Source organism: Pseudomonas sp. GW821-FHT09D08 (genome assembly GCF_059416305.1).
The window spans coordinates 57,672-114,776 of sequence record NZ_JBWKOX010000003.1 but is presented as its reverse complement, the minus strand read 5'-3'; the positions used below and the strand labels follow the sequence as shown (position 1 = coordinate 114,776).

The following is a 57,105-nucleotide window of genomic DNA, read 5'->3' as shown; positions in this document are numbered from 1 at the left end:
TGACAACGCAACTGAAGCTGGTCGTGCTGTTAACCGTCGCGTAGAAGCGTCGGTTGAAGCTACCGCTCAGTAATTACTGAGATGTAGAAAAAACCCGGCTTCGGCCGGGTTTTTTTTCGCCTGGAATTTGCCTCAGGCGCTGACTGCGGCAGCGACATAAGCCGTCTGCTCGGCGGCCGCAACATGGCCGATCACCAGAATCGCCGGGCTCTTCAAGGCAAATGCCTGTGCGTCTTTATGCATTCGCGACAGCTCACTGCGGCATTCCCGCTGTTGTGGCAGTGAGGCGTTCTCGATCATCGCCACCGGCATATCTGCCGCCATCCCGCCTTCGAGCAATTGCTGGCGAATCTCCTCCAGCTTGGCCACTCCCATATACACCACCAATGTCGTCCCGCCCTCGGCCAACGCGCGCCAATTAAGGCTGCTGTCGTCCTGGGTATGGGCCGTGACCAGGGTCACACCGCGGCTGACGCCACGCAACGTCAGTGGAATCGCGCAATTCGTTGCCCCCGCCAGCCCGGCTGTGATCCCGTTGACCAACTCTACCTCGACGCCGCGTTCACGCAGCCACACGGCTTCTTCACCACCGCGCCCGAAAATGCACGGGTCACCCCCTTTCAGCCGCACTACGCACTTGCCTTGGCGGGCGTAACGCAGCATCAGGCGGTGGATAAAGTCCTGCGGGGTCGAGCGGCAGCCGCCGCGTTTGCCGACCGTGATCACCCGTGCTTCCGCGCAGTGCTCCAGCACTGCAGGGTTGACCAAGTCATCGATCAGTACCACATCGGCTTCGTGCAGGGCCCGTACAGCCTTGAGGGTCAACAGCTCCGGATCGCCAGGGCCCGCGCCCACCAGCCAGACTTTTGCGTTCATGGGTTTTTCCTCGTCTAGAGCTGACGTCAGTTGTGAAAGAGTGAATACAGAAGAATCAGATTGATCAGCATCGAGACCAGGCCCAAGGTGCGCCAGACCTTCAACGGTTCGCGCTCCAGCAGGGGCCTGGGGCGGATGCTCAGTTCATGGCGGTCAGCCTGTTCCAGCACCAGTAGCCATTCCTCGGCGGTTTCGTATCGATGCACCGGCTGGGCGGCCACGGCCCGTTCCAGGCTCAGGGGGAGCCAATCGGGGAGATCCGGGCGATAGCGGCTGGCGCTGACAGCCTGGGCAAATCGAGGCCGTTGGAAGGCTTCGATTTCCCCGTAGGGGTAATGCCCGGTCAACAGGTAATACAAGGTGACGCCTGCGCTGTACAAATCCTGCTGGGCTGTCGGACGATCGCCATTGAACGCTTCGGGCGCGATAAAGCTCGGGGTGCCGGGCAGTACGTGGGCCCGGTCCTCGGAAAGACCGGGGCAGTAGGCCAGACCGAAATCCAGCACGCGCAATTCACCGTCATCCCCCAGCAGCAGGTTTTCCGGCTTGATGTCGCGGTGCAGGATCTGCCGTCGGTGCAGCATGCCGACTGCGCGCAGCAAACGCTCGGCGACGGACTGCCATTGCGCCAGGGGCAATGGGCCCTGGTGCTGGAACAGCTCGGCCAGGGTCTGCCCCGGGTATTCACGCATGACGTAGTACAAGTGCTGGCGCCCGCTGGCGGCGTGCACCTCAGGAAAGGCACGCCCGGCTACCCGGCGCAAAAACCACTCTTCCGACAGTAATGCCTGGCCGGCGTCGCTGTCGTCGTCGCGGCTCAGTGGCAGGGTTTTCAGCAGCCAGGGTTGCTGTTGGGCATCGCGCACCCGGTACAGCAACGACTGCCTGCTTTGCGCCAGCACGCTGTCCACCTGCCAGCCTTCAAAGCGTTGCCCGGATTTCAGCAGCGGTGGCAAGGGCCATTGCTGCAATTGCACCAGGGCGTCGCCGAGGGTGGCGGCGCCCAGCGTGTCGACGCGCACCAGCAAGGCGCTGGCATTGTCCTGGCTGCCCGCCAGGTGTGCGGCATTGACCAGTGTGGTGACCGCCAGGCCCAGGTCGGTTTGTTCGCGCAGGATCGCGCTGATGCTGTGATCGCCCAGGGTGGCCCATACGCCGTCGCTGAGCAGCAGGAAGCACTCACCTTCGCGCAATTGACCGTCGAGAAAATCCAGCACCAGGTGCTGATCCAGGCCAAGGGCACGCTTGAGTACGTGCTGCATGCCCGGTTGTTCCCACACATGGTCTTCGCTGATGCGCTGCAACTCACCGTCCAGCCAGCGATACGCCCGGCAATCACCGACATGGGCCAGGGTGAAACGCTGGCCACGAAAGACCAGGGCGCTGAGGGTGGTCAGCAACGGCTGGCCGCCGCCATTGGCCTGCAACCAGCGGTTTTGCGCCAGCAGCAAACGCTCCAATGCCTGCGCCACCCCCCAGGTTTGCGGCGTGGCGTAGTAATCCAGGGCCAGGGCTTGCAAAGTCGAGCGTGCGGCCAGGCCGCCGTCGGCGCACTGGCTCACACCGTCGGCCAGGGCGCACAGGTAGCCTTTGCTCGCCGCCAGGTCCGCTGCGGGGGTAACGACCCGCAGCGCATCCTGGTTTTCCGCCCGTGGGCCGATGGCGCTGGCCTGGGCGACGCTCAGTTGCAGGCTCATCAGACGCGCGCAGCGGTCACTGCGGCCGAACCCCAGGTGGTTCTCCAGCGACGCTTGACGCCATGCAGGCCGAACCAGGCCAGTACGCCCAGGCTGGCGAACAGCCACAAGGCCAGTTGATAGCTGCCGGTGCTCTGCTTGATCGCGCCCATGCCCGCGGCCAGGGCGAAACCGCCGATGCCGCCGGCCATGCCGATCAAGCCGGTCATCACACCGATCTCACGCCGGAAGCGCTGTGGTACCAACTGGAACACCGCGCCATTGCCCGCACCCAGGCCGAGCATGGTGCAGACGAAGAGGGCCAGTGCCGCGTAGGAACTGGGCAGGTTGAAACCCACCGCCGCAATGCAGATCGCTGCGACGCTGTACATGCCGAGCAGGGTGCGGATCCCGCCGAAACGGTCGGCCAGGGCGCCGCCCAGTGGGCGCATCAGGCTGCCACCGAACACGCAGGCGGCGGTGTAATAGCCGGCAGTCATGGGGCTCAGGCCGTATTGGTCGTTGAAATAGCCGGGCAGGGCGCTGGCCAGGCCGATAAAACCGCCGAAGGTCACGCTGTAGAAAAACATGAACCACCAGCTGTCGCGGTCGCCCAGGGCCTTGAAATAATCGGCCATGGACTTGGCTTTCGGCCGCTCGGGTGCGTTGCGTGCCAGCCAGGCGAAGACGATCAGCGTCAGGATCAGCGGAATCAGCGCAAAGCCGAACACATTGCTCCAGCCAAACGCCGCCGCCAGCACCGGGGCCAGCAACGCCGCGAACACCGTGCCCGAGTTACCGGCACCGGCGATGCCCATGGCCTTGCCCTGGTGTTCGGCCGGGTACCATTGGGACGCCAGCGGCAGCGCCACCGCAAAGGATGCGCCGGCCATGCCGAGGAACAGTCCCAGCAACAAGGCTTGTTCGTAGCTGTGAATCCCCAGTTTCCAGGCGCTGAACAAGGCGACGATCACAATCACCTGGCCAATCAGCCCGGCGGTCTTGGGCGACAGCTTGTCCGCCAGCATGCCCATCAGGAAGCGCAGCACCGCGCCGGCCAGGATCGGCGTCGCCACCATCAGGCCGCGTTGTTGGGTGGTCAGGTGCAGGTCGGCGGCAATCTGCACCGCCAGCGGGCCCAACAAATACCAGACCATGAAACTCAGGTCGAAATACAGGAACGCGGCAAACAGGGTCGGGGTGTGCCCGGATTTCCAGAAGCTTGATTTCATCACGCACCTCAACGGTTGGGAGTCTTGTAAGAAGGCCTGGTGATGGAGCCGCCGGCTGAGGCCGCCCCACCGGCCCCGTGCTACCGGGGCCAAAACAAAAAAACGCCGCCACCGGGTTCGCGAGGGCAAACCGGGTGTGCGACGTCTTTGTCGTGAAGGGGCAACCGCCGTTGGTTACCTGTGGTGATTACTTAGCAAGTCCTGCGCCAACCTGCTGGCCGTAGGGTGCTCAGCCGAGCAGCTCACTCATGGCGATGATCTGCTCCGCCACCTGGATCAGTTTCTGCTGGCGGCTCATGGCCTGGCGGCGCATCAGGGTGTAGGCCTCTTCCTCATTGCAGGCCTTCATTTTCATCAGCATGCCCTTGGCCAACTCGATGCGCTTGCGCTCGGCCAACTGCTGGTCACGGGCCTGGAGCTGGGCGCGCAAGGCCTGGTCGCTCTCGAAGCGAGCCATGGCCACGTCGAGGATCGGCTGCAGGCGCTGCGCCTGAATGCCTTCGACGATATAGGCGCTGACCCCGGACTTGATGGCCTGGCGCATCACGTCGGGGTCGTGCTCGTCGGTAAACATCACGATGGGCCGGGGCTGGTCGCGGCTGACCAGCACCACTTGCTCCATCACATCGCGGCCCGGTGACTCGGTATCGATCAGGATGACGTCCGGGCGCACTGTTTCGACGCGCGCAGGCAGGTCGATGGTCAGGCCGGACTCATCGATCACTTCAAAACCAGCCTCGATCAGTGCTGCCCTCAGGCGGCCGACTTTGCGCGGCGTGTCATTGATCAACAGGATTCGCAGCATGGAAATCCTCCTGTCAGCGCAAGGCTTGGCGGCTGGTAGGGTCGACCATGGCATGCAGGCGGAAGCTGCGTGCGTAGCCGGCGGGGTCCGAGCCGTCCCAGATCTTACCGTCGATCAGTTGGCTGCTGCGCATGTCCTCGCCGTTGTCGCTAAGGCCCAGTGCCCCGGCGGCTTGGCGATACAGCGCCAGCTGTTGCACTTGGCGCGCAACGCCGAGGTAGTCAGGGTCTTCGCGCAGCAGGCCCCAGCGTCGGAACTGGGTCATGAACCACATGCCATCGCAGAGGTAGGGCAGGTTGACCTCGCCATCGGCAAAAAAACGCAGGGCGTGGGGGTCCTGCCACTGGTTGCCCAGGCCGTCGTCATAGGTGCCCAGCAAGCGGGGTTCGATGCAATCGAGCGGGGCATCGAGGTACTCGCGGCCGCTGAGCAATTGTGCGGTGGAGCGGCGGTTTTCGGTGTTTTGCTCGATAAAGCGGCTGGCCTCCAGGATCGCCATCACCAGCACGCGGGCGGTGTTGGGGTACTGGTCGACAAACGCCTTAGTGCAGCCGAGCACCTTTTCCGGATGGTTCGGCCAGATCGCCTGGGTGGTCGCCAGGGTAAAGCCCTGGTGTTGCTTGACGGCACTGGCGCACCAGGGCTCACCGACGCAAAAGCCATCGATACGCCCGGCCTGCAGGTGCGCGAGCATTTGCGGGGGTGGTACCACGACGCTGTCCACATCCTGTAGCGGATGAATGCCTTGGCTCGCCAGCCAGTAGTACAACCACATGGCGTGAGTGCCTGTGGGAAAGGTCTGGGCGAAAGTCAGTTTTGTTCGGCTTTGGTGCACGTGGCGGTCCAGCGCCTCAGGAGTGACCACGCCCTGCTGTTGCAGGCTGCGGGACAGGTTGATGCTTTGGCCGTTCTGGTTCAGCCCCATCAAGACTGCCATGTCGGTAGGTGCGACGCCGCCGATGCCCAGGTGCACGGCATAGACCAGCCCGTACAGGCTGTGGGCGGCGTCCAGCTCGCCGCTGACCAGTTTGTCCCGCAGGTTGGCCCATGAAGATTGGCGCTTGAGGTTGAGGGTCAAGCCATACGGCTGGGCGAAGCCCTGGGTCGCCGCCACCACCAGGGATGCGCAATCGCTCAAGGCCATGAAGCCCAGGTCAAGGCTGCTCTTTTCCGGGGCGTCACTGCCGTTGACCCAAGCCAATGGGTCGTTCGTCGGGCTGTTGCCAACCGAATCGTTCATCAACACCTACCTTTTCTTTCACAAAAAAGCGTCGTTCCCTCAGATGGCGATGCAAGGCCATTGCGGGTAACGACGCCTTTGTCCGTAAGCCCGCTCCGCCGTTGGTGCGCGCCTTGATACAGAGTCCGTAGCAAGGCACATGCCACGGGCCGATGGGCACCGCCAGCCGTCAACTTTTCATCAAGATTGAAACTCGGCTGCCTCTCAGTATGGCCGCTTCTTACTACCAGGCTGCCCAGGAAATCCAAGGTGTACGCTCATTTTTCCGTAACCACTGCCTGTCTCTGGCTGCTGTTTGCCGCGCTGATGCTGGGAAGTGTCGATGCCCAGGGCCAGACCTACCAGGCACGGGACGAGAGCCTGCATACCGTCTTTACCGCCTTGTCCGTGCCGATGGGCCTACCCATCGTCGTGAGCAGTGAAGTGGCGCGCATACGCATCAGCGAGGTCATTGACCTCGATATGCCGCTGCACGCCCTGGAGACGCTTGCGTTGCAGTACGGCTTGATCTGGTACAGCGATGGCCAGGCGCTCTACCTCTACAACGCCAGCGAGGCAAAGCGTTCGGCAGTGGTGCTGAGGCATATATCTGTCGAGCGGTTTCGTGGCCTCATGCGCCGCTCGGGGCTTGATGAGACGCGCTACCCCCTGCACGTGAGCGGGGCACGCACATTCGATGTGTCCGGGCCACCTCATTATGTTGACCACGTTTTGCGCCTGGCCCAATTGATGGATCGCGAGCGGGCTGAATTACAAGTCGGTAGCCAGGCGTTTGCTGTCGTTCAGGTACTCAACACCCATGTGGCAGACCGCAGCTATGCCATGGGTGACGAAAAGGTCACGGTGCCGGGCATCGCGTCGACGATCGAAACCCTGTTGGGTTCTGAACAGAAGGGGCCGCTGGCCGACAAGAGCCTGGTGGTGATCGCCTATCCGGACACCAACAGCCTGCTGATCAAGGGCAAGCCAGCGCAACTGGGGTTCATCGAGCGCCTGGTGGCGGAATTCGACACGCCCAAGCGCTCTATCGAAATCTCGCTCTGGATGGTGGACGTGGAACGTGACGAACTGAAAAAGCTGGGTTTTGACTGGGACAAGGATGGGAAGGCCCAGGCCACGCGCATTCTGGAGCCGATGGACGATAACCGCGTGATGGCGCAAATCGCCGTGCTGGAACGCCGGCGGCGAGTAAGGGTGATGACGTTGCCGGTGATTCTCACCCAGGAAAATGTGCCGGCCGTGTTCCAGGATCAGCACACCTTCTACCTGCCGACTCCCGGAGCCGACCATGCTGATTGGAAGCCCGTGCAATACGGTTCCCAGGTTAGCGTGCTGCCGCGTTTTGCCGAAGGGAACCAGATCGAAATGCTGCTCCATGTCGAGGATGGTCGACAATTGAACCAGGCGGGGCGGCGCGGCAAACCGACCGCGGTCGGTCGGGTGAGTGTCAGCAGCGTCGCAAGGGTGCCGCAGGGCAAGCGCCTGTGGCTGGGAGCGTTCAGCCGTGAGGCACATGAGTCGGGACGCAGCACCGTTTCAGCTGGCCCGGCCAAGGTTCGCCTGTTTGTGATTGAGGCCCGGGCCGTGGGAGGCGAGATGAAAACGTTGGCCACTGGCGTTGGCCCGCCACCGTTGAGTGCGGCGCAATACGAGCGCGTGCAACGTGCGTTCGTACGCCCGGGTCGCGATGGTTCTCCGTGAATAAGGCGTTGCCCCATGCATTTGGAAATTCTTCTACAGGAACAACTGATCAGCCGCAGGCGCCTGGCAGCCTTTGCTCCTGGGAAGGTGTTGCCATTGTCGCCCGGCATCATCCACTGCGTGGAAGTTCGGGTTAATGGCCGGTTGCTCGCATTGGGCGAGTTGGTGCAACTGGAGGATCGGTTGGGCGTTGAGTTGCACGAGGTCTATAAAAGGGGAGCGCCTGATGTGTATGGGTGAAGTGTCTTACAGGGTGTTGCTAAAAATCGTTGGCTGTATGGGTTTTTTCCTAGCGTGGCCTGCAAGGCGGTTTTTTATAGTCGTGATGTGGGCGCAAGGGCCAGTACTGGAAAATAAGGGCTTCAATGTCAGTAGTCGGATGTCGAGGTAGATATGGCCGTCGTTAATGATGAATTGACGGCGACTTCCCTGCTCTTTTCCCGGTGGACGCTGCATGGCGATGGTCGCTTGACCGGAGACGGCAGCGATGTCCAGTTGCCACCCAAGGAGCTGCATGTTTTGCGGCTGCTGCTGGTCTCTGGCGGTGTACTGATGACCAAGGACCGCTTGCTGGAGCTGGCCTGGCCTCAGGGGGAGGTCGCCGAGGAGTCGCTGACCCGTTGCATTTATTCGCTGCGCAAGCATCTTGGCGCTGACAAAGGCTTTATCAAGACCATCTATGGTCGCGGGTATCGCTTTACCTGCCCGGTGAAGGCTGAGCGCCATGGGCGTGGGCCTATGGATACCCGGCAGCATGTGTGTTCGGCCTGTGGCCAAGTCAGTCATGGCTAAGTTCTGGCGCAGGCTACTGTGCCTTGGCCTGGTGACGAGCGGCAATCAGGCATTGGCCTATTGCTGGGAGGAAACTGCCCGCCGCTACGATATCGAACCGGAATTGCTACAGGCTATCGCCGCCGTGGAGTCGGATTTTCGCCCGGATGCGATGAACTACGCCAACGGTAACGGCACACGGGATATCGGCCTGATGCAGATCAACAGTATCCATTTACCTCGTCTGCTCAAGCTGGGTATCACCGAGGAAAGGCTGTTGAGTGAACCCTGCCTGTCGGTGGAAGTCGGGGCCTCCATACTGGCCGAGTTTATCCAGCGCTTTGGCTACAACTGGACGGCGGTGGGGTCCTACAATGTCGGGCCCGGCTCCGGCCCTGAGCGCGACGCGTTGCGCATGCGCTATGCAGAAAAAATCTGGGCACGTTATGAGACCCTGGTACAGCAACGCTACTGACGTTTGGGCGGCGCGCCTCGCGTGCACCCCGCCACCCCGCTATAATCGCCGCCACCTTTCGCCGCCATCCGAGTCTAGCCCGCCCATGTATACCCTGGCCCGCCAGTTGTTGTTCAAACTCTCCCCGGAAACCTCCCACGATCTGTCCCTGGACCTGATCGGCGCCGGTGGCCGCCTGGGGCTCAATGGCCTGGTATGCAAGGCGCCGGCGAAAATGCCGGTGTCGGTGATGGGGCTCGACTTCCCCAACCCGGTCGGACTGGCCGCCGGCCTGGACAAGAACGGTGCGGCCATCGATGGCTTCGCGCAGCTGGGTTTCGGTTTTGTGGAGATCGGCACCGTGACGCCGCGACCGCAACCGGGTAACCCCAAGCCGCGTATCTTTCGCCTGCCGGAAGCCGAGGCGATCATCAATCGCATGGGGTTCAACAACCTGGGCGTCGATCATCTGCTGTCGCGCGTCGAGGCCGCAGAGTACAAGGGCATCCTCGGCATCAATATCGGCAAGAACTTCGATACCCCGGTCGAGCGCGCAGTGGATGACTACCTGATCTGCCTGGACAAGGTCTACGCCCACGCCAGCTATGTCACCGTCAACGTCAGCTCGCCCAACACCCCGGGCCTGCGCAGCCTGCAGTTCGGCGATTCGCTCAAGCAACTGCTCGAAGCCCTGCGCCAACGCCAGGAAGACCTGGCCGTGCGCCATGGCAAGCGCGTGCCGCTGGCAATCAAGATCGCCCCGGACATGAGTGACGAAGAAACCGTGCTGGTGGCCCAGGCACTGGTGGATGCGGGCATGGATGCGGTCATCGCGACCAACACCACCCTCAGCCGTGTCGGCGTCGAAGGGTTGGCCCATGGCGATGAAGCGGGCGGCCTGTCGGGTGCGCCAGTGCGTGACAAGAGCACCCATATCGTCAAGGTGCTGGCCGCTGAGTTGGCCGGGCGTTTGCCGATCATCGCGGTGGGCGGCATTACCGAAGGCAAGCATGCCGCCGAGAAGATCGCTGCGGGCGCCAGCCTGGTGCAGTTGTACTCGGGTTTTATTTATAAAGGCCCGGCGCTGATCCGCCAGTCAGTGGATGCGATTGCGGCCTTGCGCGTGTAGGAGCGAGCTTGCTCGCGAAGAACGTCAACGATAGCGCGGCGCATCTGGCTTAACGCGGCGCCCTCGGGTTCTTCGCGAGCAAGCTCGCTCCTACGGTAGTCCTCATTATTCTCAGGCCAATAAAAAGGGCTCCTTAAGAGGAGCCCCTGGGCCGAAGCCCGCCGCCTGGATAGGGCGTGCGTGGTTAAGTCGCTACATATTCGAGGTGGTGTCGGAATTAAATGCCCTTGATTAGCCGACGGCGTGAAGTTCGTTGAGTCTGTGGATTCCCGCAGTGCCAGTCATACCGTCCCAGTTGTCGCCGCGTCCTTCTCGCCAGCCGTTGATCCAGGCTTGGCGTACCGACGGTAGAGTAAATGGGCAAAGCTCACGGGATTTGCCATGAACGCCATATTGATATCCGCGTAAAAATGCTCTTTCCAACGGATCACGCTTAAGTCTTCTCATAGGGTGTTTCCCTCACTTGTTGACTGTCTTGATATCCTTCGGCCTCGTCTGAGGCCGGGCAGAGTTTTTCTGCCGTTGGTGGGCTCGCTGCCGGCGTGGCGAGCCTATGTGTTGGCGTCGTTGCGGCGCCAACCTGTGTTGAGTTCTAACCAATAGGTCACATGGATTCAATGATCGTTTTGTCATAAGCACGTAACGATAACGATGCTATAGCCATAAGCTGGGATGGCTTTTCGCCCCATTTGTTGGGCAAAGCCAGCTATGATGCACCCTGCAAAGAGGATGGGTTTAATCCTTTAGTGAGAATGTCCGCCGGTTGCAGTCGGTTATTATTCGACGAAGGGTCGGAATATTTCTTTTTGTTGCGTCAAATTCTCCCTCTGCCCCGTCAATAAAGGCTCCAAGGCCCGTCAGACGGGGTGGAACGGCACATTCGTGCCACGCGGGCACTCTTCAAGAAAAGTGCTTGATTGAAAACCGAGCCGGCGATGCGTCGCCCGTTCACTTATTGCTGAAAAGCCTGGAATGCCCCATGTCGGACCGTTTTGAACTCTTCCTCACCTGCCCCAAGGGCCTCGAAGGCCTGCTGATCGAGGAAGCCGTCGGGCTTGGCCTTGAGGACGCCCGCGAGCACACCTCGGCCGTGCGCGGCATGGCCGACATGGAAACCGCTTATCGCCTGTGCCTCTGGTCGCGCCTGGCCAACCGTGTGTTGCTGGTGCTCAAGCGTTTCCCGATGAAGGACGCCGAAGACCTCTACCACGGTGTGCTGGATATTGAATGGGCCGATCACATGGTCTCCGACGGTACCCTGGCGGTGGAATTCAGCGGTCACGGCTCAGGCATCGACAACACCCACTTCGGTGCGCTGAAGGTCAAGGATGCGATCGTCGACAAGCTGCGCACCCCGACCGGCGAACGCCCGTCCATCGACAAGATCAACCCGGACCTGCGCATCCACCTGCGCCTGGACCGTGGCGAAGCGATCCTGTCCCTCGACCTGTCCGGCCACAGCCTGCACCAGCGCGGCTACCGCCTGCAGCAGGGCGCCGCGCCGTTGAAGGAAAACCTCGCGGCGGCGATCCTGATTCGTGCCGGCTGGCCGCGCATTGCTGCCGAAGGCGGCGCGCTGACTGACCCGATGTGCGGCGTGGGCACCTTCCTGGTGGAAGGCGCGATGATTGCCGCCGACATGGCACCTAACCTCAATCGCGAATTGTGGGGCTTCACCACCTGGCTCGGTCACGTCCCGGCGCTGTGGAAAAAACTCCACGCCGAAGCTACTGAACGCGCGGCCATCGGCATGAACAAGCCGCCGTTGTGGGTGCGGGGCTACGAAGCCGACCCGCGCCTGATCCAGCCCGCCCGCAACAACATCGAGCGCGCCGGCCTGAGCCACTGGATCAAGGTGTACCAGGGCGAAGTCGGCACCTTCGAGCCGCGCCCGGACCAGAACCAGAAAGGCCTGGTGATCTGCAACCCGCCCTACGGCGAGCGCCTGGGTGACGAAGCCAGCCTGTTGTACCTCTACCAGAACCTCGGCGAGCGCCTGCGCCAGGCCTGCATGGGCTGGGAAGCGGCGGTGTTCACCGGCGCGCCGGACCTGGGCAAGCGCATGGGGATCCGCAGCCACAAGCAGTATTCGTTCTGGAACGGCGCATTGCCGTGCAAGTTGCTGTTGATCAAGGTCAACCCGGATCAGTTCGTCACCGGCGAGCGCCGTACCCCGGAACAGCGCCAGGCCGAACGTGAACAGGCCGTTTACGACCAGGCCCCGGCCGAGCCGCAAGAGCGCCAGTACAACAAGAACGGCAACCCGATCAAGCCCGCCCCGGCCCCCGTGGTCGAGCAGGCGCGCCTGAGCGAAGGCGGGCAGATGTTCGCCAACCGCCTGCAAAAGAACCTCAAGCTGCTGGGCAAGTGGGCCAAGCGTGAAGGGGTGGATTGCTACCGCGTATACGACGCCGATATGCCTGAATACTCCATGGCCATCGACCTGTACCACGATTGGGTCCACGTGCAGGAATACGCTGCGCCAAAATCCATCGACCCGGAAAAAGCCTCGGCCCGCATGTTCGATGCCCTGGCGGCCATTCCCCAGGCGCTGAACATCGACAAGAGCCGCGTGGTGGTCAAGCGTCGCGAGCGCCAGAGCGGTACCAAGCAGTACGAGCGCCAGAGTGCCCAGGGCAAGTTCACCGAGGTCAGCGAAGGCGGCGTGAAGCTGCTGGTCAACCTCACCGACTACCTGGACACCGGTCTGTTCCTCGACCACCGTCCGATGCGCATGCGTATCCAGAAGGAAGCGGCCGGCAAGCGTTTCCTCAACCTGTATTGCTACACCGCCACCGCCAGTGTGCACGCAGCCAAGGGCGGCGCGCGCAGCACCACCAGTGTCGACCTGTCCAAGACCTACCTGGACTGGGCGCGTCGCAACTTCTCGCTCAACGGTTTCTCCGACAAGAACCGCCTGGAGCAGGGCGATGTGATGGCCTGGCTGGAGGCCAGCCGCGATGAGTTCGACATGATCTTCATCGACCCGCCGACCTTCTCCAACTCCAAGCGCATGGAAGGCATCTTCGACGTCCAGCGCGACCACGTGCAGTTGCTCGACCTGGCCATGGCGCGCCTGGCACCGGGTGGCGTGCTGTACTTCTCGAACAACTTCCGCAAGTTCCAGCTGGAGGACAATCTCAGCGAACGCTATGCGGTCGAGGAAATCAGCGACAAGACCCTCGATCCGGATTTTGCGCGTAATGCGAAGATCCACCGGGCGTGGAAAATCACTGCTCGCTGATCGCCGTCACGAAAAAGCCGCAAGCCTGGACTATTCCGGGCTTGCGGCTTTTTTACGCTGGTCAAACCCTGGGCCGATGGCTATAACTTAAGGCCTAGCCAAAGTGACACCCCCCGCACGCTGGCGTTGTGAGTGTTGCCTATGCCGTTGCAAGCCGTTCGCCCGAAAATCCTAGGCTTTATCAGTGAACAGGCGTCGGCTTGGCTGGTGGCGTTGGTGGTGTTATTGGCGGGTTTTGCGCTGACGGCCATCGTCGCCTGGGCGGCCTCCGACCTCTATCAGCAACAGGTTCGCCAGCGCTTTCAGTTGCTGGTCAACGAGCGTTACACCCGCTTGCAGGAGCGTTTCGAGGATCAGGAACAACGCCTGAACAGCCTGCGGCGGTTCTTCGTCAACTCCGATGTTGTGTCCCGCGAGGAGTTCGACGGGTTTGCCCAGCCGTTACTGTTGCGCGCCCGCGCCTACGCCTGGGCACCCCGCGTGTTTCGCGAACAGCGCAGCCAGTTTGAACAAGAGGTGTCCCGCCTGCGTGGGGTACCCTTTGTTATCCGTGAACTTAATAGCGCCGGCGAACTGGCCCCGGCGCCCGAGCGTGATGAATACGTTCCGGTGCTCTACAGCCAGACTCAAAGCCTGCTGGGGTCGCCCCTGGGTTTTGATCTGTTGGCCCAGCCCCTGCGGCGCTCGACCCTTGAGCGGGCGCAAAAGAGCGGCAAGCTGGCGGTGTCCCAACCCATGCAGTTGGTGGGGGTCGAGCCGGCTTATGCCACGGGTGTATTACTGGTCGCGCCGGTGAGTCACCTGCCCACGTCCGAGCCGTCCCCAAATGAGCCATACGGTTACGTGATGGCGGTGATCAGCATGCGCCAGCTGGTCGCCGACGGCTTGCCCAAAGCGGAGCGGGACAACCTGGTGATGCAGATCGTCGACACCTCCGACCTGCAAAAGCGCGTGCTCTTCGAGTCCGGCAATGCCGTGGCCAACAGTGACCTTGCTGGCGCGCGTCGCCTGACCCTGGGCGATCATGTGTACGCCCTGAGCCTGCGCCCGAGCAAGGTGTTCGAGCAGGCCAACTATTCCTCGCTGTCCACGATCCTGACCATGGGTAGCCTACTCAGCCTGCTGCTCAGCGCCTTGCTCTATGTGCTGGTGAGCCAGCGCCAGCGTGCGTTGAAACTGGTGGAGCAACGCACTGTGCAGTTGCGCTTGCGTGAGCAGGAACTACGGGGTGCCCATGGCCAGTTGCGCAGCGTACTCAACGCCGCTACCCAAGTGGCGATCATTGCCACTGACTTGCGCGGTGTGATCAACACCTTCAACGCCGGTGCCGAGCAGATGCTGGGGTACGAGGCCGAGCAGGTGGTGGGCAAGCTGACCCTGGAAAGCCTGCACTTGGCGTTGGAGCTGGAGGCACGTTCCGCGAGCCTGAGCGTGACCTTGGGCAAGCGTATCCCGGCGAGCCAGGCGATGCTGGTGGAAAGCCCCGACAACCTGCACGAAGCCCGGGAGTGGACCTTGATCCGCCAGGATGGCAGTCAGCTGATTGTGAACATGTTGGCCACCGTCTTGCTGGATGACCATGGTCTGTGGGTCGGGCACCTCGCGATTTACCTGGACGTCACCGAGCAGAAACGCGCCTACGAGGCCCTGGCGGCGCGGGACCGCCTGCTCAAGAAACTCAGTGCCCACGTACCTGGGGGAATCTTCCAATTCACCCTGGAACCCCAGGATAACTGGCGCTTTATCTACGCCAGCGACGGCATGCGCGATATCTATGAAATCGAGGTCAGCGCGTTGCAGCGGGATGCGACGAAGGTCTTCGATCGAATCCACCCGCTGGACGCGGAGCGGGTGCGGGCCTCGATTCGCCTGTCTGCATTGCAGTTGAGCCACTGGCGCGAAGAGTACCGGGTGCAGTTGCCGCAACGGGGTTTACGCTGGATTCGCGGCGAGGCCACCCCGGAGGAATTGCCGGGGGGCGGTACGCTGTGGCATGGCTATGTGTCGGACATTTCCGACTTGAAGCGGGTTGAAGAGGAACTGCGCGCGCTGTCCATCACAGATTCCCTGACCGGGATTCACAACCGTCGCTATTTCCAGGACCGCCTCAGGGCCGAGATGGCGAGGCTCAATCGGACCAGTGGGGCGCTGTCGGTGATCATGCTCGATATCGATCATTTCAAGCGGATCAATGACCAGCACGGGCATGCGGTTGGCGATGGGGTGTTGCAGGAGTTGTGCAAGCGCATCAGTCAGCGTCTGCGCCGCACCGATGTATTCTGCCGCCTGGGGGGCGAGGAGTTCATGGTGCTGTGCCCCAACACCGATGGTGAGCAGGCCTACAGCTTGGCGATGGAGTTGTGGCAATCGCTGCGTAGCCTGCCGATGGAACCGGTGGGCATCGTCACCGCCAGCTTTGGTGTGGCCAGCTGGCGGGTGGATGAAGGCATCGATGGCCTGTTGTTGCGTGCCGACTCGGCGGTGTACGTGGCCAAGCAGGCGGGCAGGGACCGGGTGGAGGCCGAGAGGGCGCGGGCCTGATGCTCGCTCCTATAGGACGGGAGCCGCCGCCGCCATTTTTGGCTGGCGGTACAGATCCAGCAGCACCTGGTCCAGCACCGACGACGCGCCCCACGGCTTCGGATCGTTGAGGATCGCCACCACCGCCCAGGTGTTGCCATTGTTGTCGCGGCTGAACCCGGCAATGGCGCGCACGGTGTTCAAGGTACCGGTCTTGACGTGGGCTTCGCCGCGCATGGCGGTGGTCTTCAGGCGTTTGCGCATGGTGCCGTCGGTGCCGGCGATCGGCATCGAGCTGATGTATTCCGCAGCGTAGGGGCTTTTCCAGGCGGCTTGCAGCATGGCGGCCATTTCGCGGGCGCTGACCCGTTCGGCACGGGACAGGCCCGAACCGTTCTCCATCACCAGGTGTGGCGCGGTGATGCCTTTTTTCGCCAGCCACTGGCGCACTACACGTTGCGCGGCCTTGGCATCGTCGCCGTCGGCATCGTTGCGGAACTGCGCGCCCAGGCTCAGGAACAATTGCTGGGCCATGGTGTTGTTACTGTATTTGTTGATGTCACGGATGATTTCCGCCAGGTCCGGCGAAAAGGCGCGGGCCAGTACCTTGGCATCCTTGGGCACCGGTGCCTGGATATCGCGGCCCTGAATGGTGCCGCCCAGTTCCTGCCAGATCGCCCGTACCGCACCGGCGGTGTAGGTGGCGTGGTCCAGCAACGACAGATAAGTCTGCGAGCTGCAGCCATCGGCCAATTGGCCGCTGACGGTGACCGTCATACTGCCATCGGCGCCCGTGACCGGGTTGTAGCGTACGTCGCCGGTGCACTGCTTGGCGTTGGAGGCCTTGACCTGGTTGTCGATGCGGATGCTGGCAATCGGCGGTTCGACCGAGACGAGCACGCGGCCCGAATCGTTACGGGTCACAAAGCGCAGGGCCTTGAGGTTGACCAGCAGGGCGTCGGGCTTGACCAGGAACGGTTTGTTCTCGTCGTTGCCGTCATCATTGAATTCCGGCAACTGCGGCTGGTTGAAGAAACTGCGGTCCAGCACCAGGTCACCGGTGACTTGCTGCACGCCATTGGCCCGCAGGTCGCGCATCAGCAGCCAGAGCTTTTCCATGTTCAGCTTGGGGTCGCCGCCGCCCTTGAGGTACAGGTTGCCGTGCAACACGCCACCGCTGAGGGTGCCGTCGGTGTAGAACTCGGTTTTCCACTGGTGGTTGGGGCCGAGCATTTCCAGGGCCGCATAGGTGGTGACCAGCTTCATGGTGGAAGCGGGGTTTACCGAGACGTCGGCGTTGAATACCGTGGGGGTGCCGGGGCCGTTCAACGGGATCATCACCAGGGACAGCGCAGTGTTTTGCAGCTTGGCTTTGGCCAGTGCCTGCTGGACGTTTGCAGGCAAGGTGTTATTGATCGGGGCCGCGGAGGTGGAAAAGGCCAGTGGCAGGAGAAAACTGGCAAGTAGCAATGGACGCAAAGATTTGATCATAAGAAATAAAACCCTACTGCTGAGGAGGGTGAAAAAGGCGAGGGGTAAATAGGAAAAATCCCTCAATGGTCATGAAAGTGTCGGCATTATGCCCCAAGGTGAAGGCACTTGTAGCTGAACGATAGCTGGTAATCGGCGTTTTTTTAACAGCAAACGGCCGCCCGTCCCAGAGAGTCGGGCAATCGTCGCCTTAAACTGCTAAAGTGCCGCCCGTTATTACTTATGAGGATTGTTCCAATGGCGACTAACCGTTCCCAGCGTCTGCGCAAAAAACTGTGCGTTGATGAATTTCAAGAGCTGGGTTTCGAACTGAACCTGGACTTCAAAGAAGGCCTGAGTGAAGAAGCTATCGACGCTTTCCTCGAAGCATTCATCAAAGAAGCCATGGAAGCCAACGGCCTGGGCTATGTCGGCGGCGACGACTACGGTCTGGTTTGCCTGCAGAAGCGTGGCTCGGTCTCCGAAGAGCAGCGCGCTGCCGTCGAAGCCTGGCTGAAAACCCGTTCCGAGCTGACCAAGGCTGAAGTCAGCCCGCTGCTGGACGTGTGGTATCCGGAAAAGCCGATCAACGCGGCTAAGTGATACTGAAAAAAACGGCGACCTGAGGGTCGCCGTTTTTTTATGCCTTGCGCCAGTTCAGAATCAGCAGCGTCAATACCCCCGCCACAATTCCCCAGAACGCCGACCCGATGGAAAACAACGTCAAGCCTGACGCGGTGACCATAAAGGTGATCAGCGCCGCTTCCCGTTCCTTCGGCTCATTCATGGCGATACTCAAGCCATTGATGATCGAGCCAAACAAGGCCAAGGCCGCAATCGACAGCACCAGTTCCTTGGGCAAGGCTGCGAACAGTGCCGCCAGTGTTGCGCCGAACACCCCGGCTATCCCGTAGAACACCCCGCACCATACGGCGGCGGTGTAGCGTTTATTACGGTCTTCATGGGCGTGGGGGCCGGTGCAGATCGCTGCGCTGATCGCCGCCAGGTTGATGCCGTGGGAGCCAAAGGGCGCCAGCACCAGCGAGGCCAGGCCGGTGGCGGTGATCAGAGGCGAGGCCGGCACGTTATAGCCATCGGCCCGCAGTACGGCGACGCCGGGCATGTTCTGCGAGGTCATCGCCACCACGAACAACGGAATCCCGATGCTGATGGTTGCCGCCAGCGAGAAGTGCGGCGTCGTCCATACCGGCGTCGCCACTTCCAGGTGGAAACCGCTGAAGTCCAGCAAGCCCATCAGCCCCGACAGCAGGGTACCGATCACCAGGGCGGACAGCACCGCGTAGCGTGGCGACAGGCGCTTGATGATCAGGTAGGTGAAAAACATCCCCAGGACCAGGCCGGTGCGATGCTGCGCGGCGACGAAAATCTCGCTGCCGATCTTGAACAGGATCCCCGCCAGCAAGGCGGCCGCCAACGACGCAGGGATACGCTTGACCAGTTTTTCAAAGCTGCCGGTGAGCCCGCAGAGCGTCACCAGCACCGCGCAGGTGATGTAGGCGCCGATGGCCTCGCCGTAACTCACACCGCCCAGGCTGGTGATCAACAGCGCCGCGCCGGGGGTGGACCAGGCAATGGTGATCGGCGTGCGGTAGCGCAGGGACAGGCCGATGCTGCAGACCGCCATGCCGATGGAAATCGCCCAGATCCACGAAGAAATCTGCGCCGTGGTCAAGCCGGCCGCCTGGCCGGCCTGGAACATCAGCACCAGGGAGCTGGTATAGCCGGTCATCATGGCGATAAAGCCGGCGACGACGGCGGAGGCAGAAGTGTCGGCCAGCGGGCGCAAGGGCGCTTGGGTGGCGTCGGTCATGGAGAGGTGTTCCTTTTACCTGGGTGTTTGCCGGTGACGGCGCAGATTCAAGCCTAAACTCAAACGTAACGACTCATTGCAATACAGACGGCACCGCAAACAGCCGTACAGTGTGTTGGCGCAGTGGGTTGTGTACAATGTGCGCTGTTTTTAGGTGATACTTGCCAGCGACCCCGTGTTGCCGTATTACCTTAAAGTTGCCGTATTACCGTTAATTCGCCGCCGTTCTCCCTACCCGAGTGCCCATGAACGAACAGTTGCAACCTCTCAAGAAACAACCGCGAGCCGGCAAGGCCGGTCGCAGCGGAACCCAGGACGATATCGTCTACGCGCATATCTTCGAGGCGATCCTCGAGCAGCGCCTGGCACCCGGTACCAAATTGAGTGAAGAGGCACTGGGCGAAATCTTCGGCGTCAGCCGCACTATCATTCGCCGCGCGCTGTCGCGCCTGGCCCATGAAGGCGTGGTGTTGCTGCGGCCCAATCGTGGCGCGGTGGTGGCGAGCCCAAGCGTGGAAGAAGCACGCCAGGTGTTCCTGGCCCGGCGCCTGGTAGAGCGAGCGATCACCGAGCTGGCAGTGCAGCACGCCACCGCTGAGCAACTGGCCGAACTGCGCCAGATGGTCAACGACGAGCGCGACAGCTTCTCCCGCGGTGATCGCGGAGCGGGCATCCGCCTCTCCGGCGAGTTCCACCTCAAGCTGGCCGAAGCCGCGAAAAACGCGCCGCTGATCAGCTTCCAGCGCAGCCTGGTGTCCCAGACCTCGTTGATCATCGCTCAGTACGAAAGCGGCAACCGCTCGCACTGTTCCTACGATGAGCACACCCAACTGATCGATGCGATCGAAGCACGGGACGCGGCGTTGGCGGTGAACTTGATGATGCATCACATGGATCATATCGACAGCAAGCTCAACCTCGACGAGGAAAGTGCGTCGGATGATTTGCATGCGGTGTTCTCGCATCTGTTGCAGACCAAGAAGCCGGGGCGTTCTTCAGTCAAGCTGTAAACCCGATTAAAAAATGTGGGAGGGGGCTTGCTCCCGATGGCAGAGTGTCAGTCACTGAATTAAGTGCCTGATCCACCGCTATCGGGAGCAAGCCCCCTCCCACATTTGTTTTGTGTCGTGGCGCAGATCAGCGTTGGTGCACGAGTTGGCCGGCAGCGTAGGTCTGCAACACCGTCCGATCATCCCCCAGGGTCATCAACACGAACAACGTCTCGGCAATGTTATTGGCCTGCTTCAAGCGATAGCTCAGCAGCGGCGTGGCGTTGTAGTCCAGCACCAGGAAGTCTGCATCGGTGCCCGGCTGCAACGTGCCGATCTTGTCTTCCAGGCGCAGCGCCCGCGCACCGCCCAGGGTGGCCAGGTATAGCGACTTGAAGGGGCTCAACCGCGCACCCTGCAGTTGCATGACCTTGTAGGCTTCGTTCAAGGTTTGCAGCAGCGAGAAACTGGTGCCACCACCCACATCGGTGCCCAGCCCGACATTCAGCTTGTGTTTCTCGGCCATCGGCAGGTTGAACAGGCCGCTGCCGAGGAAGAGGTTCGAGGTCGGACAGAACGCCACCGCCGACCCCGTCTCCGCCAACCGTGCGCATTCCTCATCACACAGGTGCACGCCGTGGGCAAACACCGAGCGCTCGCCCAGCAGCTGGTAGTGATCGTACACATCCAGATAGCCGTTGCGCTCCGGAAACAGCGCCTTCACCCACTCGACTTCCTGCTTGTTCTCACTGATGTGCGTCTGCATGTACAGGTCCGGGTATTCGCCCAACAGTTGTCCTGCGAGCGCCAATTGTTCCGGCGTGCTGGTCGGCGCAAAACGCGGGGTGACCGCATAGTGCAGGCGGCCCTTGCCGTGCCAGCGTTCGATCAGCGCCTTGCTTTGCTGGTAGCCGGATTCGGCGGTGTCGGTAAGGTAGTCCGGGGCGTTGCGGTCCATCATCACCTTGCCGGCGATCATGCGCAGGTCGAGTTTTTCCGCCGCTTCAAAGAATGCGTTCACCGACTGCGGATGCACGCTGCCGAACACCAGTGCGGTGGTGGTGCCGTTGCGCAGCAGTTCCTTGATGAAAATATCTGCGACTTCCTCGGCGTGGGCCTTGTCGGCGAACTGGCTTTCGCACGGGAAGGTGTAGGTGTTGAGCCAGTCCAGCAACTGCTCGCCATACGCGCCGACCATGCCGGTTTGCGGCAGGTGGATATGGGTGTCAATCAGGCCGGGAGTGATCAGCGCATCCTGGTAATGGGTGATGTCGATGTCGGCAGGCAAGCTCGGCAGCAGGTCGCCGGCATGGCCAATGGCGCTGATCCGGCCGTTTTCGATCACCAGCAAGCCGTCTTCGAAATACTCGTAGGAGGCTTCGATCCCAACTTCAGCGGGGTCGGCGATGCTGTGCAGGAGGGCGGCACGGTAGGCTTTGCGAGTCAAAGGCATGGTCGTCTCAATTGATAGCTTGGCTGCGGCGCGAGACCGGCAGCAGTTTGGCAATGGGTTCGGCGCTCGCGGTGTGCTGGCCGAAATTGGCGTTATAGGTGGCGATGATTTCGCCGGCGATGGAGATGGCGATCTCCACCGGCAACTTGCCCTTCACCTCGCTGAGGCCCATGGGGCAACGCATGCGTTGCAACTGCGCGGCGTCAAAGCCGCGATCGCGCAAGCGGTGTTCGAACTTGACGCGTTTGGTCTTCGAACCGATCAGGCCGAAGTAGGCAAAGTCATTGCGTTTGAGCAGGGCGGCGGTCAGTTCCAGGTCCAGCGCGTGATTGTGGGTCATGACGACGCAGTAACTGCCCACCGGCAGGTCGGCAATTTCGTCCACCGGCTCTTCGCTGATGATTTTACGCACGCCCTGGGGGATATGTTCCGGAAACTCCTGCTCGCGGGAATCGATCCAGCGCACCCGGCACGGCAGGCTCGCCAGCAATGGCACCAGCGCGCGGCCGACATGGCCGGCGCCGAATACCGCGATCTGCGCCTGCACCTGGCCCATGGGTTCGAACAGCAGCACGGTGACGCCCCCGCAGCACTGGCCCAGGCTGGCGCCGAGGCTGAAGCGCTCCAGATGGGTGTTCTGCTGGCCACGCACGAGCATGTCGCGGGCGATCTGCATGGCCTTGTATTCCAGGTGCCCGCCGCCGATGGTGTCGAAGGTCTGCGCGGCACTGATCACCATCTTCGAACCGGCATTGCGCGGCGTGGAGCCGAGCTCTTCGATGATGGTCACCAGTACGCAGGGTTCACCCTGGTTTTGCAGGTCGGCGAGGGCGCTGATCCAGTTGTTCATAGTCACCTCTTGTGGTGTCTGTCAGGCCGTCATCGGTCTAGAGCGAAGCCATTTCAGTTTCAGTCTCGACAGCTGTCGCCGCCTGCAACTTGCGCATCTGCTCACACCCCCACAACACCCGCTCCGGTGTCGCCGGCGCATCGATCTTCGGCTGATGGCGATAATCAGCCAGGCTCGCCACCGCATCCTTGATCGCGCACCACGAGGCAATCCCGAGCATGAACGGTGGCTCACCCACGGCCTTGGAATGGAACACGGTGTCTTCCGGGTTCTTGCGGTTTTCCACCAGCTTCACGCGCAAATCCAAAGGCATGTCGGCCACCGCCGGGATCTTGTAGCTGGCCGGGCCGCAGGTCTCTAGCTTGCCCTTGGTGTTCCACACCAGCTCTTCCATGGTCAGCCAGCCCATGCCCTGGATAAAGCCGCCTTCTACCTGGCCGATGTCGATGGCCGGGTTCAGTGAGGCGCCCACATCGTGGAGGATGTCGGTGCGCAGCATCTTGTATTCGCCGGTCAGGGTGTCGACGATCACTTCGCAGCACGCCGCGCCGAAGGCGAAGTAGTAGAACGGCCGACCGCGGGCCTGGCTACGGTCGTAGAAGATTTTCGGGGTCTTGTAGAAGCCGGTGCTCGACAGCGAGACCTGGGCGAAATACGCCTGCTGGATCAACGCCTCGAAGGTCAGGATCTGCTCGCGCACGCGCACATGGCCGTTATGAAATTCCACATCCGCTTCGCTCACGTCGTACTTGCGCGCGGCGAATTCCACCAGGCGTTGCTTGATGGTTTCGGCGGCGTTCTGGGCGGCCTTGCCGTTCAGGTCCGCACCGCTGGACGCGGCGGTCGGCGAGGTGTTGGGCACCTTGTCGGTGTTGGTGGCGGTGATCTGCACGCGGTCGATGTCCACCTGGAACACTTCGGCCACCACTTGCGCGACCTTGGTGTTCAAGCCCTGGCCCATCTCGGTGCCGCCGTGGTTCAGGTGGATGCTGCCGTCGGTGTAGATATGGATCAGCGCGCCCGCCTGGTTCAGGAAGCTCGCCGTGAACGAGATCCCGAATTTCACCGGGGTCAGCGCCAGGCCTTTTTTCAGGATCGGGCTGTGGGCGTTGTAGAGGCGGATCGCTTCGCGGCGCTCGGCGTATTGGCTGCTGGCTTCAAGTTCGGCGGTCATCTCTTCGAGCATGTTGTGCTCGACGGTCTGGTAGTAGTGGGTGACGTTGCGCTCGGTCTTGCCGTAGTAATTGGCCTTGCGCACCGCCAACGGGTCCAGCGCCAGATGACGGGCGATGGCGTCCATCACTTCCTCGATGGCGACCATGCCTTGCGGGCCGCCGAAGCCGCGATAGGCGGTATTGGACGCCGTGTTGGTCTTGCAGCGATGGCCGTTCACCGTGGCATCGCCCAGGTAATACGCGTTGTCGGCGTGGAACATGGCGCGGTCGACGATCGAGTTGGACAGGTCCGGCGAGCAGCCGCAGTTACCGGCCAGCTCCAGGTTGATCCCATGCAGGCGACCGCTGTCGTCGAAGCCCACGTCGTATTCGATATAGAAGGGGTGGCGCTTGCCGGTCATCAGCATGTCTTCGACGCGCGGCAGGCGCATCTTGGTCGGCTGGCCGGTGAGGCGCGCCACCACCGCACACAGGCACGCCGGGCTCGCCGCCTGGGTTTCCTTGCCGCCGAAACCGCCGCCCATGCGGCGCATATCGACGACGATCTTGTTCATCGACACGCCCAGCACTTCGGCCACCAGCTTCTGCACTTCGGTGGGGTTCTGCGTGGAGCAATAGACGATCATGCCGCCGTCTTCGGTGGGCATTACCGAGGAAATCTGGGTTTCCAGGTAGAAGTGTTCCTGACCGCCGATATGCAGGGTGCCCTGGAGGCGGTGCTTGGCGGTCGCCAGCGCGCCGGCCGAATTACCGCGTTGGTGGGTGTGGCTGTCGAGCACGAAGTGCTTGTTGCGAAAGGCCTCGACCACATCCAGCACGGGCTCCAGGTCTTCGTATTCGATCACGGCCGCCATCGCGGCCTTGCGTGCGGTGTCCAGGTCGCGGGCGGCCACGGCCAAAACCACCTGGCCGACGAACTGCACCGTGTCGATGGCCAGCAAGGGGTCGCCGGGCAGCAGCGGGCCGATGTCTTTCAGGCCCGGCACGTCTTCGTGGGTGATGACGATACGCACACCGTCGAAGGCGTAGCAGGGCGCGGTGTCGATGCGGATGATCCGGGCGTGGGCGCGGTCGGACATGCGTGCATACAGGTGCAACTGGTTGGGGAATTCCAGGCGGTCATCGATGTACTGCGCTTCACCGGACACGTGCTTGGCGGCGCTGTCATGCTTGACGCTGCGGCCGACCCCGGAGGTCAGGTCCTGGGCAAACAGCGCGGCCAGTTCGGCCTGGGTTTTTTCCACGGCGTGATGGTTAGACATAAGCGGTCACCCGAGTCTCGATGTGCGGCGTTTGCAGTTCGATGAAGTATTTGCGCAGCAGGTTCCGGGCGCTGAGCAGACGGTATTCCTTGCTGGCGCGGAAGTCCGACAGCGGGGTGAAATCCTCGGCCAGGGCGGCGCAGGCTTTCTCGACGGTGGCGGCGTTCCAGGTGGCGCCGACCAACACGGCTTCGCAGTTTTTCGCGCGTTTTGGCGTGGCGGCCATGCCGCCGAACGCGACGCGGGCATCACTGATCACACCGTTGTCGATCTTCAGGTTGAAGGCCGCACACACGGCGGAAATATCGTCGTCCAGGCGCTTGGAAACCTTGTAGGCACGGAACAGCGCATGGCCCTTGGGGACGATGATTTTTTCGATGAACTCGCTGTCCTGGCGCGCCGTCACGCGGTAGTCGATGAAATAGTCCTCCAGCGCCAGGGTGCGGCGCACGTCGCCTTTGCACAGCACGATCTGCGCCCCCAGGGCGATCAACAGCGGCGGAGAATCGCCAATCGGCGAGGCGTTGCCGATATTGCCGCCGAGGGTGCCCTGGTTGCGGATTTGCAGGGAGGCGAAGCGGTGTAGCAGGTCGCCGAAATCCGGGTATTCGTGGTGCAGCGCGGTGTAGCAGTCGGAGAGGGCAGTGGCGGCGCCGATTTCCAGGCGGTCGTCGAAGTCCTCGATGCGTTTCATCTCTTCAATATTGCCGACATAGATCATCACCGGCAGGGTGCGGTGAAACTGGGTGACTTCCAGCGCCAGGTCGGTGCCGCCGGCCAGCAGGCGGGCTTGCGGGTAGGCGTCGTAGAGGTCGGCCAGGTCGGCGACGGTGAGGGGCACCAGGCAGCGTTTGTCGCCGCTGTTGAGTTCACCGGTTTGGGTCGGCGCGATGGCTTTGAGGCGGGCGATGGTTTCGGCCTGGCGGCTGTCGAACTGGTCCGCCGGTTTGTTGCAGCAGGCCTGTTCGGCGGCGGCCAGGATCGGCCGATAGCCGGTGCAGCGGCACAGGTTGCCGGCCAGGGCTTCGTGGGCCTTCTGGCTGTCGGGGGCGTCGCTGTTCTTTTGCAGGGCGAACAACGACATCACAAAACCGGGGGTGCAAAAGCCGCATTGCGAACCGTGGCACTCCACCATCGCCTGTTGCACGCTGTGCAGTTGGCCCTGGTGCTTGAGGTCTTCGACGCTGATCAGTTGCTTGCCGTGCAGCGACGATACAAATGTCAGGCAGGAATTGAGGCTGCGATAACGGATCTGCTCAACGCCCTGAGGGTCGGTGTGCAACTCGCCGACCACCACCGTGCACGCACCGCAGTCGCCGCTGGCGCAGCCTTCCTTGGTGCCGGGTTTGCCCACATGCTCGCGCAGATAGTTGAGCACGGTCAGGTTGGGGTCCAGGGCGTGCTCGCTATGGAGTTCCTGGTTAAGTAAAAACTGGATCACGGAAGGCCTCGCAGACTCATTATTGTTGTTAACCGCTTTGCGCCGAATCTAGTCATGTCTGACTTTTCGGTCAATGATTTTCTGACCAGAAGGTCAGGAAAATGCGATCACAACACTTTCAATTATGGTTCAGTCTTCTGAAACCGGCGTTTTTGGGGGCGTGTGGGTGTTCAGCGTTGCTTATTTCATGCCAAATTCGCCACGGTGGGCGTAGCGCCATCAGCGGGCCAATGCGCTACACTGCCGCGCTTGTACCGATAGACGATTTTGAAGGGAAAACATGACGTTCAAGGCGCCGGACAGTCTCGCCGAGCAAATCGCTCACCACCTCGCCGAACGTATCATTCGCGGCGATCTCAAGCCTGGAGAGCGGATCCAGGAACAGAAAGTCACGCTGGCGCTCAATGTCAGCCGTGGCTCCGTGCGTGAAGCTTTACTGATCCTCGAACGCCGCCACCTGATCGCGATCCTGCCGCGCCGTGGCGCCCATGTGACCGAGCTCACGGCGCACAAGGTGCAGAGCCTGTGCACACTGATGAGTGAGCTGTATATCCTGCTTGGCAATGCGGTCGCCCAGGGCTGGCAGACCCAGGCCGACATGGCGCCGTTCGTCCAGATCCAGCAGCGCCTGGTGAGCAATTTCGAGCGCCAGGACATCCGCGCCTTTGTCGAAGAATGCTTCAATGTGATGCGCGCCGCGTACCCCTTCGCCAACAACCCGTATTTGCAGGAAACCGTCGAAAACCTGCAGCCGGCGATGAACCGTGCCTATTACCTGGCCCTGGATCAGCGCAAGGCGTCCATGAGCGAGTACCTGGCGCTGTTCGAGCAACTGCTCGCCGCCGTACTCGCCCGTGACCTGGAGCAGATCCGCCAGGTGCTGTCGGCCTACTGCCAGCGCAGCAGCTCGCTGGTCATCGCTGCGTTGGCGGACGCCTAAACGTGCGGCTCAAGTGCATCAAACTGGCGGGGTTCAAATCCTTCGTCGACCCGACCACGGTGAACTTCCCCAGTAACATGGCGGCAGTGGTCGGGCCCAATGGCTGCGGCAAGTCGAACATCATCGACGCCGTACGCTGGGTGATGGGCGAGAGCTCGGCAAAAAACCTGCGTGGCGAGTCGATGACCGACGTCATCTTCAACGGCTCCACCAGCCGCAAACCGGTGAGCCAGGCCAGCATCGAGCTGGTGTTCGACAACTCCGACGGCACCCTGATCGGCGAGTACGCGGCCTACGCGGAAATCTCGATACGCCGCAAAGTGACGCGCGACAGCCAGAACAGTTACTTCCTCAACGGCACCAAGTGCCGACGCCGGGACATTACCGACATCTTCCTCGGTACCGGCCTGGGCCCGCGCAGCTATTCGATCATCGAACAGGGCATGATCTCCAAGCTGATCGAAGCCAAGCCCGAAGACCTGCGCAACTTTATCGAAGAAGCCGCCGGCATCTCCAAGTACAAGGAGCGCCGCCGCGAGACCGAAAACCGTATCCGCCGCACCCATGAAAACCTCGCCCGCCTCACTGACCTGCGCGAAGAGCTGGAGCGCCAGTTGGAGCGCCTGCACCGCCAGGCCCAGGCGGCCGAGAAGTATCAGGAATACAAGGGCGAAGAGCGCCAGTTGAAGGCGCAACTGTCGGCCCTGCGCTGGCAGGCGCTGAATGATCAGGTCGGCCAGCGCGAAGCGATCATCGGCACCCAGGAAATCAGCTTTGAAGCGCTGGTGGCCGAGCAGCGCAATGCCGACGCCGCCATCGAGCGCCTGCGCGACGGGCACCATGACCTGTCCGAACGCTTCAATCTGGTGCAGGGCCGCTTCTATTCGGTGGGCGGTGATATCGCCCGGGTCGAGCAAAGCATCCAGCACGGCCAGCAGCGCCTGCGTCAGTTGCAGGATGACTTGAAGGAAGCCGAACGCGCGCGCCTGGAAACCGAATCCCATTTGGGCCACGACCGCACCTTGCTGCTGACGTTGGGCGAAGAGCTGGACATGCTCACCCCCGAGCAGGACATCACCAACGCCGCCGCCGAAGAGGCCGCCGCTGCGCTGGAAGAATCCGAAACCACCATGCACGGCTGGCAGGAGCAGTGGGACGCCTTCAACCTGCAATCCGCCGAACCGCGGCGCCAGGCCGAGGTGCAGCAGTCGCGCATCCAGCAACTGGAAACCAGCATGGAACGCCTGGCCGAGCGCCAGCGTCGCCTGCAGGAAGAGCGCGTGCTGCTTGCCGCCGACCCGGAAGACGCGGCGATCATGGAACTCAGCGAGCAACTGGCCGAAAGCGAAATGACGCTGGAAGAGCTGGAAGCCAGCGAAGAACAGCAAGTGGAGCGCCTGGAGCAATTGCGCCAGCAACTGCAACAGGCGACCCAGGCCCAGCAGCAGGCCCAGGGTGATTTGCAGCGGCTTAACGGCCGCCTGGCGTCCCTTGAAGCCTTGCAGCAAGCGGCGTTGGACCCAGGCACCGGCACCGCCGAATGGCTGCGTGACCAGCACCTGGCCGAGCGTCCGCGCTTGGCCGAAGGCTTGAAAGTTGAAGCCGGTTGGGAGCTGGCGGTAGAGACTGTTCTAGGCGCCGACCTGCAAGCCGTACTGGTGGATGATTTTGGCGGCTTCGACCTGGCCGGCTTCGCCCAGGGCGATCTGCGTTTGCTCAGCCCCGCCGCTGATGGCACACGAGTGCCGGGCAGCCTGCTGGACAAGGTCGAAGCGGCGATTGACCTGTCGCCGTGGCTGGGCCAGGTCAAGCCGGTGGACTCCCTGGAACAGGCCCTGGCCCAGCGCGGTCAACTGGCGGGCGGCGAAAGCCTGATCAGCCGCGACGGTTATTGGGTCGGCCGCCACTTCCTGCGGGTGCGCCGTGCCAGTGAAGCGGAAAGCGGTGTTCTGGCTCGAGGCCAGGAAATCGTCAACCTGATCGCCGAGCGTGAAGAGCGCGAAGCCACCCTGGAAAGCCTCGAAACCGAACTGCAAACCCTGCGCGCCACCCAGCGCCAGCAAGAGACCGGCCGCGAACACCTGCGGCGCCTGTTGCAGGACGAAGCGCGCCAGCAAGGCGAATTGAAAGCCCAGCTTTCCGCGAGCAAAGCCAAGGCCGAGCAACTGACCCTGCGCCGCACCCGCCTCGACGAAGAAGTGGCGGAGATGGGCGAACAGCGCGCCCTCGAACACGAACAGATCGGCGAAGCGCGCCTGCAGTTGCAGGAGGCCCTCGACAGCATGGCCCTGGACACCGAGCAGCGTGAATTGCTGCTGGCCCAGCGTGACAGCCTGCGCGAACGCCTCGACCGCGTGCGCCAGGAAGCCCGCCAGCACAAGGATCACGCCCATCAGTTGGCCGTGCGCCTGGGTTCGCTCAAGGCCCAGCACGCGTCCACGGCCCAGGCCCTTGAGCGCCTGGAGATGCAGTCCGAACGCCTCACCGAAAAACGCGAGCAACTGAGCCTCAACCTGGAGGAGGGCGAAGCGCCGCTGGAAGAGCTGCGCCTCAAGCTTGAAGAGTTGCTCGACAAGCGCATGACCGTCGACGAAGAACTCAAGACCGCGCAGATCGCCCTGGAAGACGCCGACCGCGAACTGCGCGACGCAGAAAAACGCCGGACCCAGGCCGAGCAGCAATCCCAGCTGATTCGCGGCCAGCTCGAACAACAGCGCATGGAATGGCAAGCCCTCACCGTGCGCCGCAAGGCCCTGCAAGACCAATTGCTCGAAGACGGCTACGACTTGCATGGCGTGCTCAATACCTTGACCGCCCAGGCCAGCGAGAAAGAAGCCGAGGAAGAACTTGAACGGATTGCCGCACGTATCCAGCGACTGGGCGCGATCAACCTCGCGGCCATCGATGAATACCAGCAGCAGTCCGAGCGCAAACGTTATCTGGATGCCCAGGACGCCGACCTGGTGGAAGCCCTGGACACCCTGGAAAACGTGATCCGCAAGATCGACAAGGAAACCCGCAACCGCTTCAAAGATACCTTTGATCAGATTAATGGCGGTTTACAGGCGTTATTCCCGAAAGTTTTCGGTGGTGGCAGCGCTTACTTGGAACTGACGGGCGAAGATCTACTCGATACAGGGGTAACGATCATGGCGCGGCCTCCGGGCAAGAAGAACAGCACCATCCATTTGTTGTCCGGCGGCGAAAAAGCCCTGACCGCGTTGGCCCTGGTGTTTGCCATCTTCAAGTTGAACCCGGCGCCGTTCTGCATGCTCGATGAAGTTGACGCACCATTGGATGACGCTAACGTTGGACGCTATGCGCGACTGGTCAAGGAGATGTCCCAGACGGTGCAGTTCATCTATATCACCCACAACAAGATCGCCATGGAAATGGCTGATCAGTTGATGGGGGTGACAATGCACGAGCCAGGCTGCTCGCGGTTGGTCGCGGTGGATGTGGAAGAAGCGATGGCGATGGTGGAATCTTGAGTTGGGCCATGAGAGAAAGTTTTCAGCGCGATGTCAGGTGATTTACCGGCCTGGTGAAAGTGGCAAATGGACATATTTGTTCAAGGCATTTTGACAGACGGTGTAAAGTTATCTTTGGTCGTGCTAGTTTAATGTCAATTTTTCGTGTGCGTGGGCAAAACGTCAGTCAGAACATAGAGTTGGCGCCACGTTTTAAAGCGGTTTGCACGGTGCTAAACCCCTTATTTTTCAGCATTTTTTATTAGAGGCACGGGATTACATGGAAATCGGTCTGCGCGAGTGGCTGATCGTCATCGGCATTATTGTCATTGCCGGTATTCTTTTTGATGGCTGGCGCCGCATGCGCGGTGGCAAGGGCAAGCTCAAATTCCGTCTGGACCGCAACCTGTCCAACTTGCCCGACGATGACGGCAGCGCCGAGCTGCTGGGGCCGCCCCGTGTGCTGGATACCCATAAGGAACCGCAACTGGACGAGCATGACCTGCCGTCGATGAGTGCACCGGTGCGTGAAGCCCGCGAGCCCTCGTCCAAGCGTGGCAAGCGCGCCAGTGCAGCTGTTGCCGAACCCCATCAGGGTGACCTGAACCTCGATGTCGATGAAGGCCCGAGCTTCAGCAGCCGTGATGACGATTTCCCGGATGAAAACGCCGGCAAGAATGCGCCGCGTCAATCCGTCAACGATCAGCCTGCCGCCGAAGAAGTGCTGGTGATCAGCGTGATCTGCCGCGACGCCGCCGGCTTCAAGGGCCCGGCCCTGTTGCAGAACATCCTCGAAAGCGGCCTGCGCTTTGGCGAGATGGATATTTTCCACCGCCACGAAAGCATGGCCGGCAACGGCGAAGTGCTATTCTCCATGGCCAACGCGGTCAAGCCAGGCACTTTCGACCTGGACGACATCGACCTGTTCAGCACCCCTGCGGTGAGCTTCTTCCTCGGCCTGCCGGGCCCGCGTCACCCGAAACAAGCGTTCGACGTGATGGTGGCCGCCGCCCGCAAGCTGTCCCAGGAACTCAACGGCGAGCTCAAGGACGACCAACGCAGCGTCCTGACCGCCCAGACCATCGAACACTACCGTCAGCGCATCGTCGAGTTCGAGCGTCGCGCCCTGACACAGAAACGCTGAGGATTGGTTTCCAGCGTTGTCATTAGAATAAGCGCACCAACATTTGAGCAGCTTCGGCTGCTCTTTTGCTTTATGAGAGAACACCCATGACCGCCGCCCACACCCGCATCCTCGAACTGCGCGCTGAACTGGATCAGCACAACTACCGTTACCACGTGCTCGATGAGCCGAGCATTCCGGACGCCGAGTACGACCGCCTATTCCACGAGCTCAAGGCCCTGGAGGCCGAGCATCCGGAGCTGGTGACGCGTGATTCACCGACGCAGCGGGTCGGCAGTGCGGCATTGTCAGCCTTCACCCAGGTGCGTCACGAGATCCCCATGCTCAGCCTGGGCAATGCGTTTGATGAAACCACCATGCTGGAATTTGATCGCCGGGTCACCGAGGGGCTCGACCTGCCCGTGGGTGATCTGTTCGGCGGTGGCGCGGCGGTGGAATACAGCTGCGAGCCGAAGCTGGATGGCCTCGCGGTCAGCCTGCTTTACCAGGATGGCGAATTGGTACGCGGCGCCACCCGCGGCGACGGCACCACCGGCGAAGACATCAGCGTCAATGTGCGCACCGTGCGCAATATCCCGTTGAAACTGCACGGCAGCGGCTGGCCGGCGACCCTGGAAGTGCGCGGCGAAGTGTTCATGTCCAAGGCCGGTTTCGAGCGGCTCAACGCCTCGCAACTGGAAGTCGGCGGCAAGACCTTCGCCAACCCGCGTAATGCGGCGGCGGGCAGCTTGCGTCAGCTGGACTCGAAGATCACCGCCAGCCGTCCGCTGGAGTTCTGCTGCTACGGCATCGGCCAGGTGACCGGGGATATCAGCGACACCCATATCGGTAACTTGAAGCAACTGCAGAAGTGGGGCATGCCCATCAGCCATGAGTTGAAACTGGCCAAGGGCATCCAGGAGTGCTTGGACTATTACCGCGATATCGGCGAGCGACGTAACAGCCTGCCCTATGAAATCGACGGTGTGGTGTTCAAGGTCAACAGCATTGCCTCACAGCGTGAGCTGGGCTTTCGCGCCCGCGAGCCGCGCTGGGCCATCGCGCACAAATTCCCGGCCATGGAAGAACTCACCGAGTTGCTCGACGTGGAGTTCCAGGTCGGCCGCACCGGCGCCGTGACGCCGGTGGCGCGCTTGAAACCGGTCAAGGTCGCGGGCGTCACCGTGTCCAATGCCACCCTGCACAACATGGATGAAGTCGCGCGCCTGGGCTTGATGATCGGCGATACCGTGATCATCCGCCGTGCCGGGGATGTGATCCCGCAGGTCGTCTCCGTGGTCACCGAGCGCCGCCCGGAACACGCCCGCGCGGTACAGATCCCCGAAAGCTGCCCGGTGTGCGGCTCTCATGTGGAGCGCACGCAACTGGTCAAGCGCAGCAAGGGCAAGGAAACCGTCAGCGAAGGCGCGGTGTACCGCTGCGTCGGGCGCCTGGCCTGTGGTGCCCAGCTCAAGCAGGCGATTATCCATTTCGTCTCGCGCCGGGCCATGGACATCGACGGGCTCGGTGACAAAACCATCGAGCAACTGGTGGATGAAAAACTCATCGGTTCGCCGGCCGACCTCTACAAGCTCAAATACGAGCAGATCATCGACCTGGAAGGCTTCGCCGATATTTCCAGCAAGAAGCTGATCACCGCCATCGAAAACAGCAAGACCCCGACCCTGGCGCGCTTTATCTACGCCCTGGGCATTCCCGATGTGGGCGAAGAGACGGCCAAGGTGCTGGCGCGCTCCCTGGCGTCCCTTGGGCGCGTGCAGAAGGCCTTGCCGGAAGTTTTGACGTACCTGCCGGATGTGGGCCTGGAAGTGGCCCATGAGATCCACAGCTTCTTCGAAGACAGCCACAACCAGGAAGTGATCGGCGCGTTGCTGTCGTCTGATGAATGCGGCCTGCAATTGCAGGATCAGGGCGAGCTGAGCGCCGAGTTTGCCGCCAGTACCACCTTGGGCGGCTTCCTCGACAAGCTGCACGTACCCTCCGTCGGCCCCGGCGCCGCGCAGAAACTTGCGGACAAGTTCGGCAGCCTGGAAGGTGTGATCAAGGCAGACTGGCTCGACATGCGCCAGGCGCTGCCGGAGAAGCAGGCCAAGGCCGTGCGCGAGTTTTTCGATAACCCGGAAAACGCCAGCCATGCCCTGGCCATCGAGCAGCAGCTCAAGGACTTCGGCATGCACTGGCAGAGCGAGAAGAAGGTGGTCGAAGGCCTGCCCGAAGCAGGGCATACCTGGGTGCTCACCGGCTCCCTGGAGCTGATGAGTCGCGACGTGGCCAAGGACAAGCTCGAAAGCCTCGGCGCCAAGGTGGCCGGTTCCGTGTCGGCCAAGACCCATTGCGTCGTGGCCGGGCCGGGTGCCGGCTCCAAGTTGGCCAAGGCCAGCGAACTGGGGTTGAAGGTGCTGGACGAAGAGGCCTTTGTCGCGTTCCTTGCCAAACACAACATTTCGGTCTGACGCGGCGCCGGTGGTGAGCGGGCTTGTCGAATCGTCGCACTGCCCGCGCCGGGCTGGGAAGCCGCCCTTGAAGAAAGTGGAACGATCCTGAGTCCCAGATGATCTAGTCTCAGTCACCCAGGGAGAGATCGCCATGTTCCGCTACTTCGAGCAACTCAGTTCGCGCATCGCCGCACCGTTCATGGCCGAAACCTCGCGCAACGGCAAGGTGTGGCAGTGTCGGTGCGGGCAAGCGCTGTTCTTTCGCAACAGCCAATGCCTGGCCTGTCAGGCGCTGCTGGGTTATCAGCCGCAGCAAAGCCGCTTGTCTTCCCTGCAACCGGGGCCGGTGGATGGCACTTGGCTACAGGACGACAACCTCGATGCCGGCGCCTTCCGCCGCTGTGCCAATCTCGACACCGCGGCGGCCTGCAACTGGCTGATTCCCGCCCACAGCACCGCACCGTTGTGTGTGGCGTGCAGCCTCAACCGCACCATCCCCGACCTGTCGATCCCGGAGAACCCCGAGCGCTGGCGCAAGGTGGAGACCGCCAAGCGTCGGCTGGTGGCGCAGTTGATCAGCCTGGGCCTGCAAGTGGTGCCCAAGAGCGTCGACGAGGACAGCGGCCTGGCGTTCGACTTCGTCGGCATCGACCTGGAAGGCAACGCGCCCATGACCGGGCATGCCAACGGCCTGATCACCCTCGACATCAAGGAAGCCGACGACGCCCACCGCGAAAAAATCCGCGTGCAGATGCGCGAACCCTATCGCACCTTGCTGGGCCACTTTCGCCATGAGGTCGGCCACTATTACTGGGACCGTCTGATCGCCAACAGCCACTGGCTGGAGCCTTTTCGCTGCCTGTTCGGCGACGAACGCGCCAGTTACGCCGACGCCCTCGAGCAGCACTACCAGAACGGCCCGCGCCCCGACTGGCAGCAAACCTGCGTCAGTGCCTACGCCACCATGCACCCCTGGGAAGACTGGGCCGAAACCTGGGCCCACTACCTGCACATGATGGATGCCGTCGACACCGCCCTGGGCTTTGGCATGAGCGCCCGTGAGATGGACCTGGATTACCAGCCATTCCCCCTCACCACCCTCTACGACCCCGAACATCCCGGCGGTGTGGCATTCCTGTCCTTCGTCAACGCCTGGATCGAACTGGCGGGCATGCTCAATGAACTGTCCCGCGCCATGGGCCAGCCGGACTTCTACCCATTCGTGCTGCCACCGGCGGTGATTGCCAAGCTGCACTTCATCCACCTGGTGATCCAGGAAGAGGGTGGCCGGGCGGACGAGGTGTTGCAGGCACAATGATGAACCCCTGTGGGAGGGGATGCTGACGGCCATGGCAAGTGCTTGAACCCCTTCATATTTTTAATCCGTCGCCAACGGTTGTAACTTCCGATGAGATCGGTACAATGGCCCCGCTTGCCGAGAGGCCAGCGTCGTTATGGTGACCCCATCGGTCCCCCCGCAACGATTACCCGTGAACCTGGTCAGAGCCGGAAGGCAGCAGCCACAGCGGGAACATTGTGTGCCGGGGTGTGGCTGGTGGGGTTGCCTCCATAACGCTCTTCCTTGCAGTCCCCCTTCGATTCAAATCCAAATGACCTGTTTTCAGTCAACTGCCGATGTTTTATTGCGCGGTCGATGATGGTTGTTTCACAACTTTCCAACACCCCTCTGGACAACCCCAAACTGCCTTGTTAGTTTCCGCCGGCCACTTGTTACAGAGTATGACGAGGGCACCGAATTGATATTGAAGTGCCATCACTTCTTTAACTAACAAGGATGTCTGTGATGAAAAGCCTGCAAGGGTTACCCCGTCTTATCAGTGCTTCGGTAGGTGCGCCGGGTAAAGCCCGCAACTTGCCCGCCGATGTGCAGTGCATCCAGTATTTATTCAATCTGATCATTCCCAAGATGGGTTTCCCGCTGGCCGAAAACGGCAAGTGCGATGGCCAGTTGGTGCAGTGCATCAGCCAATACCAGTTTCGCCACCTCAAGTATGCCCATCCCGATGGCGTGGTCGACCCCACCGGTCGCACGTTCAACAGCCTGATCGAAGAAGCGGTGAAGGTACCGGTGAAGGCCTTCCCGACGATGCGCATCCCGAGTTTTCTCAATGCATTCGGCAACAACCAGGGCGATGCCGTGCAGGCCACGGTCAATGTGTACCTGGACCGCATGCGCGCGATGATCGAGGCCGAGCGGCGTAACCGGCAATTGATGCTCCAGGCCACGTGCGACGGGGGCATGACCCTCAGCGAAACGGACTTCCAGAACGCCGCCACGCAATTGGGCAGCGGTATTTCGGTGAATATCATCAAGGCCTTCGCCACTGTGGAATCAGGTGGGCGTTCCGGGTTCGGCCCGGCCAAGTTGCCGGTGATCGCGTTTGAAGGGCACTTGTTTCGCAAGTACACCAAGCACATCTACGACCAGGCGCACCCGCTGCTGTCCTACCCCTACAAGAAAAAGGCCGGGCCACAGTGGCAGGCCAATAACAAGGACCAGGCCAAGGCTTGGGAAACCATGGCCACCGCTTTTGGCCTGGACCAGGAAGCGGCCCTCATGTCGGCGTCGTGGGGCATGTTCCAGATCATGGGCTTCAACTTTGCCTCGTGCGGCTACAAGACGGTGTTTGAGTTTTCGGCAGCACTAAAGGTGAATGCCGGTAACCAACTAAAAGCGTTCCTCGGTTTTTGCAGCAAGAGCTCGGCATTGATGAAGGCCATGAAAGCCAAGGATTTTACCGGCATGGCACGTAACTATAACGGCGAGGACTACGGCAACTACGACGTCCTTATGCAAAAAGCCTACGAAAAACTTGAAGGGAAAAAATAGGATGATCCGTTTTCTAGCGATAGGTGTGTTGTCGTTGTGCGCCGTGGGTCCTGCCTTGGCCGGTTCGGCCGCGTTGCATTCGGGCAAGTACGAAGGGCTGATGCTGGCGGTGACGCCGGAGCATCAGGTCGAAGGGTTCTATTCGGAAGCCATGGGCGAGGGCGTCACCCGCCGTTGCGCGTTTTACCTGCAAGGCAAGCCTGAGGCGCTCACCACGTGGCTTGACGAGACTCATCCCGGCAGCCTGGCGCCTTCGACCGATGGCGTGACCCTGACGGTGGAAGAGGGCCGCCAGCACCCCGGCTGCCTGAACGTACTGATGCCGGAGATTGCCACCGGCCTGGACCTGACCCAGACCGCCAGCAAACAGTGGATCGGCCTGGTGACGGTATCTGCCGACAAGGCTTACCTGCTCAAGGCCCCAGGCGCCAAGGCCGCCAAACGTCCGTATATCGTCAAGCGCGATGTGGTCGGTGTGCTGGCCTTCAAGGACGGCTGGGCCCAGGTCGAATTCATCAATGCCGAGGACCGCTCGTTCAGTGGTTGGATCAGCCAGGATCAATACAGTCGCCTGGCCGCGCCTAACTGAGTCATCCGCCAAAACGCCGTAGTGTGCCGGGCACGCTGCGGCGTTTTGGTGTCTGGGGTTCAGGCCTTGTTGCGATTGAACAGCTTGCGAATCAGGGCGAGCAGCGCCACCACACCGATCACCAGAAACTTCTTCGCGGCAAGCAGGAAGATACCGATCTTGGCAAATAGCCCGGCCTTGGCGGCAATCCCGCCGGCAACCAACGCGGCGAGGCCGTAAGTGGCGAGCTTGTCGGTTTTCGGGTTGAAGTCGGTATAGAGGTTGCCGTCGGTGAAGTTGGTAAAAGCCAGGACCTTGGGCAGTTCCTGTTTGATGGTGGCCAGGTCGGCCATGGCGGCGACGGCATTGAGTTCCAGCACCCCTTCACGGCCCAACACGCGGATGCTGTAGTTGAGGGTGGTCTGGTCGGCGTCGTCGGCCTTCAGTTCGCGGGCCCAGTACATCTTGTGGGTGGTGTCGTCGTAGTGTGGCGGCTCGGCCCAGCCCAGCAGGTGCAGGCCGGCGTAGCCTTGTTTCTGGCGCTCCTGGTTCTCTGCTTCATCTTCTTCCTGCATCTGCTTGAGCAGGTCGGCGTAGTCGATTTTTGCCGCATCTTCGTCGGAAATATGCCCATCAGCCTTGTAGCTCACGATCACGCCCCAGCCGCGTTCCGACAACGGGCTGACGGCTTTGGGCACGATCATGCCCAGGGTCTTGAAGCCCGGCGGGTTACCCCAGCCGTCGGTCAGCAGACGCTCGGTATCGGCAGGGTCGAGGTAGTAGAACTCGTCGTTGAGCTTGAGGGTGGCAATGCCGCTGGGCAGGGTGACCGTGCCGGTCTTTTGCTTGAGTGACGCCAGAAAGTGTTCCGCCGTTTCGGCGGGTGCGCTGGCTTCAACGGGGGCAGGCGCGGCAGCAGCAACGGCGGGTGCAGCAGGCAGACTCAGGGCGGCTGCCGCTAACAACAAGCGGAAGTAATTCATGGTAGTCCCTTACATTTTGAATTAATTTCGCGAGAGGATAACCGAAACAACATGTTGCGAGTTAGCCGAACGTCTCCCGCAACAGCCCGGCGAATGCATCCCTGGCCAGATGCCGCTGGGTGTCCTTGTGCCAGAACAGCAGGTTATCCACGGCCGCCAGCTCTTCAAATCGATAAGACGCCAGCTGGTTGGCCTGCTCATAGCGGGCCAGGATCCCCTCCGGCGCCAACGCCACGCCAATCCCCGCGCTGACGCAGCCGATAATCGTGCCCCAGCTGGCATAACTGGCGATGGTCGGCTTGAAGTCATGGGGCTTGACCCAGTTTTCCAGGGCTGCGCGATACGGGCAGCCGGGTGGCCATACCAGCAGGGTGCGGCCGGCGAGGTCCTCGGCGCCACTGATGGGGGCGCTGGACGCGCTGGCGATCAGCACCAGGCGTTCGCTGTAGACCACGCTGTGTTCGAGCTTGGTGCGTTTGTTGCCGGCGGCCACCAGCGCCACGTCCAGGCGGTGGTGTTGCAGGTCGTCGAGCAACGGGCCCCAGGCGCCGGTCACCAGTTCCAGGCTGACATCGGGGTAGCGCCGATGATACTCCGCCAGCAGGGGCGGCAAACGCCCGCTGGCGCTGGACTCCACCGCGCCGATACGCAAGGTGCCACGGGGAATCGCATTGGCGTCCACGGCGCGTTTGGACTCTTCCACCAGCGCCAGGATGCGCTCGCAGTAATCCAGGAAGATCTCACCGGCGGCACTGATGGCCAGTCCACGTCCGGCGCGGATGAATAGCGGTGTGCCCAGCTCGCCTTCCAGCTGCTTGATGCGCGTGGTGATGTTGGACGGCACGCAATGCAGCAGCACGGCCGCCTGGGCCACGCTGCCGGTTTGTGCCACGGCTCGCACCATTTTCAGTTGGGCCAGTTCCATTGCTCAGTTCCAGTGATTGCAGAAGTCAGAAACGGTTAATTGTCCTGCGCCTTGCCCGGGCCAAGACTGACGGCACTCCTTCCCGGTTTCTGGACGCCATCGATGAATACCCCTTCACCTGTAAAGCTTACGCTAGTCATCGCCAGCGTCATCCTGTGTTGGGCCTATTCGCCGATTGGCGTGCACATGGGGCTGCACAGCTACAGTCCGGGCCAATTGGCGTTATTAAGGTTTTTGATTGCCTCGCTGTTCATGGGCGGTGTGGCACTGGTGATGGGCATCGGCCGGCCGCGCCTGCGGGATGTTCCGTGGTTGCTGGTGCTGGGGTTCTTCGGCGTGTTCCTGCATCACACCAGCCTCAACTATGGGCAGCAATGGGTAACGGCGGCGGCGTCCAGCGTCCTGGCGCAGTCGGCGCCGTTGTTCAGTGTGCTGGTCGCGTTTTTCTGTCTGAAGGAACGGGTCAGTGCCTGGCGCTGGGGCTGCGTCTTGCTGGGGCTGCTCGGCGTGCTGGTGGTGATCTGGGGGGATCAGGGGCTGGGTGAGATCGACCCGCGTGGCTTGTTGATCCTGCTGGCGGCGGTGTCGTGGAGCGTGTACTTCGCCCTGCAGAAACACTATGCCCACCGCTACAGTCCGCTGACCATGGCGTGCTACATGGTGTGGGCGGGCACCCTGATGCTGTGTGTGAACCTGCCGGGCCTGCCGGCTGCAGTGGTGCAGGCGTCGTTGGCAGAGAACGTGGCGGTGCTGGTGCTCGGGATTTTCCCCAGCGCCTTGGCGTATCTGGCCTGGGGGTATGTGTTGAAGCATGTGGAGGTCAGCCGCGCGTCGGTGGCGATGTACCTGATCCCGCCGGTGGCGATGGTGATGGCCGCGACGTTGCTGGGCGAGCACATTGCCGTGCAGGTGATGCTGGGCACTGTGATCGTGCTGGCCAGCGTGGCGGCCATCAGCCTGGAGGGGCGCTGGTGGTCAGTCGTTCAGGCTAAACGCGCGCAAGCGGTGGCCGTCGAGGTCCTGGGCGACGAAGGTGTAGCCGAAGTCCATGGGCGTCGGTGACTGGACAATGATGGCGCCCCGTTCTGCCCATTGGTCGTGCAACGCGTCCACGGCGGCCATGTCGGGCAGCGAGAAGCCCACTTCACCGCCACCGCCTGTGAACCGGGCTGCCGGCTCGACGGTATGACGCGACCACAGCCCGAGCTTTACCCCGTTGTCCAGAATGAACAGGGCAAAGGTCGGGTTCAATTCGACCGGCGGCTTGCCCAGCAGGCGGCTATAGAAATTGGCACTGGTGGCCGGGCTGTCGACGTACAGCAGGAAGTAATGGGCGAGGGTGTTCATGTGGGCTCCTTGAGAACGGGCGTGGTGTGGCGCCGAGTCTATAAGGAGTGCCTGTCAGTTTTTGTCAGGAGCGTGCAGGGGCACCGGGTCTTCGCCAGTGTATAGCTTGATGATGTCGTCGATTTCGCCGGACATTTTCATCCGCAGCAAAGTGCGCAGGATCTTTTGGGCCGGCACGTCGGGATCGTTGCGCACGATGCAACCGAGGTTTTGCTCCTCAATTACCGCAACTTTGTGCAAGCGCTGGCTGATTGGCATTTTCTGGTTGAAACGGTCGACGATCCATTCGTTGCTCACTGCGTAGTTGAATCGCCCCGCCACCAGCTTGTGCAGCACCTGTTCTTCGCTGCGTGCATCGTCGCGGGTGAGTTGGCCGTTGGCAAACAGTGGATCAAGGGCGCCATAGCGATAGTTGAGCACCGTGCCGATCGGCTGGGGTGTCAGCTTGAGCACCTGCATCGGCTGGTTGCGCACACTGACCAGCACATTGCGCTGCACCATTAAAGGCAAGCTCCAGATGTAGTCGCCGGACAGGTTGTCGACCCACGCCTGGGTGACATAACAGCGCACATCAATATCCCCGTGGCCCATGGCTGTGGCGATACGGGCGCGGGCCAGCACGTGGAATTCCGCCGGCTGGCCAACCTGGGTGGCCAGGCTCAACATCAAATCATACAAAATCCCCTGTGTAGGCCGGCCGTTCTCCACCTGCACCATAGGCATCGCCCAACTGTCGGAAACCGAGAAACGCAGCGGTGCAGGCGCCGCCAGGCAAGCCGTGGTCATCATCCATAAAGCGCCCAGGACTACGCGCATACACTCTCCGGGTTCAGGCCTTTTCGGGGCCAGTCAGCAGAGCTTAGTCAGATTAGGCGAGCGTGCCGGATGCAATTTCCCCCTTGCTCCGCTAGCATTACCCGCTTCCGCTTCCCAGTTGCGACGGTTTTCGATGAGTTATCAGGTTCTTGCACGTAAATGGCGTCCGCGCTCGTTCCGCGAAATGGTCGGCCAGACCCATGTGCTCAAGGCTCTGATCAATGCCTTGGACAGCCAGCGGCTGCACCATGCCTACCTGTTCACCGGTACCCGGGGAGTGGGCAAGACCACCATTGCGCGCATCATCGCCAAATGCCTGAACTGTGAAACCGGTATCACCTCGACGCCCTGCGGCACCTGCTCGGTGTGCCGTGAGATCGACGAAGGGCGTTTCGTCGACCTGATCGAGATCGACGCCGCGAGCCGCACCAAGGTCGAAGACACCCGCGAGCTGCTCGACAATGTGCAGTACGCGCCCAGCCGTGGCCGCTTCAAGGTCTACCTGATCGACGAAGTGCACATGCTTTCCAGCCATTCCTTCAACGCCTTGTTGAAAACCCTGGAAGAGCCGCCGCCCTACGTCAAATTCATCCTGGCCACCACCGACCCGCAGAAACTACCTGCAACGATCCTGTCGCGGTGCCTGCAGTTCTCCCTGAAGAACATGACCCCCGAGCGCGTGGTGGAGCATTTGACCCACGTGCTGGGCGTCGAGAACGTACCGTTCGAAGACGACGCACTGTGGCTGCTGGGCCGCGCCGCCGATGGCTCGATGCGCGATGCCATGAGCCTCACCGACCAGGCCATTGCCTTTGGTGAAGGCAAGGTCATGGCCGCCGATGTGCGCGCCATGCTCGGCACCCTGGACCACGGCCAGGTGTTCGACGTGTTGCACGCGCTGATCGAGGGCGATGCCAAGGCGTTGCTCGAAGCCGTGCGCCACCTCTCGGAGCAAGGCCCGGACTGGAATGGCGTGCTCTCGGAAATCCTCAATGTGCTGCACCGCGTCGCCATCGCCCAGGCGTTGCCGGAAGGTGTCGACAACGGCCATGGCGACCGCGACCGCGTGCTGGCCCTGGCCCAGGCGTTGCCGGCCGAAGACGTGCAGTTCTACTACCAGATGGGCCTGATCGGTCGTCGCGACTTGCCTTTGGCACCCGACCCGCGCGGAGGCTTCGAGATGGTCCTGCTGCGGATGCTGGCCTTCCGGCCGGCGGATTCGGCGGACGCACCGAGACAGCCGCTAAAGCCAGTGGGGATCAGCCAGGCCACAGTTGATTCCGCCAAACCAGTGGCTGGCGCGGCGGTGGTCGCGCCAGTGGTTGCTGCCCCCGTCGCACCGGTGCCTGATCCGGCAGCGGTGGTGGCGGCAGCGGTGGTTGAGCCGGAACCGGTTATCGAGCCCGAGCCTGTGGTCGACCTGCCCTGGAATGACCCGGTAGACGCTGAGGCCGAGGTCGAACAGCAGCCCTATGTCGAGCCTGTCCTGGAAACCGTCGGTGAGCAGCCTGAGCTGACGCCGATGCCTGCGCCGACGCCGGACAGCGTGGTACCGGCCGCCCCCGAGTGGGTGTCGGCCCCGGTGCCCGAGCCGACTGTGGCCCAGGTCGAAGCCGCAACCCCGGGCATCGACCTCGACGACGAACCGCCGCTGGACGAAGATTACATCGAGCCGGACATGGATTCGGCCTACAGCTACCTGGACGACCTGGCCAGCGAGCACACCGCCGAGCCGGCCCCGGAACCCGAGGCGGAGCCTGCTGCGGCACCGGCCACCGGCCTGGCCCTGCAATGGCTGGAGCTGTTCCCGAAACTGCCGATTTCCGGCATGACCGGCAGCATCGCCGCCAACTGCACCCTGATCGCCATCGATGGCGACCACTGGCTGTTGCACCTGGACCCGGCCCACAGCGCCTTGTTCAACGCGACCCAGCAGCGGCGCCTCAATGACGCCCTGAACCAGTACCATGGGCGCACGCTGACCATCGCCATCGAGTTGATCAAGCCCGAGCAGGAAACCCCGGCCCAGGCCGCGACCCGTCGGCGTATCAACCGTCAGCGCGAGGCTGAGGACTCGATCCACGGCGATCCGCTCATCCAGCAAATGATGCAGCAGTTCGGTGCGGTCGTTCGCCAAGATACAATTGAACCTGTCGAAGCCCCGGTGCCCCAGGCGTCCTGACACCGGGCTATTCATTGATCCACGTACTTTTGAGGTGATTCCCATGATGAAAGGTGGCATGGCCGGCCTGATGAAGCAGGCGCAGCAGATGCAGGAAAAGATGGCCAAGATGCAGGAAGAGCTGGCCAACGCCGAAGTCACCGGTAAAGCCGGTGGCGATATGGTCAGTGTGGTGATGACCGGTCGTCACGACATCAAGCGCGTGAGCATTGACCCAAGCGTATTGCCAGGCGTGGGCGAAGATGACCTGGAAATGCTCGAGGCGTTGTTCGCCGCGGCCGTCAACGACGCCGTGCGCAAGATCGAAGCCAACAGCCAGGACAAAATGTCCGGCGTGACCGCCGGCATGCAACTGCCACCGGGCATGAAGCTGCCGTTCTGATCGCCAGGCTTTAGCTAGACTCCAATGCCAGGCCTCGTGCCTGGCATTTTTGTTTGTGCCAATCCAATCGAACCCTGGCGCGGCACCCATGGTCTGCACCCTATACCGATAGATTCGATCAAGGAGCCCCTTCATGCCTCACGAACCGACTTTGAACCAGCGCATTGTCCTGGTCTCACGCCCTCAAGGCGCACCCACCCCGGAAAACTTCCGCCTGGAACGGGTGACCTTGCCGGAGTTGGCAGACGGCCAGGTCCTGCTGAAAACGCTCTACCTTTCCCTCGACCCTTATATGCGCGGGCGTATGAGCGACGCTCCGTCCTACGCCGCACCGGTGGAAATCGACGAGGTGATGACCGGTGGGGCTGTCAGCCGTGTCGAGCAATCGCGTAATCCGAAATTCGAGGTGGGTGATCTGGTCGTCGGCGCCACCGGTTGGCAGAGCCACAGCATTTCCGACGGCCGCAACCTGATCCCGGTGCCCAATGGCCTGGCCAGCCCGTCCATGGCCCTGGGGGTACTGGGCATGCCGGGCATGACCGCCTACATGGGCCTGATGGACATCGGCCAGCCGAAAGCCGGAGAAACCCTGGTGGTGGCGGCTGCCTCCGGCGCGGTGGGTTCGGTGGTCGGCCAGGTGGCCAAGCTCAAGGGCCTGCGTGTGGTCGGGATTGCGGGCGGTGCCGAGAAGTGCCGCTACGTGGTGGACGAATTGGGTTTTGATGCCTGCGTCGACCACAAGAGCGCAACATTTGCCGACGACTTGGCCCAGGCCTGCTTCAAGGGTGTGGACATTTACTTCGAAAACGTCGGGGGCAAGGTGTTCGACGCCGTGCTGCCGTTGCTCAACCCCAAGGCGCGCATCCCCCTGTGCGGGCTGATCGCCGGCTATAACGCCCATGAAGCGCCCAGCGGGCCTGACCGTTTGCCGGCGCTGCAACGCACGTTGTTGACCAAGCGTGTACGGATCCAGGGCTTTATCGTGTTTGACGACTATGGTGATCGCCAGCCGGAGTTCCTCAGCGCCATGGCGACGTGGGTACGCGACGGCAAGATCAAGTTCCGCGAAGACGTGGTCGAGGGCCTGGAGCAGGCGCCCGAAGCCTTTATCGGTTTGCTGGAAGGGCGCAACTTCGGCAAGTTGGTGGTACGGGTCGCGCAGGATTGAGCATTTGACGCTAATCCGAGGCGCGGGTATAAACCGCGTCTCGTTGTTTTGTCGGACCACTCGCCCATGAGCTTCAGCCCCCTGATTCGCCAACTGATCGACGCCCTGCGCACGTTGCCGGGTGTCGGCCAGAAAACCGCCCAACGCATGGCGCTGCAACTGCTGGAGCGTGATCGCAGCGGCGGTACCCGGTTGGCCCAGGCCTTGAGCCAGGCCATGACCGGGGTGGGCCACTGCCGCCAGTGCCGGACCCTCACCGAAGAAGAACTCTGCCCGCAATGCGCCGACCCGCGCCGCGATGACACGCTGCTGTGCGTGGTGGAAGGGCCGATGGATGTGTATGCGGTGGAGCAGACCGGTTATCGCGGGCGCTACTTCGTGCTCAAGGGCCATCTCTCGCCGCTCGATGGCCTGGGGCCGGAGGCCATCGGCATTCCGCAGCTGGTGGCGCGTATCGAGGAGCAGGGCACCTTTACCGAGGTGATCCTGGCCACCAACCCGACCGTGGAAGGTGAAGCCACCGCGCATTACATCGCCCAACTGCTGAGCAACAAAGGCCTGGTCACTTCGCGTATCGCCCATGGCGTGCCGCTGGGTGGCGAATTGGAGTTGGTGGACGGCGGCACGTTGGCGCATTCGTTCGCCGGTCGTAAACCGATCGCGCTCTGACGATCAGCGCAGGATCAAATGTGGGAGGGGCAGTGCGGCGATTCCACTTGCCCCTGATAGCGTCAGTTCGCGCAGCCGTTACCGCTCGGTCAGGGCAAAGCGGGTCAGGCAAAACGTCGGGATGCCCATGTCTTCCAGGCGTTGCGAGCCGCCCAGTTCCGGCAGGTCAATGATCGCCGCCGCTTCAAAGATCTTCGCCCCCATGCGTCGCACCAGGTTGGCCGCCGCGATCAAGGTACCGCCCGTGGCGATGAGGTCATCGAACATCAGCACCGAATCACCTTCGCACAGGCTGTCGGCATGCACTTCGAGGAAGGCCTCGCCGTACTCGGTCTGGTAGCCCTCGGACAGCACGTCAGCCGGCAGCTTGCCCTGCTTACGGAACAGGATCAGCGGCTTGTTCAGTTGGTAGGCGATGATCGAGCCGATCAGGAAGCCGCGCGCATCCATCGCGCCGATATGGCTGAAATCGGCCTCGACGTAGCGATGGGCAAAGGTGTCAGCCACCAGGCGCAGGGCCTTGGGCGATTGGAACAGCGGTGTGATGTCACGAAAGATCACCCCAGGCTTGGGGAAGTCGATGACGGGGCGGATCAGGGATTTGATGTCGAACGAATCGAAAGTCATCGTCGAAGAGTCCTGGGCGGAAAACGGACTCGAAGTATACCTGCGGCCTCACCGATTGGCGCGGCCGCACGCGTCTGCATCAGCCTTCCAAGGAACCACCGGCGAGTGCGCACAGCTGGATCGGGTCGAGGATGTGCACTTCCTTGCCTTCGGCGGCCAGCAGTTCGCTCTGCTGGAAGCGGGTAAACACACGGGATACGGTTTCCACCGCCAGGCCGAGGTAATTACCGATTTCGTTGCGCGACATACTCAGGCGGAACTGGTTGGCCGAGAAACCACGGGCACGGAACCGCGCCGACAGGTTGACCAGGAAGGTGGCGATGCGCTCGTCGGCGGTTTTCTTCGACAGCAGCAGCATCATCTGCTGGTCGTCACGAATCTCGCGGCTCATCACGCGCATCAACTGACGGCGCAGTTGTGGCAATTGCAGGGCCAGTTCGTCCAGGCGCTCGAAGGGGATTTCGCACACTGAGGTGGTTTCCAGGGCCTGGGCCGACACCGGATGAATCTCGGTGTCCATTCCCGACAACCCGACCAGCTCGCTGGGCAGGTGGAAACCGGTGATCTGCTCTTCGCCGCTGTCGCTCAGGCTGAAGGTCTTCAGCGCACCCGAACGTACTGCATAGACGGAATCGAACTTGTCGCCCTGGCGAAACAGAAACTCGCCTTTCTTGAGCGGGCGACCGCGTTTAACGATTTCGTCCAGCGCATCCATGTCTTCCAGATTCAACGAAAGTGGCAAGCAGAGGGGAGCCAGGCTGCAATCCTTGCAGTGAGCCTGGCTGTGAGCGCGCAGTTTGACTGGCTCGGACATTTCTTAAATCCTTGTGGGAAAACACACATAAGACGTAAGGGTACCGCACTGGTGGGCAGTGAAGCCAGCCTGTACAAAAAACAGGCAACGGTATAAAGCTTTTTGTACCGATGCCGATACAGTTGCATATCTACCCTTCGGAGCTTGGATCATGTCTGTTATCGCGGCTTACAACCCTGCCATCCGTGTACCCAGCGTGCAGGACTTGAAGCCCGCTGCCGAGGCCGAGGAAAAGCTGCCCGTGGCCGCGCCGGCGCCTGAAACCAAAGTGATTGAAGGGGTGACGGTGACTATTTCCGCCGCAGCGCTCAAGGCGGCCGGGGCGCCCAAAAGCGCGAATGCCGATATCGACGACAGCGGCCTGGACGATAACGTCAAGGAGGTGCTGAAAATGATCCGCAAGCTGAAACAGCAGATCGCCGAGAAAATGGCTGAGCTTCAGGCGATCGCGGCAGACAAAAGCTTGACCCCGGAGCAGGCCCGGGCCAAGACCGCCAATGTGCAAGGCGCGATCAGTTCGTTGCAGGCAGGTTTGATGACGGCCCAGACCTCTCTGGCCAAAGCGATGAAGACCATGAGCGCCGATGACGCGCTCAAAGCCGCTTCGTTGTCGATGTAACTAGATTACCCGCGAAAACCGCTGCCGGTTCTGGTGCTCCAGGTACGCATCGAACACCATGCAGACCGAACGCACCAGCAGCCGTCCGGCGGGCAGCACGCGAATGCCTTGGGCATCCAGTTCGATCAGGCCGTCTTGCGCCATCGCCTCAAGTTGCGGCCAGACCTCGTCGAAATACCCGCGAAAATCGATGTTGAACGCCTGTTCGATCTGCTCGAAGGCCAGGCTGAACGTGCAGATCAACTGCTGGATCACTTCCCGACGTAACCGGTCGTCCGTGGTGCAGATCAAGCCACGGCTGGTGGCCAGTTGGGCGCTGGCCAGGGCGTTCTGATAGCCGTTCAGGTCACTGCTGTTCTGGCAATACAGGTCGCCGATTTGGCTGATGGCTGACACGCCGAGGCCGATCAGGTCGCAATGGCCGTGGGTGGTGTAGCCCTGGAAGTTACGTTGCAGCGTGCCTTCTTCCTGGGCAATGGCGAGTTCGTCGTCCGGCAGGGCGAAGTGATCCATGCCGATATAGCGGTAGCCGGCCTGGGTCAGTTGCTCGATGGTGGTCTGCAGCATCAGCAGCTTGGATTCCGGCGACGGCAGTTCCTCGCTGTTGATCCGTCGTTGGGGCATGAAGCGTTCCGGCAGATGCGCGTAGTTGAACACCGACAGGCGGTCCGGCTGCAGCTTGATCACTTCCTCCACGGTGCGCGCGAAGTTGATCGGCGTCTGCTTGGGCAGGCCGTAGATCAGGTCGATATTGATCGAGCGAAACTGCAGGGTGCGCGCGGCGTCAATCACCGCGCGGGTTTCTTCCAGGCTTTGCAGGCGGTTGACCGCGCGCTGCACGTCGGGGTCGAGGTCTTGCAGGCCGATGCTCACACGGTTGAAGCCCAGTTCACGCAGCAGGCCCATGGTCGCCCAGTCGGCTTCGCGCGGGTCGATCTCGATGCTGTAGTCACCGGAGTCGTCGTCGAGCAGATTGAAGTGCTGGCGCAGGCTGCCCATGACCTGGCGCAGTTCGTCGTGGCTGAGAAAGGTCGGGGTGCCGCCGCCGAAGTGCAGTTGTTCAACCGTCTGTTTCGGGTCGAGGTGGCAGGCCACCAACTGAATCTCCTGATCCAGGCGTTGCAGGTAGGCCTGGGCGCGGCCGCGGTCCTTGGTGATCACCTTGTTGCACGCGCAGTAGTAGCAAATGTTCGCGCAGAACGGCACATGCACATACAGCGACAACGGTCGCGTGGCCTTGCGGCTTTCGCGCAGGGCGTGGAGCAGGTCGAAGGTGCCGACCTGGCTGTCGAATTGTACGGCGGTGGGGTAGGACGTGTAGCGCGGTCCCGCCAGGTCGTAGCGTTGAATCAGATGTGGGTCCCAACGAATGGCGTCGAGCATGCGGGCATTCCCCGGATAGGCTAGTGAGCCGAGTCTAGGGGCGTGGCCGGTAGGGCATCTTGATTTGCATCAACGGGGAGCGGCGCTATGCCACATAGCCTTTTAATGGCCCATCAGCCAGTGCTGGTGCGGACCTGGCAGGGTCCAGATACCGAAAATAATCACCAGCAGGCCACCGGCCATACGCACGCTGCGCTTGCGCAATAACGCGGTCACGCGCTCGGCCGCCAACCCGGTCGCCAGCAGTACCGGCCATGTGCCTAAGCCAAAAGCCAGCATCAACAGCGCACTGTCCAGCGCATTGCCCTGGCTGGCGGCCCACAGCAGAGTGCTGTAGACCAGCCCGCACGGCAACCAGCCCCACAGCGCGCCCAGCAGCAGCGCGCGGGGCAGGCTGGACACCGGCAGCAAACGGTTGGCGACGGGCTGTATGCAGCGCCACAGGCCGCGCCCGAGGCTTTCGATGCGGGTGAGGCCGCTCCACCAACCGGCCAGGTACAGCCCCATGCAGATCAACAGCAACCCGGCGAGCACACGCATGAACAGGGCCGCCGGGCTGTTGGCCACCGCCCAGCCGGCGAGGCCGATCAATAACCCGGCGCTGGCATAGCTGAGGATGCGCCCCAGGTTGTACGCCAGCAGCAGGCGGAATCGACGGCTGCGTTGTTCCTTGGGAATCGCCAGGGTCAGCGCGCCCATCAGCCCGCCGCACATGCCCAGGCAATGGCCGCCGCCCAGCAGGCCGAGGATCAGCGCAGAGACCAGCAGCGGCGCCAGCTCAAGCATGGGGCGGGTCTTTGGGCACGGGCGGTTGCTCGGGGCCGTTGGCTTCGTCCACGGCCGCCAGGTGGTTGGGGTCCTGGTCGTCGAACAGCACGCTGTGGGCCGGGCCGTCGAGGTCGTCGTACTGGCCGCTGTCCACCGCCCAGAAGAAGATGTAGATGGCCACGCCCACTAACAGCAGCGCCGCCGGAATCATCACGTATAGAGCTGGCATCTGCACTCCATGCCCGCGCGGCTCAAGCCGGCAGCGGGCGGGTTACCAAAGGGGCGCTTGTGGCCTGCGCACTCGGCAGGCGAGTCAGGCGCAGGGCGTTGAGCACCACGGTCAACGAACTGAGGGACATGCCGATCGCCGCCCAGATCGGGGTGATCCAACCGAGGGCGGCAAACGGCAGCATAAGGCCATTGTACAGCCCCGCCCACAGCAGGTTTTCAATGATCACCCGACGGGTGCGCCGCGCCAGGGTAAAGGCCTGCACCAGGGCATCCAGGCGGTTGGACAGCAGCACCGCATCGGCGCTGGTCTTGGCCAGGTCGGTGGCCGAGCCCATGGCCACGCTGATGTCGGCGGCGGCCAGCACCGGCACATCGTTGACGCCATCACCGAGCATCAGCACCTTGCGGCCTTCCTTGTGTAACTGGTGCAGCACGTGCAGCTTGTCGTCGGGGCGCAGGCCGCCGTGGGCTTCATCGATGCCCAGTTCGGCGGCGACGCTGGCGACCATCGGCGAACTGTCCCCCGACAGCAGCAGCGTGCGCCAGCCGCGCGCCTTGCAGGCGGCCAGCAGGGCAGGGGCATCGCTGCGCAGGCGGTCGTCGAGGACGAACCAGGCCAGGGCACCGTCGCCGTCGCCCAGCAGCAGCCATTGGCCGTCATCCTCCGGAGCGGCGGGAATCGGGCAACCACTGAGTGCACAAACAAACCCCGGCTGGCCGATGCGCAACTGGCGTGTGCCGACACGGCCTTCCAGGCCGAGGCCCGGGGAACTGAGCACCTCGTCGGCGGCCAGCGGCGCACGCCCGAAGGCGCGGGCAATCGGGTGTTCGGAGCGATTTTCCAGGGCGGCGGCGAGGCCCAGGCATTCGTCGCTGTTCAGAGTGGCCAGGGGCCGGATCGCTTTCAACGCCAGGCGGCCTTCGGTGAGGGTGCCGGTCTTGTCGAAGATCACCGTGTCGATCTGGTTCAGGCCTTCGAGCACATGGCCACGGGTCAGCAATAGCCCGAGCTTGTGCAGGGTGCCGGTGGCGGCGGTGAGGGCGGTCGGCGTGGCCAGGGACAACGCGCAGGGGCAGGTGGCGACCAGCATCGCCAGCACGATCCAGAACGCCCGCGATGAATCCAGCTCCCACCACAACAGGCCGATCACCGCCGCGGCAATCAGCGAACACAACAGGAACCACTGTGCGGCGCGGTCGGCGATCTGCGCCAGGCGCGGCTTCTCGGCCTGGGCCCGCTCCAGCAGGCGCACGATAGCGGAGAGGCGGGTCTCATGGCCCAGGGCGCGCACTTCGACGGTCAACGCACCTTCGACGTTCAGCGTGCCGGCGGTGACGGCATCACCGGTTTGGCGCGGCAGCGGCAGGTATTCCCCGGTGAGCAGCGATTCATCGATGCTGGAGCGGCCGTCGAGGATCACCCCATCTGCCGGCAGAACCGCGCCCGGATGCACCAGCACGCGGTCGCCCAGTGCCAGTTCGCTCAAGAGAATGCGTTCGCTCTGGCCGTCACCTTTGAGGCGCAGGCATGAAGCGGGCAGCAGGTTGACCAACTGCGCGGTGGCGGCGGCCGTGCGTTCCCGGGCACGGCGCTCCAGGTAGCGACCGGCCAGCAGGAACAGCGCAAACATGCCCACCGCATCGAAATACAGCTCGCCCACGCCGGTGATCGCGGTCCAGATCCCGGCCAGGTAAGCCCCGCCAATGGCCAGGGACACCGACACGTCCATGGTCAGGTGACGCGTACGCACGTCGCGCATGGCGCCCTTGAAAAACGGCGCACAGCTGTAGAACACGATGGGGGTGGTCAGAAACATCGCCACCCAGCGCAGGATCACATGCAGTTCGGGGCTCAGGTCGATATTGAATTCCGGCCAGGTGGCCATGGTCGCCATCATCGCCTGGAACCACAGCAGCCCGGCGACCCCCAGCTGGCGCAGGGCCAGGCGGTTCTCGCTGGCCAGTTGCTCGGCCGCACGGTCCGCTTGATACGGGTGGGCGGCATAGCCGATATGGCGCAGTTCACTGAGCAGCTGGCTCAACGGCAATTGCCCGTCGGCCCAGCGCACCTGCAGGCGATGGTTGGACAGGTTCAGCCGCGCCTCGGCCACGGCGGGCAGGCTGCGCAGGTGTTTCTCGATCAACCAGCCACAGGCGGCGCAACTGATGCCTTCCATCAACAGGGTGGTTTCGGCGAGCTCGCCTTGATGATGTACGAAGGGTTTTTGCACGTCGGCGCGGTCATACAACGCCAGTTCATCCACCAGTTGCACCGGCAGCGTCTCGGGGTTGGCCGAGGCTTCGCTGCGGTGCTGGTAATAGCTTTCCAGTCCACCGGCCACAATGGTTTCGGCCACGGCCTGGCAGCCGGGGCAGCACAGCTCGCGGCGCTCGCCGAGGATCACGGCGGTGAACCGACTGCCGGGCGGGACCGGCAGGGCGCAGTGGTAGCAGGGGGTTGGGCTGGCCATGGGCGCTGCTATTTTTTCAGGTCTTCAGCACCCAGCAACGGCTCATCACCCAGCAGCAAGTCCTTGTCGTGGCTGACTTCCTCTTCCTCGAACAGGCGCCAGGTCTTGTCGCCCTCCACACCCAGCAATTCCACGAAGCGGCGGCCTTCGACCTTGTCGGTGACCTGGCCGATGTAGCGGCCCGGTTCGCTGTCGCTGCGGGTCAGGTTGATCTTGCGATCCTTCTCCGGCTGGGTCGGGGAGATGAGGTTCAGTTCCAGGGTGTTCGGGTTGCTGTAGCCGGTGAGTTGCAGCTCGACTTCGCCGGTCAGCTCATCCAGGTGCAGCTTGGCGCGCAGTTGCAGGGTCTGGGCCAGCCGTTCGCGGTCCAGGGAGCGGTTGATGCCTTTGCCGGCCTCGTAGTAGTTGTCGTTGACCAGGTTGTCCGGGTTGTTCACCGCGATAGTCACCATGGACAAGGTCAAGGTCACCGAGCAGGCCAGGATCCCAATGATGATCCAGGGCCAGAGGTGCTTGTACCAGGGGCTTGCGGCAGTGGCTACGGGCATTGTTCAGTTCTCTCGTTATCGAACTTGTGGGCCGATGAAGCGGCTCTTGGCTTCAACGTGGACGCTGGCGTCATCGGCATCGGTGAGGATGAATTTCACCTCGTTGGTACTCGACGGCAGTTGCTCCGGCGCACTCGACAGCTCCACCGGCATGCTGACGATATCGCCCGCCGCCACTCTGATTTCACGTCGGCCTTGCAGCTTGAGGTCCGGCAGGCCGACGGCGTCGAGCACGTAGGTGTGATCGCGCTGGTCTTTGTTCATGATCTTCAGGCTGTAGACGTTTTCGATACGCCCTTCGGCGTTTTCACGGTACAGCACGCGGTCCTTGCTCACGTCGAAGCCCACCAGCGAACGCATGAAGAACGCCCCGGCCAACAGGCTGATCATCGCCAGCAACACCAGGGCATAACCGATCAGGCGTGGGCGCAACTTGTGGGTTTTCTGCCCCGACAGGTTGTGCTCGGTGGTGTAGCTGATCAGGCCGCGCGGGTATTCCATCTTGTCCATGATGGTGTCGCAGGCGTCGATACAGGCGGCGCAACCGATGCACTCGATTTGCAGGCCGTCGCGGATATCGATACCGGTGGGGCATACCTGGACGCACATCGTACAGTCGATGCAGTCCCCCAGGCCCTGGGCCTTGTAGTCGGTGCCTTTTTTACGCGGGCCACGCACTTCGCCACGGCGTGGATCGTAGGAAACGATCAGGGTGTCCTTGTCGAACATCACACTCTGGAAGCGTGCGTACGGGCACATGTAGATGCACACCTGTTCGCGCAGCCAGCCGGCGTTGCCATAGGTGGCGAGGGTGAAGAAGCCGACCCAGAAATACGACCAGCCGTCGGCCTGGCCGGTGAAGAAGTCGAACACCAGCTCGCGGATCGGCGAGAAGTAGCCGACGAAGGTCATGCCGGTGACAAAACCGATCAACAGCCACAGCGTGTGCTTGCTGAATTTGCGCAGGAACTTGTTGGCCCCCATGGGCGCCTTGTCCAGCTTGATGCGCTGGTTGCGGTCGCCTTCGGTGACCTTTTCGCACCACATGAAGATCCATGTCCACACGCTTTGCGGGCAGGTATACCCGCACCACACGCGGCCGGCGTACACCGTGATGAAGAACAGGCCAAACGCGGCGACGATCAGGATGCCCGACAGCAGGATGAAGTCCTGGGGCCAGAACGTCGCGCCGAAAATAAAGAACTTACGTTCCGGCAGGTTCCACCACACCGCCTGGTGGCCGCCCCAGTTCAGCCACACCGTGCCGAAGTAGAGCAGGAACAGGCCGGCGCCGCCAAGCATGCGCAGGTTGCGGAACAGGCCGGTGAAGGCACGGGTGTAGATTTTTTCGCGCGAGGCGTACAGGTCGACAGTCTTGGTGTCAGCACTGCTGGCGTTTTTGGCAGGCGGGGTAACGTCATGTACCGGTATCTGGTTGCTCATCATTGCATCCCACGGCGGTGGAGATTTGCCTCGGCCAGTACGTGCCAACCGGGGTCAAATTAAGGGTCTTGCAGTGGCGTAATGATACGCCCCCGATGGTGCTCAAAGGGTGCGACCTTTGGTCGCGTTGGGGGAAATCAATTGATGGTGTACGTGACCTGGATCAATTGACTTGGGAAGTATGGACGGTTTTCGTGGGGGAGGCGGTCATTCGTCCCAAGGATTGATCAGTGGAACGCCGCTGGATTTGAAGTCGCTGACATTGCGCGTGACAACCGTGAGCCCATGCACCAGCGCGGTCGCGGCAATCAATGCATCACTTTCATTGGCACGGTCCGGCACATGCAAGTGTGCGCAACGCAACGCGACTGCCGCATCGACGGGCAGGATTCTGGCATCAAAGGCCGGCATCACATGACGCTTGAGCCAGGTTCGCAACACCTTCCCCTGAGCCGGGTCGCGCCGCTCAATGCGCAAGACCCCGGTTTCCAATTCTTTCAGGGTGATTGCCGAAATAAACATACGCGGTGCGATGACACTTTTGGCCCAGGCGATAACGTTCGCATCGGCCTGGGGTTTACGCAGTTCAGAGATCACGTTGGTGTCGAGTAGATACATCAAGAGAGGTCCACGGGTCGATGAGTGATCACGGCACGTTCGGTTTCAAAGTCGATATCGGCCGCTTCCGGCATCACCAGCAGGTCAACGATGTTGGCATTGAGACCTGTCAGCTTTTGGTAGTCCTCAATGCTTAGCAGCACATGGGCAGGCTTGCCGCGATCGGTGATAAAAACCGGCCCTTGGCGAGCGGCTTTTTTGGCACCGCTTGTGTCTTGATTGAATTCGCGACTGGAAATGGTGGTGAAAGTCATGGTGCGCCTCCCCTGGAGCGGGCTGAATGTAGTTACGTTACTACTTGGTCTTGGCAAGCCACAAGCTTAAAGCTACAAGCGGTCAACGTGCTTTTCCCATGGGGTTGTCACGGCCTTGGAAATGAAAAAGCCCCGCCAGCTTTCGCTGGGCGGGGCTCTTTTGTTTCCGAGAGTCTTACTGCTCTTCGGTTTTCTTATCCCCATGGGACAAGCTGTAAACATACGCCGCGAGCAAGTGCACCTTGTCGTTGCCTTGCAGTTGCTCCTGCGCAGGCATCTGGCCCTGGCGGCCCCAACGGATGGTCTGCTGCAGTTGGGCGAAGCTCGAACCGTAGATGAACGCACCCGGGTGGGTCAGGTCCGGCGCGCCCATGGCGGGGGTGCCTTTGCCGGCCGGGCCGTGGCAGGCCACGCAGTTGGCGGCGAAGAGTTTCTCGCCGTTGGCCACATCGGCTTTCACGCCTTCCGGCAGCTTGCGGCCGTCGAGGTTGGTGACGACGAACGCGGCGACGTCGCTGACGCCTTGCTCCTTGAGGATGTCCAGCCAGGCCGGCATGACGGCATGGCGGCCCTTCATGATGGTTTCCTTGATGGTGGCCGGTTCGCCCCCCCAGCGCCAATCGGCGTCGGTCAGGTTGGGGAAACCGTAGGCGCCCTTGGCGTCGGAGCCGTGGCACACCGAACAGTTGGAGGCGAACAGGCGCCCGCCCATCTTCAAGGCTTGCGGGTCCTTGGCGACATCTTCAATCGGCATTGACGCGAATTTGGCGAAGATCGGCCCGAACTTGGCGTCCGACCTGGCCATTTCCTTTTCCCATTCGTGCACGCCGGTCCAGCCGGTCTGGCCGTTGGCGAACGGGGTTTGCTTGTCGTTGTCGAGGTAGTTGTAGCCCGGCAGCAGGCCTTTCCAATTGCCCAGGCCAGGGTAGAGCACCAGGTAGCCAAGGGCGAAGACGATGGTGCCGACGAACAGCATGAACCACCATTTGGGCAGCGGGTTGTCGTACTCCTCGATGCCGTCGAACGAGTGGCCGACGGTCTCGTCGGTCTGCTCGGCGCGCTGGCCCTTGCGGGTCGACAGCAGCAGCCAGGTCAAGGCGAAGATGGTACCCAGGCTGAGGACTGTGACGTACAGACTCCAGAACGTAGTCATTCTTTGTTACTCCTAGAAGCTTGCTCGACGTGCTTGATGGCTTCGGGATCATCCGCAAAGGGCAACATGGTCGCGTCGTCAAACTCCGACTTGCGCCGGGGACTGAACACCCACAGCGCCAGGCCGATAAAGGCCACCATCACCACGACGGTGCCCAGGCCTCGAATCATCCCGATA

51 protein-coding genes and 1 other RNA gene (2 of these 52 running past the window's edge) are annotated in these 57,105 nt (G+C 62.0%); 24 read left to right on the top strand and 28 right to left on the bottom strand.

The genetic code is table 11. The annotated features are described in order from the left end of the window. Positions 1–73, top strand: the final stretch of a protein-coding gene (locus AC07OP_RS06635) for an OmpA family protein (RefSeq protein ID WP_027603686.1). 908 nt of this gene lie to the left of the window's left edge; only the last 73 of its 981 coding nucleotides appear in the window; its start codon lies beyond the left edge, outside the window; the stop codon is at positions 71–73. A 59-nt stretch (positions 74–132) separates the two neighbouring features. On the opposite strand, the gene cobA is transcribed toward AC07OP_RS06635, so the two are convergent. From cobA to AC07OP_RS06610, 5 genes are all read right to left on the bottom strand, one after another. Then, the gene (cobA, locus tag AC07OP_RS06630) at positions 133–876 is read right to left on the bottom strand and encodes a uroporphyrinogen-III C-methyltransferase (protein ID WP_495100622.1); all 744 of its coding nucleotides are present in this window, start codon (positions 874–876) and stop codon (positions 133–135) included. 26 nt (positions 877–902) lie between these two features. Then, positions 903–2,573 carry a bifunctional protein-serine/threonine kinase/phosphatase gene (locus tag AC07OP_RS06625; RefSeq protein ID WP_495100623.1) on the bottom strand — a complete coding sequence of 557 codons (1,671 nt, stop codon included), beginning with the start codon at positions 2,571–2,573 and terminating at the stop codon, positions 903–905. After that, complete coding sequence (locus AC07OP_RS06620; protein ID WP_027603689.1) at positions 2,573–3,784, bottom strand: nitrate/nitrite transporter; 1,212 nt, start codon at positions 3,782–3,784, stop codon at positions 2,573–2,575. The genes AC07OP_RS06625 and AC07OP_RS06620 overlap by 1 nt, the downstream gene beginning before the upstream one ends. Positions 3,785–4,013: 229 nt before the next feature. Further along, the gene (locus AC07OP_RS06615; RefSeq protein WP_065940675.1) at positions 4,014–4,589 is read right to left on the bottom strand and encodes an ANTAR domain-containing response regulator; all 576 of its coding nucleotides are present in this window, start codon (positions 4,587–4,589) and stop codon (positions 4,014–4,016) included. A 13-nt stretch (positions 4,590–4,602) separates the two neighbouring features. Then, entirely contained in the window at positions 4,603–5,829 is a 1,227-nt protein-coding gene (locus AC07OP_RS06610; RefSeq protein WP_495100624.1) for a CmpA/NrtA family ABC transporter substrate-binding protein, read from the bottom strand. A 306-nt stretch (positions 5,830–6,135) separates the two neighbouring features. Here AC07OP_RS06610 and sctC point away from each other — a divergent pair, with 306 nt between their 5' ends. From sctC to AC07OP_RS06585, 5 genes are all read left to right on the top strand, one after another. Beyond that, positions 6,136–7,530, top strand: coding sequence for a type III secretion system outer membrane ring subunit SctC (gene sctC / locus AC07OP_RS06605; protein WP_495100727.1), 1,395 nt, complete (start codon positions 6,136–6,138; stop codon positions 7,528–7,530). Beyond that, complete coding sequence (locus AC07OP_RS06600) at positions 7,531–7,770, top strand: FliM/FliN family flagellar motor switch protein (protein WP_305881724.1); 240 nt, start codon at positions 7,531–7,533, stop codon at positions 7,768–7,770. It abuts the gene before it with no gap. A gap of 153 nt (positions 7,771–7,923) precedes the next feature. Next, positions 7,924–8,322, top strand: coding sequence for a winged helix-turn-helix domain-containing protein (locus AC07OP_RS06595; protein WP_115488466.1), 399 nt, complete (start codon positions 7,924–7,926; stop codon positions 8,320–8,322). Further along, positions 8,315–8,776, top strand: a complete 462-nt coding sequence (locus AC07OP_RS06590; protein WP_495100625.1) for a transglycosylase SLT domain-containing protein — start codon at positions 8,315–8,317, stop codon at positions 8,774–8,776. Before AC07OP_RS06595 ends, AC07OP_RS06590 begins: the two co-directional genes overlap by 8 nt. Before the next feature lie 85 nt (positions 8,777–8,861). Next, entirely contained in the window at positions 8,862–9,884 is a 1,023-nt protein-coding gene (locus AC07OP_RS06585; RefSeq protein ID WP_495100626.1) for a quinone-dependent dihydroorotate dehydrogenase, read from the top strand. A 231-nt stretch (positions 9,885–10,115) separates the two neighbouring features. On the opposite strand, the gene rmf is transcribed toward AC07OP_RS06585, so the two are convergent. Continuing rightward, positions 10,116–10,331, bottom strand: a complete 216-nt coding sequence (rmf, locus tag AC07OP_RS06580) for a ribosome modulation factor (protein ID WP_002553055.1) — start codon at positions 10,329–10,331, stop codon at positions 10,116–10,118. Positions 10,332–10,863: 532 nt separating this feature from the next. Between rmf and rlmKL the strand changes: the two genes are divergently transcribed. Next, a complete protein-coding gene (rlmKL, locus tag AC07OP_RS06575) occupies positions 10,864–13,128 on the top strand; it encodes a bifunctional 23S rRNA (guanine(2069)-N(7))-methyltransferase RlmK/23S rRNA (guanine(2445)-N(2))-methyltransferase RlmL (RefSeq protein ID WP_495100627.1) in 2,265 nt (754 codons plus the stop codon). 141 nt (positions 13,129–13,269) lie between these two features. After that, entirely contained in the window at positions 13,270–15,669 is a 2,400-nt protein-coding gene (locus tag AC07OP_RS06570; protein WP_495100628.1) for a sensor domain-containing diguanylate cyclase, read from the top strand. Positions 15,670–15,678: 9 nt separating this feature from the next. On the opposite strand, the gene dacB is transcribed toward AC07OP_RS06570, so the two are convergent. After that, positions 15,679–17,139, bottom strand: a complete 1,461-nt coding sequence (gene dacB / locus AC07OP_RS06565) for a D-alanyl-D-alanine carboxypeptidase/D-alanyl-D-alanine endopeptidase (protein ID WP_115488461.1) — start codon at positions 17,137–17,139, stop codon at positions 15,679–15,681. A 237-nt stretch (positions 17,140–17,376) separates the two neighbouring features. Between dacB and AC07OP_RS06560 the strand changes: the two genes are divergently transcribed. Continuing rightward, positions 17,377–17,721, top strand: a complete 345-nt coding sequence (locus AC07OP_RS06560; protein WP_010208515.1) for a YggL family protein — start codon at positions 17,377–17,379, stop codon at positions 17,719–17,721. A gap of 37 nt (positions 17,722–17,758) precedes the next feature. On the opposite strand, the gene AC07OP_RS06555 is transcribed toward AC07OP_RS06560, so the two are convergent. Continuing rightward, entirely contained in the window at positions 17,759–18,949 is a 1,191-nt protein-coding gene (locus AC07OP_RS06555) for a benzoate/H(+) symporter BenE family transporter (protein ID WP_141155774.1), read from the bottom strand. A gap of 245 nt (positions 18,950–19,194) precedes the next feature. On the opposite strand from AC07OP_RS06555, the gene AC07OP_RS06550 reads away from it, so the two are divergent. Then, on the top strand, positions 19,195–19,959 hold the full coding sequence (locus AC07OP_RS06550) for a GntR family transcriptional regulator (RefSeq protein ID WP_003175499.1): 765 nt from the start codon (positions 19,195–19,197) through the stop codon (positions 19,957–19,959). A gap of 127 nt (positions 19,960–20,086) precedes the next feature. Here AC07OP_RS06550 and guaD read toward each other — a convergent pair whose 3' ends face one another. The 4 genes from guaD to xdhA are packed head-to-tail and all read right to left on the bottom strand — an operon-like array spanning position 20,087 to position 26,119. Then, positions 20,087–21,391, bottom strand: a complete 1,305-nt coding sequence (gene guaD, locus AC07OP_RS06545; RefSeq protein WP_495100629.1) for a guanine deaminase — start codon at positions 21,389–21,391, stop codon at positions 20,087–20,089. 7 nt (positions 21,392–21,398) lie between these two features. Continuing rightward, positions 21,399–22,241: a xanthine dehydrogenase accessory protein XdhC gene (xdhC, locus tag AC07OP_RS06540; protein WP_115488458.1), complete on the bottom strand. Its 843-nt coding sequence runs from the start codon at positions 22,239–22,241 to the stop codon at positions 21,399–21,401. Between the two features lie 37 nt (positions 22,242–22,278). Then, positions 22,279–24,678, bottom strand: a complete 2,400-nt coding sequence (xdhB, locus tag AC07OP_RS06535) for a xanthine dehydrogenase molybdopterin binding subunit (protein WP_495100630.1) — start codon at positions 24,676–24,678, stop codon at positions 22,279–22,281. Continuing rightward, positions 24,671–26,119, bottom strand: a complete 1,449-nt coding sequence (xdhA, locus tag AC07OP_RS06530; RefSeq protein WP_495100631.1) for a xanthine dehydrogenase small subunit — start codon at positions 26,117–26,119, stop codon at positions 24,671–24,673. The genes xdhB and xdhA overlap by 8 nt, the downstream gene beginning before the upstream one ends. Before the next feature lie 280 nt (positions 26,120–26,399). Here xdhA and AC07OP_RS06525 point away from each other — a divergent pair, with 280 nt between their 5' ends. From AC07OP_RS06525 to AC07OP_RS06490, 8 genes are all read left to right on the top strand, one after another. Next, positions 26,400–27,059, top strand: coding sequence for a GntR family transcriptional regulator (locus tag AC07OP_RS06525; RefSeq protein WP_027603706.1), 660 nt, complete (start codon positions 26,400–26,402; stop codon positions 27,057–27,059). Positions 27,060–27,061: 2 nt separating this feature from the next. Beyond that, the gene (smc, locus tag AC07OP_RS06520; RefSeq protein WP_141155769.1) at positions 27,062–30,550 is read left to right on the top strand and encodes a chromosome segregation protein SMC; all 3,489 of its coding nucleotides are present in this window, start codon (positions 27,062–27,064) and stop codon (positions 30,548–30,550) included. A 259-nt stretch (positions 30,551–30,809) separates the two neighbouring features. After that, positions 30,810–31,673, top strand: coding sequence for a cell division protein ZipA (gene zipA / locus AC07OP_RS06515; RefSeq protein WP_027603708.1), 864 nt, complete (start codon positions 30,810–30,812; stop codon positions 31,671–31,673). Positions 31,674–31,759: 86 nt separating this feature from the next. Further along, positions 31,760–34,126 (top strand): NAD-dependent DNA ligase LigA, encoded by a 2,367-nt coding sequence (ligA, locus tag AC07OP_RS06510; protein ID WP_495100632.1) that lies wholly within the window; start codon positions 31,760–31,762, stop codon positions 34,124–34,126. A 133-nt stretch (positions 34,127–34,259) separates the two neighbouring features. Continuing rightward, positions 34,260–35,426 (top strand): zinc-binding metallopeptidase family protein, encoded by a 1,167-nt coding sequence (locus AC07OP_RS06505; protein WP_495100633.1) that lies wholly within the window; start codon positions 34,260–34,262, stop codon positions 35,424–35,426. Between the two features lie 146 nt (positions 35,427–35,572). Then, positions 35,573–35,669: signal recognition particle sRNA small type (gene ffs / locus AC07OP_RS06500), an RNA gene on the top strand. 243 nt (positions 35,670–35,912) lie between these two features. Beyond that, entirely contained in the window at positions 35,913–36,959 is a 1,047-nt protein-coding gene (locus AC07OP_RS06495) for an N-acetylmuramidase family protein (protein WP_495100634.1), read from the top strand. 1 nt (position 36,960) lies between these two features. Next, a complete protein-coding gene (locus tag AC07OP_RS06490) occupies positions 36,961–37,548 on the top strand; it encodes a hypothetical protein (protein ID WP_495100635.1) in 588 nt (195 codons plus the stop codon). Between the two features lie 59 nt (positions 37,549–37,607). Here the strand turns inward: AC07OP_RS06490 and AC07OP_RS06485 are convergent, their stop codons facing one another. Further along, positions 37,608–38,510, bottom strand: a complete 903-nt coding sequence (locus AC07OP_RS06485; RefSeq protein WP_053132874.1) for a DUF2167 domain-containing protein — start codon at positions 38,508–38,510, stop codon at positions 37,608–37,610. A gap of 61 nt (positions 38,511–38,571) precedes the next feature. Then, positions 38,572–39,435, bottom strand: coding sequence for a LysR family transcriptional regulator (locus AC07OP_RS06480; RefSeq protein WP_115488449.1), 864 nt, complete (start codon positions 39,433–39,435; stop codon positions 38,572–38,574). 102 nt (positions 39,436–39,537) lie between these two features. Here AC07OP_RS06480 and AC07OP_RS06475 point away from each other — a divergent pair, with 102 nt between their 5' ends. Then, entirely contained in the window at positions 39,538–40,497 is a 960-nt protein-coding gene (locus tag AC07OP_RS06475) for a DMT family transporter (RefSeq protein WP_495100636.1), read from the top strand. Here the strand turns inward: AC07OP_RS06475 and AC07OP_RS06470 are convergent. Then, positions 40,411–40,782 carry a VOC family protein gene (locus tag AC07OP_RS06470; protein ID WP_495100637.1) on the bottom strand — a complete coding sequence of 124 codons (372 nt, stop codon included), beginning with the start codon at positions 40,780–40,782 and terminating at the stop codon, positions 40,411–40,413. The two genes, AC07OP_RS06475 and AC07OP_RS06470, sit on opposite strands and share 87 nt — an antisense overlap. Before the next feature lie 54 nt (positions 40,783–40,836). After that, positions 40,837–41,598 (bottom strand): substrate-binding periplasmic protein, encoded by a 762-nt coding sequence (locus AC07OP_RS06465; RefSeq protein WP_115488447.1) that lies wholly within the window; start codon positions 41,596–41,598, stop codon positions 40,837–40,839. A gap of 133 nt (positions 41,599–41,731) precedes the next feature. Here AC07OP_RS06465 and dnaX point away from each other — a divergent pair, with 133 nt between their 5' ends. The 4 genes from dnaX to recR all read left to right on the top strand — a co-directional run bounded on the left by dnaX (position 41,732) and on the right by recR (position 45,999). Continuing rightward, positions 41,732–43,780, top strand: coding sequence for a DNA polymerase III subunit gamma/tau (gene dnaX / locus AC07OP_RS06460; RefSeq protein ID WP_495100638.1), 2,049 nt, complete (start codon positions 41,732–41,734; stop codon positions 43,778–43,780). 43 nt (positions 43,781–43,823) lie between these two features. Continuing rightward, positions 43,824–44,162: a YbaB/EbfC family nucleoid-associated protein gene (locus AC07OP_RS06455; protein ID WP_003193199.1), complete on the top strand. Its 339-nt coding sequence runs from the start codon at positions 43,824–43,826 to the stop codon at positions 44,160–44,162. A gap of 133 nt (positions 44,163–44,295) precedes the next feature. Further along, on the top strand, positions 44,296–45,330 hold the full coding sequence (curA, locus tag AC07OP_RS06450; RefSeq protein WP_495100639.1) for an NADPH-dependent curcumin/dihydrocurcumin reductase: 1,035 nt from the start codon (positions 44,296–44,298) through the stop codon (positions 45,328–45,330). A 66-nt stretch (positions 45,331–45,396) separates the two neighbouring features. Beyond that, on the top strand, positions 45,397–45,999 hold the full coding sequence (recR, locus tag AC07OP_RS06445; RefSeq protein ID WP_027603720.1) for a recombination mediator RecR: 603 nt from the start codon (positions 45,397–45,399) through the stop codon (positions 45,997–45,999). A gap of 78 nt (positions 46,000–46,077) precedes the next feature. Here recR and AC07OP_RS06440 read toward each other — a convergent pair whose 3' ends face one another. Further along, complete coding sequence (locus AC07OP_RS06440) at positions 46,078–46,626, bottom strand: adenine phosphoribosyltransferase (protein WP_027603721.1); 549 nt, start codon at positions 46,624–46,626, stop codon at positions 46,078–46,080. Positions 46,627–46,705: 79 nt separating this feature from the next. Continuing rightward, entirely contained in the window at positions 46,706–47,440 is a 735-nt protein-coding gene (fnr, locus tag AC07OP_RS06435) for a fumarate/nitrate reduction transcriptional regulator Fnr (protein WP_027603722.1), read from the bottom strand. 151 nt (positions 47,441–47,591) lie between these two features. On the opposite strand from fnr, the gene AC07OP_RS06430 reads away from it, so the two are divergent. Next, the gene (locus AC07OP_RS06430; RefSeq protein ID WP_495100640.1) at positions 47,592–48,059 is read left to right on the top strand and encodes a hypothetical protein; all 468 of its coding nucleotides are present in this window, start codon (positions 47,592–47,594) and stop codon (positions 48,057–48,059) included. On the opposite strand, the gene hemN is transcribed toward AC07OP_RS06430, so the two are convergent. The 10 genes from hemN to AC07OP_RS06380 all read right to left on the bottom strand — a co-directional run. Next, positions 48,060–49,442 carry an oxygen-independent coproporphyrinogen III oxidase gene (gene hemN / locus AC07OP_RS06425; RefSeq protein ID WP_495100641.1) on the bottom strand — a complete coding sequence of 461 codons (1,383 nt, stop codon included), beginning with the start codon at positions 49,440–49,442 and terminating at the stop codon, positions 48,060–48,062. 102 nt (positions 49,443–49,544) lie between these two features. Then, positions 49,545–50,228 carry a sulfite exporter TauE/SafE family protein gene (locus AC07OP_RS06420; protein ID WP_027603725.1) on the bottom strand — a complete coding sequence of 228 codons (684 nt, stop codon included), beginning with the start codon at positions 50,226–50,228 and terminating at the stop codon, positions 49,545–49,547. Then, positions 50,221–50,439: a cbb3-type cytochrome oxidase assembly protein CcoS gene (gene ccoS, locus AC07OP_RS06415; protein WP_027603726.1), complete on the bottom strand. Its 219-nt coding sequence runs from the start codon at positions 50,437–50,439 to the stop codon at positions 50,221–50,223. Before ccoS ends, AC07OP_RS06420 begins: the two co-directional genes overlap by 8 nt. A 22-nt stretch (positions 50,440–50,461) precedes the next feature. Then, positions 50,462–52,912 (bottom strand): heavy metal translocating P-type ATPase, encoded by a 2,451-nt coding sequence (locus AC07OP_RS06410; protein WP_495100642.1) that lies wholly within the window; start codon positions 52,910–52,912, stop codon positions 50,462–50,464. An 8-nt stretch (positions 52,913–52,920) separates the two neighbouring features. Beyond that, positions 52,921–53,460 carry a FixH family protein gene (locus tag AC07OP_RS06405; protein WP_065940648.1) on the bottom strand — a complete coding sequence of 180 codons (540 nt, stop codon included), beginning with the start codon at positions 53,458–53,460 and terminating at the stop codon, positions 52,921–52,923. A gap of 15 nt (positions 53,461–53,475) precedes the next feature. Beyond that, complete coding sequence (gene ccoG / locus AC07OP_RS06400; protein ID WP_253491706.1) at positions 53,476–54,903, bottom strand: cytochrome c oxidase accessory protein CcoG; 1,428 nt, start codon at positions 54,901–54,903, stop codon at positions 53,476–53,478. 207 nt (positions 54,904–55,110) lie between these two features. Further along, positions 55,111–55,521, bottom strand: coding sequence for a type II toxin-antitoxin system VapC family toxin (locus AC07OP_RS06395; RefSeq protein WP_495100643.1), 411 nt, complete (start codon positions 55,519–55,521; stop codon positions 55,111–55,113). Then, positions 55,521–55,775 carry a type II toxin-antitoxin system Phd/YefM family antitoxin gene (locus tag AC07OP_RS06390; protein ID WP_027603731.1) on the bottom strand — a complete coding sequence of 85 codons (255 nt, stop codon included), beginning with the start codon at positions 55,773–55,775 and terminating at the stop codon, positions 55,521–55,523. Before AC07OP_RS06390 ends, AC07OP_RS06395 begins: the two co-directional genes overlap by 1 nt. 175 nt (positions 55,776–55,950) lie before the next feature. Further along, positions 55,951–56,928 (bottom strand): cytochrome-c oxidase, cbb3-type subunit III, encoded by a 978-nt coding sequence (gene ccoP / locus AC07OP_RS06385; RefSeq protein ID WP_495100644.1) that lies wholly within the window; start codon positions 56,926–56,928, stop codon positions 55,951–55,953. Then, on the bottom strand, positions 56,925–57,105 hold the 3' portion of the coding sequence (locus tag AC07OP_RS06380; RefSeq protein ID WP_003193169.1) for a CcoQ/FixQ family Cbb3-type cytochrome c oxidase assembly chaperone. The gene runs 5 nt beyond the window's last position; the window shows 181 of its 186 coding nt (coding positions 6–186); the start codon falls outside the window, past its right edge; its stop codon occupies positions 56,925–56,927. The genes ccoP and AC07OP_RS06380 overlap by 4 nt, the downstream gene beginning before the upstream one ends.

Coding starts and splice junctions, on each gene's coding strand:
- cobA (WP_495100622.1), bottom strand. CDS start 876: ATGAACGCAAAAGTCTGGCTGGTGGGCGCGGGCCCTGGCGATCCGGAG.
- AC07OP_RS06625 (WP_495100623.1), bottom strand. CDS start 2,573: ATGAGCCTGCAACTGAGCGTCGCCCAGGCCAGCGCCATCGGCCCACGG.
- AC07OP_RS06620 (WP_027603689.1), bottom strand. CDS start 3,784: ATGAAATCAAGCTTCTGGAAATCCGGGCACACCCCGACCCTGTTTGCC.
- AC07OP_RS06615 (WP_065940675.1), bottom strand. CDS start 4,589: ATGCTGCGAATCCTGTTGATCAATGACACGCCGCGCAAAGTCGGCCGC.
- AC07OP_RS06610 (WP_495100624.1), bottom strand. CDS start 5,829: ATGAACGATTCGGTTGGCAACAGCCCGACGAACGACCCATTGGCTTGG.
- sctC (WP_495100727.1), top strand. CDS start 6,136: ATGCTGGGAAGTGTCGATGCCCAGGGCCAGACCTACCAGGCACGGGAC.
- AC07OP_RS06595 (WP_115488466.1), top strand. CDS start 7,924: ATGGCCGTCGTTAATGATGAATTGACGGCGACTTCCCTGCTCTTTTCC.
- AC07OP_RS06590 (WP_495100625.1), top strand. CDS start 8,315: ATGGCTAAGTTCTGGCGCAGGCTACTGTGCCTTGGCCTGGTGACGAGC.
- AC07OP_RS06585 (WP_495100626.1), top strand. CDS start 8,862: ATGTATACCCTGGCCCGCCAGTTGTTGTTCAAACTCTCCCCGGAAACC.
- rmf (WP_002553055.1), bottom strand. CDS start 10,331: ATGAGAAGACTTAAGCGTGATCCGTTGGAAAGAGCATTTTTACGCGGA.
- rlmKL (WP_495100627.1), top strand. CDS start 10,864: ATGTCGGACCGTTTTGAACTCTTCCTCACCTGCCCCAAGGGCCTCGAA.
- AC07OP_RS06570 (WP_495100628.1), top strand. CDS start 13,270: ATGCCGTTGCAAGCCGTTCGCCCGAAAATCCTAGGCTTTATCAGTGAA.
- dacB (WP_115488461.1), bottom strand. CDS start 17,139: ATGATCAAATCTTTGCGTCCATTGCTACTTGCCAGTTTTCTCCTGCCA.
- AC07OP_RS06560 (WP_010208515.1), top strand. CDS start 17,377: ATGGCGACTAACCGTTCCCAGCGTCTGCGCAAAAAACTGTGCGTTGAT.
- AC07OP_RS06555 (WP_141155774.1), bottom strand. CDS start 18,949: ATGACCGACGCCACCCAAGCGCCCTTGCGCCCGCTGGCCGACACTTCT.
- AC07OP_RS06550 (WP_003175499.1), top strand. CDS start 19,195: ATGAACGAACAGTTGCAACCTCTCAAGAAACAACCGCGAGCCGGCAAG.
- guaD (WP_495100629.1), bottom strand. CDS start 21,391: ATGCCTTTGACTCGCAAAGCCTACCGTGCCGCCCTCCTGCACAGCATC.
- xdhC (WP_115488458.1), bottom strand. CDS start 22,241: ATGAACAACTGGATCAGCGCCCTCGCCGACCTGCAAAACCAGGGTGAA.
- xdhB (WP_495100630.1), bottom strand. CDS start 24,678: ATGTCTAACCATCACGCCGTGGAAAAAACCCAGGCCGAACTGGCCGCG.
- AC07OP_RS06525 (WP_027603706.1), top strand. CDS start 26,400: ATGACGTTCAAGGCGCCGGACAGTCTCGCCGAGCAAATCGCTCACCAC.
- zipA (WP_027603708.1), top strand. CDS start 30,810: ATGGAAATCGGTCTGCGCGAGTGGCTGATCGTCATCGGCATTATTGTC.
- ligA (WP_495100632.1), top strand. CDS start 31,760: ATGACCGCCGCCCACACCCGCATCCTCGAACTGCGCGCTGAACTGGAT.
- AC07OP_RS06505 (WP_495100633.1), top strand. CDS start 34,260: ATGTTCCGCTACTTCGAGCAACTCAGTTCGCGCATCGCCGCACCGTTC.
- AC07OP_RS06495 (WP_495100634.1), top strand. CDS start 35,913: ATGAAAAGCCTGCAAGGGTTACCCCGTCTTATCAGTGCTTCGGTAGGT.
- AC07OP_RS06490 (WP_495100635.1), top strand. CDS start 36,961: ATGATCCGTTTTCTAGCGATAGGTGTGTTGTCGTTGTGCGCCGTGGGT.
- AC07OP_RS06485 (WP_053132874.1), bottom strand. CDS start 38,510: ATGAATTACTTCCGCTTGTTGTTAGCGGCAGCCGCCCTGAGTCTGCCT.
- AC07OP_RS06480 (WP_115488449.1), bottom strand. CDS start 39,435: ATGGAACTGGCCCAACTGAAAATGGTGCGAGCCGTGGCACAAACCGGC.
- AC07OP_RS06475 (WP_495100636.1), top strand. CDS start 39,538: ATGAATACCCCTTCACCTGTAAAGCTTACGCTAGTCATCGCCAGCGTC.
- AC07OP_RS06470 (WP_495100637.1), bottom strand. CDS start 40,782: ATGAACACCCTCGCCCATTACTTCCTGCTGTACGTCGACAGCCCGGCC.
- AC07OP_RS06465 (WP_115488447.1), bottom strand. CDS start 41,598: ATGCGCGTAGTCCTGGGCGCTTTATGGATGATGACCACGGCTTGCCTG.
- dnaX (WP_495100638.1), top strand. CDS start 41,732: ATGAGTTATCAGGTTCTTGCACGTAAATGGCGTCCGCGCTCGTTCCGC.
- AC07OP_RS06455 (WP_003193199.1), top strand. CDS start 43,824: ATGATGAAAGGTGGCATGGCCGGCCTGATGAAGCAGGCGCAGCAGATG.
- curA (WP_495100639.1), top strand. CDS start 44,296: ATGCCTCACGAACCGACTTTGAACCAGCGCATTGTCCTGGTCTCACGC.
- recR (WP_027603720.1), top strand. CDS start 45,397: ATGAGCTTCAGCCCCCTGATTCGCCAACTGATCGACGCCCTGCGCACG.
- AC07OP_RS06440 (WP_027603721.1), bottom strand. CDS start 46,626: ATGACTTTCGATTCGTTCGACATCAAATCCCTGATCCGCCCCGTCATC.
- fnr (WP_027603722.1), bottom strand. CDS start 47,440: ATGTCCGAGCCAGTCAAACTGCGCGCTCACAGCCAGGCTCACTGCAAG.
- AC07OP_RS06430 (WP_495100640.1), top strand. CDS start 47,592: ATGTCTGTTATCGCGGCTTACAACCCTGCCATCCGTGTACCCAGCGTG.
- hemN (WP_495100641.1), bottom strand. CDS start 49,442: ATGCTCGACGCCATTCGTTGGGACCCACATCTGATTCAACGCTACGAC.
- AC07OP_RS06420 (WP_027603725.1), bottom strand. CDS start 50,228: ATGCTTGAGCTGGCGCCGCTGCTGGTCTCTGCGCTGATCCTCGGCCTG.
- ccoS (WP_027603726.1), bottom strand. CDS start 50,439: ATGCCAGCTCTATACGTGATGATTCCGGCGGCGCTGCTGTTAGTGGGC.
- AC07OP_RS06410 (WP_495100642.1), bottom strand. CDS start 52,912: ATGGCCAGCCCAACCCCCTGCTACCACTGCGCCCTGCCGGTCCCGCCC.
- AC07OP_RS06405 (WP_065940648.1), bottom strand. CDS start 53,460: ATGCCCGTAGCCACTGCCGCAAGCCCCTGGTACAAGCACCTCTGGCCC.
- ccoG (WP_253491706.1), bottom strand. CDS start 54,903: ATGAGCAACCAGATACCGGTACATGACGTTACCCCGCCTGCCAAAAAC.
- AC07OP_RS06395 (WP_495100643.1), bottom strand. CDS start 55,521: ATGTATCTACTCGACACCAACGTGATCTCTGAACTGCGTAAACCCCAG.
- AC07OP_RS06390 (WP_027603731.1), bottom strand. CDS start 55,775: ATGACTTTCACCACCATTTCCAGTCGCGAATTCAATCAAGACACAAGC.
- ccoP (WP_495100644.1), bottom strand. CDS start 56,928: ATGACTACGTTCTGGAGTCTGTACGTCACAGTCCTCAGCCTGGGTACC.